The 42057-nt window shown below is 68.1% G+C and carries 28 protein-coding genes and 1 pseudogene; 20 read left to right on the forward strand and 9 right to left on the reverse strand.

Annotated elements, in window-relative coordinates; genetic code table 11:
* The 4 genes from mdh to Q1K70_RS13905 all read left to right on the forward strand — a co-directional run.
* Positions 1-894 (forward strand): malate dehydrogenase (mdh, locus tag Q1K70_RS13890; RefSeq protein WP_300160753.1); only part of this gene is annotated, 894 nt, incomplete at its 5' end.
* A gap of 48 nt (positions 895-942) precedes the next feature.
* Positions 943-1842, forward strand: coding sequence for a L(+)-tartrate dehydratase subunit alpha (gene ttdA / locus Q1K70_RS13895; protein ID WP_300160754.1), 900 nt, complete (start codon positions 943-945; stop codon positions 1840-1842).
* Positions 1839-2444 (forward strand): L(+)-tartrate dehydratase subunit beta, encoded by a 606-nt coding sequence (ttdB, locus tag Q1K70_RS13900; protein ID WP_300160755.1) that lies wholly within the window; start codon positions 1839-1841, stop codon positions 2442-2444. The genes ttdA and ttdB overlap by 4 nt, the downstream gene beginning before the upstream one ends.
* Positions 2445-2732: 288 nt before the next feature.
* Positions 2733-3599: a hypothetical protein gene (locus Q1K70_RS13905; RefSeq protein ID WP_300160757.1), complete on the forward strand. Its 867-nt coding sequence runs from the start codon at positions 2733-2735 to the stop codon at positions 3597-3599.
* 218 nt (positions 3600-3817) lie between these two features.
* Here the strand turns inward: Q1K70_RS13905 and Q1K70_RS13910 are convergent, their stop codons facing one another.
* The 5 genes and pseudogenes from Q1K70_RS13910 to Q1K70_RS13930 all read right to left on the reverse strand — a co-directional run.
* Complete coding sequence (locus tag Q1K70_RS13910) at positions 3818-5965, reverse strand: multiheme c-type cytochrome (RefSeq protein ID WP_300160759.1); 2148 nt, start codon at positions 5963-5965, stop codon at positions 3818-3820.
* A gap of 6 nt (positions 5966-5971) precedes the next feature.
* Positions 5972-7642 (reverse strand): sulfatase-like hydrolase/transferase, encoded by a 1671-nt coding sequence (locus Q1K70_RS13915; protein ID WP_300160761.1) that lies wholly within the window; start codon positions 7640-7642, stop codon positions 5972-5974.
* Between the two features lie 460 nt (positions 7643-8102).
* Positions 8103-9725, reverse strand: coding sequence for a benzoylformate decarboxylase (gene mdlC, locus Q1K70_RS13920; protein ID WP_300160763.1), 1623 nt, complete (start codon positions 9723-9725; stop codon positions 8103-8105).
* Positions 9726-9838: 113 nt separating this feature from the next.
* Positions 9839-10111, reverse strand: coding sequence for a (Fe-S)-binding protein (locus Q1K70_RS13925; protein WP_366521706.1), 273 nt, complete (start codon positions 10109-10111; stop codon positions 9839-9841).
* Positions 10091-10324, reverse strand: a pseudogene (locus Q1K70_RS13930) (FAD-binding protein); the annotation flags it as partial. The gene Q1K70_RS13925 and the pseudogene Q1K70_RS13930, both read right to left, overlap by 21 nt.
* A gap of 702 nt (positions 10325-11026) precedes the next feature.
* Between Q1K70_RS13930 and Q1K70_RS13935 the strand changes: the two are divergent.
* From Q1K70_RS13935 to Q1K70_RS13950, 4 genes are all read left to right on the forward strand, one after another.
* Positions 11027-12625, forward strand: a complete 1599-nt coding sequence (locus Q1K70_RS13935; protein ID WP_300160765.1) for an efflux transporter outer membrane subunit — start codon at positions 11027-11029, stop codon at positions 12623-12625.
* 217 nt (positions 12626-12842) lie between these two features.
* Positions 12843-14012 (forward strand): efflux RND transporter periplasmic adaptor subunit, encoded by a 1170-nt coding sequence (locus Q1K70_RS13940; protein WP_300160767.1) that lies wholly within the window; start codon positions 12843-12845, stop codon positions 14010-14012.
* Positions 14013-14127: 115 nt separating this feature from the next.
* A complete protein-coding gene (locus Q1K70_RS13945; protein ID WP_300160769.1) occupies positions 14128-17274 on the forward strand; it encodes a multidrug efflux RND transporter permease subunit in 3147 nt (1048 codons plus the stop codon).
* Positions 17275-17314: 40 nt separating this feature from the next.
* Positions 17315-19027, forward strand: coding sequence for a SulP family inorganic anion transporter (locus Q1K70_RS13950; protein WP_300160771.1), 1713 nt, complete (start codon positions 17315-17317; stop codon positions 19025-19027).
* On the opposite strand, the gene Q1K70_RS13955 is transcribed toward Q1K70_RS13950, so the two are convergent.
* Positions 19024-19626, reverse strand: coding sequence for an SIS domain-containing protein (locus Q1K70_RS13955; RefSeq protein ID WP_300160773.1), 603 nt, complete (start codon positions 19624-19626; stop codon positions 19024-19026). The two genes, Q1K70_RS13950 and Q1K70_RS13955, sit on opposite strands and share 4 nt — an antisense overlap.
* Before the next feature lie 139 nt (positions 19627-19765).
* Between Q1K70_RS13955 and Q1K70_RS13960 the strand changes: the two genes are divergently transcribed.
* The 10 genes from Q1K70_RS13960 (at position 19766) to Q1K70_RS14005 (ending at position 33535) form a co-directional block, all read left to right on the forward strand.
* Positions 19766-21520 carry a transporter substrate-binding domain-containing protein gene (locus Q1K70_RS13960; RefSeq protein WP_300160774.1) on the forward strand — a complete coding sequence of 585 codons (1755 nt, stop codon included), beginning with the start codon at positions 19766-19768 and terminating at the stop codon, positions 21518-21520.
* Complete coding sequence (locus tag Q1K70_RS13965) at positions 21517-22926, forward strand: sigma-54 dependent transcriptional regulator (RefSeq protein ID WP_300160776.1); 1410 nt, start codon at positions 21517-21519, stop codon at positions 22924-22926. Before Q1K70_RS13960 ends, Q1K70_RS13965 begins: the two co-directional genes overlap by 4 nt.
* Positions 22927-23259: 333 nt before the next feature.
* Positions 23260-24690, forward strand: coding sequence for an anion permease (locus Q1K70_RS13970; RefSeq protein WP_300160778.1), 1431 nt, complete (start codon positions 23260-23262; stop codon positions 24688-24690).
* 39 nt (positions 24691-24729) lie between these two features.
* The gene (locus Q1K70_RS13975) at positions 24730-25569 is read left to right on the forward strand and encodes a fumarate hydratase (protein ID WP_300160780.1); all 840 of its coding nucleotides are present in this window, start codon (positions 24730-24732) and stop codon (positions 25567-25569) included.
* The gene (locus Q1K70_RS13980; protein WP_300160782.1) at positions 25569-26126 is read left to right on the forward strand and encodes a Fe-S-containing hydro-lyase; all 558 of its coding nucleotides are present in this window, start codon (positions 25569-25571) and stop codon (positions 26124-26126) included. Before Q1K70_RS13975 ends, Q1K70_RS13980 begins: the two co-directional genes overlap by 1 nt.
* Positions 26127-26172: 46 nt before the next feature.
* Positions 26173-27600 (forward strand): C4-dicarboxylate transporter DctA, encoded by a 1428-nt coding sequence (gene dctA, locus Q1K70_RS13985; protein ID WP_300160784.1) that lies wholly within the window; start codon positions 26173-26175, stop codon positions 27598-27600.
* A 56-nt stretch (positions 27601-27656) separates the two neighbouring features.
* A complete protein-coding gene (locus Q1K70_RS13990) occupies positions 27657-29369 on the forward strand; it encodes an FAD-dependent oxidoreductase (protein ID WP_300160786.1) in 1713 nt (570 codons plus the stop codon).
* Positions 29369-30340 carry a succinate dehydrogenase/fumarate reductase iron-sulfur subunit gene (locus tag Q1K70_RS13995; protein ID WP_300160788.1) on the forward strand — a complete coding sequence of 324 codons (972 nt, stop codon included), beginning with the start codon at positions 29369-29371 and terminating at the stop codon, positions 30338-30340. The genes Q1K70_RS13990 and Q1K70_RS13995 overlap by 1 nt, the downstream gene beginning before the upstream one ends.
* Positions 30337-31215: a CoB--CoM heterodisulfide reductase iron-sulfur subunit B family protein gene (locus tag Q1K70_RS14000; protein WP_300160790.1), complete on the forward strand. Its 879-nt coding sequence runs from the start codon at positions 30337-30339 to the stop codon at positions 31213-31215. Before Q1K70_RS13995 ends, Q1K70_RS14000 begins: the two co-directional genes overlap by 4 nt.
* A gap of 193 nt (positions 31216-31408) precedes the next feature.
* The gene (locus Q1K70_RS14005; protein WP_300160792.1) at positions 31409-33535 is read left to right on the forward strand and encodes a methyl-accepting chemotaxis protein; all 2127 of its coding nucleotides are present in this window, start codon (positions 31409-31411) and stop codon (positions 33533-33535) included.
* Between the two features lie 90 nt (positions 33536-33625).
* Here Q1K70_RS14005 and Q1K70_RS14010 read toward each other — a convergent pair whose 3' ends face one another.
* The 3 genes from Q1K70_RS14010 to Q1K70_RS14020 form a co-directional block, all read right to left on the reverse strand.
* Complete coding sequence (locus Q1K70_RS14010) at positions 33626-35674, reverse strand: chemotaxis protein CheW (RefSeq protein WP_300160794.1); 2049 nt, start codon at positions 35672-35674, stop codon at positions 33626-33628.
* Between the two features lie 747 nt (positions 35675-36421).
* A complete protein-coding gene (locus Q1K70_RS14015) occupies positions 36422-38371 on the reverse strand; it encodes a SurA N-terminal domain-containing protein (RefSeq protein WP_300160796.1) in 1950 nt (649 codons plus the stop codon).
* Between the two features lie 29 nt (positions 38372-38400).
* On the reverse strand, positions 38401-40323 hold the full coding sequence (locus Q1K70_RS14020; RefSeq protein WP_300160798.1) for an aconitate hydratase: 1923 nt from the start codon (positions 40321-40323) through the stop codon (positions 38401-38403).
* A gap of 162 nt (positions 40324-40485) precedes the next feature.
* On the opposite strand from Q1K70_RS14020, the gene Q1K70_RS14025 reads away from it, so the two are divergent.
* Entirely contained in the window at positions 40486-41121 is a 636-nt protein-coding gene (locus Q1K70_RS14025; RefSeq protein WP_300160799.1) for a nitroreductase family protein, read from the forward strand.
* A gap of 17 nt (positions 41122-41138) precedes the next feature.
* Entirely contained in the window at positions 41139-41882 is a 744-nt protein-coding gene (locus tag Q1K70_RS14030; RefSeq protein ID WP_300160801.1) for a YceI family protein, read from the forward strand.
* The last annotated feature ends 175 nt before the right edge of the window (positions 41883-42057 follow it).

Genomic DNA, 42057 nt, shown 5'->3' on the forward strand with positions numbered 1-42057 from the left:
GGCGGCGCGGTCACGCGCCGGCTCATCGAACGCAAGGTCTGCAAGAAGGTCGTGCTGGTGGACCGCATCCCCACCAAGGCGGCCGGCATCGCCCTGGACATCCTGGAGGCCAGCCCCGTGGACCTCCTGGAGCCGGTGTGCCTGTCCGGCGAGGACCTGGAGGAGACCCGGGACTCGGACATCGTGATCGTAACGGCCGGGACCACCCGCAAGGAGGGCATGAGCCGCGACGACCTGCTGCGCATCAACGCCGACATCGTGCGCGACTGCGTGACCAACGCGGCCAAGTACAGCCCCTACGCCTTCTACATCATCGTGAGCAATCCGCTCAACGTCATGTGCCACGTGGCCATGCGCGCCGGGCAGATTCCCCGCACCCGCATCACCGGCATGGCCGGCATCCTGGACGCCAGCCGCTTCCAGTACTTCCTGTCCAAGGAGCTCGGCGTGTCCGTGGAGAACGTCCAGGCCATGGTGCTCGGCGAGCACGGCGAGGACATGGTGCCCGTGCCCCGCTACTCCACCGTAGCCGGCATTCCGGTCACCGAACTCTTGCCCAGGGAGCGTCTGGCCGCGCTCATCGAGCGCACCCGCGACGGCGGGGCCGAGATCATCCGGCTCATGCAGACCAGCGCCTTCTACGCCCCGGCCTCGGCCGTGATCCAGATGGTGGCGGCCGTGGTCATGGACAAGAAGAAGATTTTGCCCTGCGCCGCCTATCTCACCGGCGAGTACGGCCTGCGCGACGTGTTCGTGGGCATGCCGGTGAAGCTCGGGGCGAGCGGCGTGGAGGACATCCTGGAACTGGAACTCACCGACGAGGAGGGCCAGGCCCTGCTCGCCAGCGCGCAGAAGATCAAGTCGCAGCTGGCCCTTCTCGGCGAAACCTGCTGACCCGGCCGGCGCGTGCCGCCGACGGGGAGATGCCAAAGGAGCGTGCGCATGGACAAGCACGAGGCGAAACGGTCGCTGACGGACATCATGGCCCGGTTCACGAGCTACGCGGGCAAGCGTCTGCCCACGGACGTGCTCGGGAGGCTCGCCGCCCTGCGCCAGGGCGAGGAAAGCAAGCTGTCGCGCGTGGTTTTCGACTCCATGTTCGAAAACCTCGCCGCCGCCGACAACCTCGACCGGCCCTGCTGCCAGGACACCGGCGTCATCCAGTACTTCGTCAAGGCCGGGGCCGGCTTCCCCCTGCTCGGCGAACTGCGCGAGGTCCTTACCGAGGCCGTGCGCCGGGCCACCCGCGAGGCCCCGCTGCGCCACAACGCCGTGGAGACCTTCGTCGAGAAGAACACCGGCGACAACACCGGCCTGCGCGTGCCCTGGATCGACTGGGAGATCGTGCCCGGCGATGCCGTCGAGATCGAGGTCTACATGGCCGGCGGCGGCTGCAGCCTGCCCGGCGCGGCCAAGGTGCTCATGCCTTCGGCCGGGTACGAAGGCGTGGTCCAGTTCGTCTTCGACGTCGTCACCTCCTACGGCGTCAACGCCTGTCCGCCGCTTCTGGTGGGCGTGGGCGTGTCCACCTCGGTGGAGACGGCGGCCCGGCTCTCCAAGCTGGCCCTTTTTCGGCCCATCGGCAGCCGCAACCCCGATCCCCGGGCGGCGGAAATGGAAAAGCTGCTGGAGGACGGCCTCAACGAGGTGGGCATCGGCCCGCAAGGGCTCTCGGGCAACTGTTCGGTGATGGGCGTGCACATCGAGAATTCGGCGCGGCATCCCTCCACCATCGGCGTGGGCGTGTCCACGGGCTGCTGGGCCCACCGCCGCGGCTCCATCCGCATCGCCCCGGACTGCGCCAGCTATGAAATCCTCTCCCACAAGGAGGCCGTGCTGTGAAAAAGGTGCTCTCCACCCCCATCAAGGACGAGGACATCGCCGCCATCCGGGTCGGCGACGTGGTGTATCTCGACGGCTATCTCGTCACCTGCCGCGACGTGGGCCACCGCCGCCTCATCGAGCTCGGCCGGGAGCTGCCCGTGGACCTGGCCGGCCTGGCCATCTTCCACGCCGGCCCCATCGTGGCCAAGGACGGCGACGGCTGGAAGATGATCTCCATCGGCCCCACCACGAGCATGCGCATGGAGCGCTTCGAGGAGGAGTTCATCGAGCGCACCGGCGTCAAGCTCATCGTGGGCAAGGGCGGCATGGGCCCCAGGACCGCGGCGGCCTGCAGGAAGCACAAGGCCCTGCACGCGGTCTTTCCCGGCGGCTGCGCCGTGCTGGCCGCCACCGAGGTGGAGGAGATCGAGCGGGTGGAGTGGCAGGACCTGGGCATGCCCGAAGCCCTGTGGGTGAGCCGGGTCAAGGCCTTCGGACCGCTCATCATCTCCATCGACACCGAGGGCAACAACCTCTTCGAAACCAACAAGGCCGTCTTCAACGCCAAGAAAGGGCCGATCATCGACAGGATCTGCCAGCAGGTGCGCTTCATTAAATAGAACTACGTCCTGTCCCTGTCAGCCGCTACACCGTGCTGGCGAAGAAAAGGCCCGTGCCTGAAGCGCGGGCCTTTTTTCGCGTTCGGATTTTCGTGCAGTGGCCCGTCGCGGCTCCTGGACCAGCCGGCCATGCCCAGGCATATCGTTGGCCGGTCCAGTGTCCCCGGTCGGAAGCAATAGATCGCGATTGCATAAAAATTGACGTCAATCTATATCGATCGCACACTTGCTGCCTTTCGGGTGTCCGAGGTCGGGACCGCGCAACGAAGTTTCTCGGGGATGGGGGGAATGATGCAGAAGACCGTACTGTCGCTGTTGTTTCTGGTGACCTTCTTGGGGGGCGCTTCCTCCGCTTGGGCGGAAGAGGTCGCGCCCAAGGAGAAGATGCAGGAGCTCATGCAGAAATCGAGCAACCCGGTGGGCGAGCTCTGGATGATCAACAACCAGTTCAACTTCAATCAGATAAGGAGCGACAAGCTCGAAGCCTTCAAGCATCCGAAGACGCAGTTCAACTGGAATTTTCAGCCCATCCTGCCTCTGGACCTGTCCAGCGACGTGCGCATGATCGTGCGCCCCGTCATCCCGCTGTACAACAGCCCGTACTTGGCCGGCCGCAACGAGGTCGACTACACCTCCGGCTTCGGCGACATCGGACTCATGACCATGTTCGCCCCGAACACCGACGCCGCATCGGGCTTCATGTGGGGCGTGGGGCCCACGGCCGTCTTCCCCACGGCGGCGAACAAGAATCTCGGCAAGGGCAAATGGCAGCTCGGCGGCGCCGTGGCCGCGGTCTATCTCGATCCGAAGTGGGTGGTCGGCGTCTTCCCGCAGCAATGGTGGTCCGTGGGCGGCGACCCGGACAGGGAGAACGTGAGCTTTTCCAATATCCAGTATTTCCTTTGGTATTCGCCGTTCCCCACTTGGCAGGTGGGTATGGCCCCCAACATCTACATCGACTGGGAGCAGAAAAAGGCCGAGGACCGGCTGACTCTGCCCGTGGGACTGGGCGTGGCCAAGCTCTTCATGCTCGGCAAGCTGCCGATCAAGATCGCCGTGGAGGCGGACTACTGCGTAGTGCGGCCGAGCAATCAGCCGAGCAACGAATGGACGTTTCGCATCAACTTCACGCCCATCATCAAGAAGCTCTTCTAGCCGCGCGTCCGCTTTTCAGCGACGCCGCAGGCGTCCGGTCCGCCGCCCGGGAAACGCGCCTGCCCGCGTTTCCCGGGCGTGACGCGCAAGACGCCCGCACCCTGCCGTCCCGGCGACGTCCTGGCAGACTTCGCCGGGACGGCAGACTGTTCTGACGACCTTTCCCAGAAATTCCGAAGAGTTGTCGACGCCCTGCCGGGCGATTCCCGGCGGCCGCCTTATTGGTCGCCGTACCTGGACCGGTAGACCTCCAGGGCCTTGGCGTACTTGGCGTTGTCCGGGGCCAGGGAGGCGGCCCGGCGCAGGTGGCCCAGGCCCGCGGCCGGGTCGTCGCGCACGGTAAGCAAACCCAGGTTGTAGGCGGCCTCGGCCAGGCGCGGATCGCGGGTCAGGGCGTCGGCCAGGGCGGCCTTGGCCGCGTCGGTCCGGCCCAGTTCGGCCAGCACCAGCCCCAGGTTGAAGGCGGCCACGGCGCTTTGCGGGTCGGCTTCCCGGGCTTTGGCCAGGAGCGCGGCCGCGCCTTCCAGGTCGCCCTGCCGGGCCGTGGCCATGGCCGCGTTGATGCGCGGCGCGGCCGCGTCCGGGCGCAGGCGCGTGGCCTGGGCATAGGCCTCGATCGCGCCGGCCAGGTCCCCGCGCCGCAACCGGTCGTTGCCCAGGTTGTAGCGCCCGGCCCAGTCGTCGGGCCTTGCGTCGAAGGACGCCTGCAACTCCATGGTAGCCCGTCCCACGGCCTCCAGGGCGTCCTCGGGCAGGGCCTCGCTCGGCGCGCCGGCCAGGGCTTCGGCCGCGCGCACGCGCACCAGGCGCGACGGGTCGGCCGTGGTCCGGGCCAGGGCGGCGACCACGGCCGGGTCGCGGTCGTCGGCCAGTGTCTCGGCCGCGGTGGCCCGCACGTAGGGGGAGGGGGCGGCCAGGGCGGCCAGGAGCGCCGGCCGCTTGCGCGCGTCCGGACAGGCCCTGAGAAGCCGGGCCAAGCCGGCGGCGAACACCGGCTCGTGGCCCGGGTCCCGGAGATAGGCCAGCATGTCGGGGAGCGTCGTCCAGTCGCGGCGGCGGGCCGCCTCGATGAGCGCCGCCCGGGCCAGGACCGGGGCCTGGTAGTCCCGGGAGCGCCAGGAGCGGACCGTGGCGTCGGCCCAGGCCGCGTCCTTGTCCGGGTGGCAGCCCTGGCAGGCGTTGGGCGAGCCGAAGCGCAGGGTCGCCGCCGGGTTCGGCGGCAGCATGGAGTGGTCGGTGCGGACCATGCGGGCGAAGCGCGTCTGCGGCATGTGGCAGGACAGGCACCGGCCGCCGGGGCCGTCCGGCTTGTGCCGGGTGTGGGCCTCGGGGTTGGCGGCCTTGTCGGCGTGGCAGGACAGGCAAGCCTGGTCGGGATTCTGGCGCTGTTTGAACCGGCCGCTCGAGGTGTGGCAGAACACACAGGAGAGCTTGCCGTTTCTGGCGCAGGGCGAAAGCATCCAGGAGGTCTGGGTGAAGTTCTCGCCCAGGTCCCGGCCGTCGGGGTAATAATCCGGGTTTTCCAGACCGGCCAGGTCGAAGTGGTCGAAGAAGTCGTCGCCCGGTGCGAAGCCCGCCGTGATGGGGATGAGCTTGGCGTGGCAGGAGGCGCAGGCGTCGTTTTGCCTGGGGACCGGCAGCCCTTTCCCCCAGCTCAGGATGCGCAGGTCCTGGGGCACGGTCCCCTTGGGAGCCTGGGCGCAAACCTCGTTGTGGGCCTTGGACGGGCCGTGGCAGGTCTCGCAGTTGATGCCGGGCTCGGCCCAGGCCGTGTCGTAGGCGTCCGTGGCCGGGTCGTAGTTGATGGACAGCTGGCTGACGTGGCAGCCGTGGCAGGAGGTGTTGAAGGTGTAGGCCGGGTCGCGCCAGTCCACCGGGCCGGTGGCCTCGGCCTGTCCGTGGTGGCGTCGCCGGCCGCTCGCGGCCACGTCGAACCAGGTTTTCTCCACCGCGTCGTAGGCGATGGGCAGGGTCTGGAGCCGGCCCCGCTCGAGGGGCGTCAGGAAATAGTAGACGTTTTTTCCGCCGAGAACCTGGGCGATGGGGTAGCGCCGTTCGCCGTCCGGTCCCGTTTCGAGCACGTAGCCCTGGCCGGGGCCGACGAGCGCCTTGTAGCGTCGCTCGCCCACGGCCGCGTCCAGGGCCTGGGCGGACAGCGCCCTGGCGGCGAAGGCGTCGTCGTAGGGCTGCATGGCCAGGCCGTGGCGCGAGGTGGACCACAGTTCGTAGAACCGGGCATGGCAGTCGCGGCAGCTGGCCGACCCGGCGTAGCCTTCCGGCGCGGCGGCCATGGCCGGGGCCGGACACAGGAAAAAAAGCAGCAGGGCGAGGGCGCCCTGCTGCTTGATCGCGGCGCGAAGGGACATGGACGATCAGTGGGGGAGTTTGAAGTTCGGCGGGAACTTGGCCAGGACCTGCCGTCTGTAGCGCCCGAATTCCGTCTGCAGGATGGACAGGACGGGATCGTGGCGCAGGCCGACGCTCGCGTCCTCCTGGGGGTTGGTGTACAGATTGAACATCAGCGTGCCGCCGGTCTTGTCCAGGACGCCGCCGGAGAAGCCGGCGTTCCAGCCCTTCTGGGTGATGAGGTCCGTGACCTGCACGGCCTGGTGGTACTTGAACTCGTCGATGCGCACCGCGGCGAAGGTGGTGAGCATCCAGTACAGGACGCTGCGCCGGTTGGAGTCGCCCTTGTCGGCCAGCAGGAAGGAGGCCTGGTCGATGCCGTCCACGTAGCGGTCGGCCGGCAGCATCTTGCCGATTTCCGCGCCCGGCTTGCCGGCCAGGTTCAGGGCGGTGGGGAAGATGTCGGCCAGGTCGAACAGGCCCTCGGACTTGCGCGGCGCGATCATGCCCTTCCAGTAGACGAAGGTCGGCACGCGCACCCCGCCTTCCCAGGTCGTGCCCTTGTAGCCGCGGAAGGGGCTGCGGCCGTAGGGGTACACCTCGCCCTCGGGGCCGTTGTCCGAGGAGAAGAGCACCAGGGTGTTCTCGAGCTGCCCGGACGCCTCGAGCGCCTTCATGATGCGGCCGAAGTTGTCGTCCACCTCGACCATGCAGTCCGAATAGGTGGTGTGGGCCCGGGATTTGCCGGCGAACTTGTCGTTGGGGTAGTTGTCGAAATGGCAGCCCCGCGTGCCGAAGTAGAGGAAGAAGGGCTTCTTGCTCCCGGACTGGTCCTTGATGAACTTTTCGGCGTAGGCGGTCCAGTCCTGGTCGAGATTCTTGATCGTGTCCAGGTCGATGAGCTGCACGGCCTGGCAGGGCTGGCCTTTGACGCAGTGCACGTCGTTGTGGTTGAAGTCGAGCTTGTCCATGTAGGCGAAGCGCGCCGGATTGAGGGCGATCTCCGGGTTGTAGTAGACGTCGCGCCATTCGGTGTACATGTCGGACACGGACAGAAAGCCCCGGAAATCGTCGAAGCCGACGTTTTGCGGCTGGGAGCCCTCGTTTTCGCCCATGTGCCACTTGCCCACGCCCTGGGTGACGTAGCCCAGGTCGGACAGGAGCTTGGGCAGGGTGACGGCCCCTTCCAGGCCGCCGGGCTGGCCGTACATGGGCGGGTACTGCAGGCCGTGGTGCACGGGCAGCTGGCCGGTCATGATGGTGGCCCGGGTGGGCGTGCAGCTCGGCTGGGAATAGGCCGAGGTGAGGATGAGCCCGTCGGCCGCGAACTTGTCGAGGACCGGCGTGTCGTTGCCCACGGCGATGCCGCCGCCGTTGAAGCCCACGTCCATCCAGCCCACGTCGTCGGTGAGGAACACCACGATGTTGGGCTTTTTGCCGAAGCGTTTCTCCAGGGCGGCCAGCTTGTCCTTGACCTGCTTCTCCTGGTCCGGGTGGGGGATGACCGGCTCCATGTTCTCGGCGATCTTCACGGCTTGGACCGTGAGGTACTGGTCGGACTGGGTGGAGCCCTTGGCCGTGGCGGGCCCGGTCATGGAGCCCCGTTCGTTGCCGGCCAGGGCGTCGGACAGGGACAGGGCGAGGCAGAGCAAAAGGGCCGGGACGAGGAAAAGCGGGAAAAAGGGGCGGTTCGCCACGGTTGACCTCCTGAGGCGCACGGTTTCGGAATGATGCGAAAGAAGGTTCATGGAGGCAGATGCCGGTAATCCATAACGGATTTTTCCGATATTGGGAAGCGATAACGGGCAGGGGAATGATTCTTAGGCGGACGCATCAGTCCGGCCGGCCGGGGAGGCCGGGGCGATGCTTCAAGGGGGGCGCCGCGTGGCGGGCCGTGGCCCGGGGCATCAGGGAAAGGGGTGTTTGCCGGATCGGTTCTTTCTGGAGTCCAGATCCTTTCGCCGTCGCCGGAAACGCGACGCCGGAGGCGAGTGCATGGGTGGACGTGTCCCGTTGCATTCGTCAAGCCCGGCCGGGCCGGACGGTTGGGACACGTTCCATGGGACAGGGCGCTTCGAACTGAGCCGCCGCAGTCCGAAACGATTTCGGGGGAGGCATGACGCATGTCTCCCCCTTTCCGTTTCGGGCCGTGACGGGCTAGTCGGACAGGAGTTTGTGTATCGTCTTGTCTATAGGAATCTCGATGACGCTTACGCCCTTTCGGGCCAGGGCCTCGGCGAAGCCTCGCCGCACCTCGTCCAGGCCGGCGGCGCGCCAGGACCTGGCCCCGTAGCCGTTGCCCAGGGCGACGATGTCCAGGCCAGGCAGGTCGAGGCCCGGCACGCCCGGCGTCTCCTCCAGCAGGGCGAAGGCCTTGAGGATGCCGTACTCCTCGTTGCGCAGCACCACGAAGACGAGGTGGACGCCGTGCTGCACGGCCGTCCACACGGACTGCGGCGCGTACTGGAACGAGCCGTCGCCGATGACGGCGACGACCGGCCGGCCGCGGCCGGTGCTCTGCTCGGCCAGGGCCAGCCCCACGGCCGCGGGCATGCCCCAGCCAAGCGCTCCCGAGGCCATCATATAGTAGCTGTCGGGCCTGGCGATCGTCCCGAGCCTGGTCTGGGCCATCTCGCCCATGTTGGAGGGGGATTCGTTGACCAGGACGTAGTCTTCGGGGAGGTGCTCGGACAGGGCCGCGAACACCTGCATGGCCGTAGGCGTCGCGCCGGCGTCCTGGAGGATGTCCTGCGCCTTTTCGTGGACGAAGGCCGGCCCGGGCTTTCCGGCGGGGCGCTGGCCCAGCCTGTCCAGGAGCGCCTGTATGGCCAGCAGGCTGTCGCCCACCAGGCTGTCGCCGGCCACGGACTTGGCCGCCTCGTAGGCGCTGTCCGTGATCTGCAGCAGTCCGGTCCCGGCCGGCAGGTAGTCGCCCGGCACCCAGGGATAGTAGCGAAAGACCGGCGCGCCGACGACCACCACCAGGTCGTGGCCGGCCACGGCCTGGCAAAGGGGCCCCACGGCCGCCGGCAGCATGCCGGCGTAGAGGGGATGGTTCTGGGGGAAGGGCACGTTTTCCGTGAACGGGCCGAAAAAGACCGGGGCCTCGAGCCGCTCGGCCAGGGCGATGCCCGCGTCCCAGGCCTGGCTTCGCGACAGGTCGCCGCCGTAGACCAGGGCCGGGCGTCTGCTCGCCGCGATGCGCGCGGCGAAGTCGGCGAGGCGCGCCGGGTCCGGGGCGATGCGCGCGGCCACGGTGCGGTGGACGTCCACGTCGTCCATCTCCTGGTCCCAGTCGTCCAGCGGCAGGGACAGGAACACCGGGCCGGTCGGCTGCTGCACGGCCATGGCGTAGGCGCGCATGAACGCGCCGGGCACGTCCTGGGGCCGGCTCGGCTCGTAGCTCCATTTCACGTAGGGGCGCGGCAGCTGGGTGGGCTCGAAATTGGTCAGGAAGGGCTCGGACAGGAGCATCTGCCGGGTCTGCTGGCCGGCGGTGACGATCAGGGGCGTCTTGTTGAGGCAGGCCGTGAGCATGGCCCCCATGGCGTTGCCGATGCCCGCGCCGGTGTGCACGTTGACGAGGACCGGCTTTTTGAGGCCCTGGGCCAGGCCGTCGGCGATGGCCACGACGTTGGTTTCCTGCAGGGCCAGCACGTAGGTGAAGTCGGCGGGGAAGTTCTTGAGGAAGGTCTCCTCGGTGGAGCCCGGGTTGCCGACGACGGTGGTCAGGCCCAGGCGGCGCAGCAGGTTGAAGGTCACTTCGCGGACGAGGGGCATGGGCAGGCTCCATGGGTTGAGGTTTTCCGCCGCGACCGTGCGCGCGCCTGGGCGGCGGCAGGGGGTGCGGCGAACGTACCACGGCCGGCCGGGAAGGCAAGTCGCGGCCGGATTCAATCCGCGTTGGCCACGGCCACGAACTGCGCCGTGTGCAGGACCCGCACGCTTCCCTGGCGGCGGCTCAAGCCGTCGTTGACATGCATGCGGCAGGCCGGGCAGCCGGTGACGAGGGTTGCGGCTCCGGTGGCTTCGATGCTGGCGACCTTGGCGTCGTTGATCCTGCGGGCCAGTTCGTAGCGCGTGAGGCTGAAGGTGCCGCCGCAACCGCAGCAGGTGTCGGCGGCGGCCATCTCGGCGAATTCCACCAGCGTCCCCTCGGAACCCACGAGGAGGTGGGGCAGGTCGTAGCCGGCCACGTTTTTGACGCACTTGCCGCCGGTGCGGATGATCTCTCCCGAAGGCAGCACCGCCTCGACGCCGAGGACGTAGTGCTTGGTGGTGCCGTATTTGACGCATTGCAGCCCGCCCGCGTCGCAGGCCGCGTTGCCGCCGATGGAGGAGAATGCGTCGCTGGACGGGGCCGGCGGATAGAAAAGCCCGTGGCGCGGCCTCGGCCTTGGCGATGTCCTTGCTGTCCATGGTCCGCTCCTGGGAGGACGGTTCCGTCGCGTCGCATGCCGCCTTGTTCGATCCAGTAAGGCAAAAAGGGCTCAGGCGCATCATAAACATCCAAACAATGGGGGTGGCGTATATTTCTGGGACAATGCCATGGAATCGAAGTCCTGGTGAAAACATGCCCAGCGACAGACAAGGCGGGGAGTTCTCGGCGAGGGGCCAAGCGAACACCTTACAAAATCCATGCAGTCCGGCCTGGACGGGCGCGCCAAACGTTGCGGCAGGCCGCCGCCGTGGTCCGGCAGGACTGGAAACGACGGGGAGGGGATGGCGCGTTGCAACAGGCGCGGCTCGTGTTGCGCGAGACGCCGCCATCGCCGGACGGAGCCCAAAGACAAGTCCGCGCGGGAAAGGCTGGGGCGTAGTGGAGCCGTCCGGATGCGGCGGTTCGTTGTATTTTTTGAGGCCACCGTTTTTTTGTCGCGAAGTCCTTGACAGGAAAGAGCAAAACAGAAACAAACACACAAAAGACAAATCGCCGCGGCCGAGACGGCCTGCGCCTGCGCAGCGTGCCGTGAGCACAGGGGCATGCGGCCTTTTTCTTGCGACGATTTGCGGTGCAAGTCTTTTCGGCGGAAGCGGCCAACCTTTCATCAACCTGCGTCCGGGCCACGGGATCGGTTTCCATGCGCGCGATCCGTTTCAGGTCGTCCCTTTGGGCGGCGCTTGCGCTGTCCTTGCTTGCCGCCGGCTGCATGAAGGTCGGCCCCGACTTCAAGCGCCCCGACGCCCCGGTCTACGGGGAATGGCAGGAGAGCGGGGACAAGACCCTGCGGCCCGGGGCCGCCGTGCAAAACGAGTGGTGGGAAGCCTTCGGCGACCCGACGCTGGCCAGGCTCGTGCGCGACTCCTTCGACCAGAACCTGCCCCTGCGCGAGGCGGGGCTGCGGGTCATCGCGGCCCGGGCCCAGCTCGGCATCGCCGTGGGCAACCTCTATCCCCAGACCCAGACGGCCTCGGGCGGCTACACCTTCGAGAAGATCAGCCACCTGAGCCCCTCCTGGCCCCAGCCGGGCACCTCGGCCAGCACCCCGGACGCGGTCTGGCAGAACACGCTGGCCGGCAACGCCTCCTGGGAGATCGATTTCTGGGGCAAGTACCGCCGCAGCATCGAATCGGCCGACGCCTCCCTGCGGGCCAGCGCCGCGGACTACGACAATGCTCTGGTCAGCCTGGCCGGCGACGTGGCCACCGCCTACCTGGACCTGCGCATCAACCAGGAAGAGCTCAAGATCGCCCGGCAAAACGTGACGATCCAGACCGAGGGCCTCAAGATCGCCGAGGCGCGCTACCGCTTCGGGGCCACCAGCGAGCGCGACGTGCAGCAGGCGAGGACCATGCTGCTCTCGACCGAAGCCACCATTCCGGGCTTCGAGAGCGCCATCAAGAAGAACCGCCACGCCCTGGCCGTGCTCCTGGGCCTGCCCCCGGATACGGCGCCGGAGGGCCTGGACGACGCTTCGGGCATCCCGGCCCCGCCCTGGGAGATCGGCGTGGGCGTGCCGGCCGAACTCCTGCGCCGCCGGCCCGACGTGCGCGCGGCCGAGTACGCGGCCATGGCGCAATGCGCCAAGATCGGCGTGGCCAAGGCCGACCTCTTCCCCTCGTTCTCCCTGGTCGGCAGCGTCGGCTTCCTGGCCAGCGACGTGGGCGCGTTCCGCCTGTCCGACCTCCTGTCGCAGCAGGGGTTCATGGCCCAGTTCATGCCGCAGTTCACCTGGAACCTCTTCAACTACGGCCGCATCATGAACAACGTGCGGGTCCAGGACGCCAAGCTCCAGGAACTGCTCGTGCGCTACCGCCAGGTGGTGCTCACGGCCCTCAAGGAAGTCGAGGACGCCCTGGCCGGCTACATCGGGGCCAGCGCCCAGGTGGTCTCCCTGGCCCAGGCGGCCGAGGCGGCCAAGCGTTCGGCCGAACTGGCCTTCATCCAGTACAGCGAAGGCAAGACCGACTACACCACCGTGCTCGTGGCCCAGCAGCAGCAGCTCAAGCAGCAGGACGACCTCGTGACCATGCAGGGCACGGTGGCCACCACCCTGGTCGGCCTCTACCGGGCTCTCGGCGGCGGCTGGCAGGTGCGCGAAGGCCTGCCCTACGTGCCCGAGGAAGTGCGACGCGAAATGGAGAAGCGCACCTGGTGGGGCCGGCAGATCAAGGAAGACCCGGCCAAGGTCGAGGACCCGGCCAGGAGCGGGGCGCGCCTGTATGTGCCCGACCTCTAGCCGGGGCGGGATGTCGTCGGGAATTTTCGCGGCCGGCCGATCGTGAAGTCGGACGGCTTGATGCGATTGCGGGTGGAATGACGGGAACGCGCCACGGCGTCGGGGCGGGGGATTTTTCGCGGATGTGAACACGCAGCAAGGCAGGCCGAACGGCCCGCCGCCGGGCCGCCGCAAAGACCGGGCCGGCGCGGGCGGACGCCCTGCCGACGGACAGCCCATGCACACGCAGCACCGAAGGATCGTCGCGGCCCTGGCCGCCCTGTGCCTCCTCGCGGGTACGCTTTTCGCCCTTGCCGGCTGCAAGGGCGGCAACGAATACGTGCCGCCGCCGCCCCCCAAGGTGAAGGTGGCCAAGCCCGAGCGGCGCGAGGCCACGGACTACCTGCAGTTCACCGGCAACACCCAGGCCGTCAACAGCGTGGACCTGCGGGCCCGCATCGAGGGCTTCCTGGTCAAGCAGGCCTACGTGGACGGCGCGGAAGTGAAAAAAGGCCAGCTGCTCTTCGTCATCCAGCCCGAGCCCTACGAGGCCAAGCTCCAGGAAGCCAAGGCCCAGCTCATGAGCCAGCAGGCCGGGCTCCACCAGGCCGAGATCGAATACGTGCGCGCGAAAAACCTGCTCAAGGAAAAGGCCGGCCCGGACACGGACGTGGTCAAGTGGGACGCCCAGCGCGAGCAGTACAAGGCCGGGGTGGAAAGCGCCAAGGCGCAAATCGAGATCGCCCAGATCAACCTGAGCTACACCCGGGTCACCGCCCCCTTCGACGGCCGGGTCAGCCGGCGCAACGTGGACGTGGGCAACCTGGTCGGGGCCGGCGAGAAGACGCTGCTTGCCACCATCATCAGCTACGACCCCATGTACGTCTACTTCACCCTGGGCGAGCGCGACCTGCTGCGCCTGCAGGAAAGCCGCGGCGGCTCCGGGGCTCCGGCCGATCACGAGAAGATTCCGGTCGAGGTCGGCTTCAGCAACGGGACGGATTATCCGTACAAGGGCCTGCTCGACTATTACGGGCTCGGCATCGATCCCAAGACCGGCACCATCCTGCTGCGCGGCGAACTGGCCAACAGCGACGACAAGATCGCGCCGGGCCTTTTCGCCCGGGTGCGCATACCGCTTAAAAAACGCGCCGCCCTGCTCGTGCCGGACACGGCCGTGGGCCAGAGCCAGATCGGGCATTACGTGCTGGTGCTCGGCGGCGACGGCGTGGTCGAGCAGCGGCCCGTGACGGTGGGCTTCTCGGTGGACGACATGGTGGTGGTGGAAAAAGGGCTCACGGGCGACGAGCAGGTCATCGTCTCGGATCTGCAACGGGTCCGGCCGGGCGGCAAGGCCGAGGCCGTCGCCGCCGCGCCCAAGGCCCCGGCCGCCGGGGCCAAGCCCTAGTGTCGCGTCCTCTGAAAGAGCCTCTGCTTTCGAGGGGACGGCATATTAGGATAACTATTTTTCCTTAAAAATACGGACGTATTTTCAAGGGACGCAACACTAGAGGCCACGACCCATGTTCTCGAAATTCTTCATCGAACGGCCGGTCCTGGCCAACGTGATGGCGGTGCTGATCATGCTGCTCGGCGTGGTGACCCTGCTGGGCCTGCCCGTGGCCCAGTACCCCGACATCACCCCGCCCACGGTGCAGGTCACCACCAGCTTCCCGGGCGCGAGCCCCCAGGTCATCATCGAATCCGTGGCCGCGCCCATCGAGCAGCAGGTCAACGGCGTCGAGCAGATGCTCTACATGAGCTCCAACAGCGCCTCGGACGGCTCCTACACCCTGACCGTCACCTTCGAGGTCGGCACCAACGTGGACATGGCCACGGTGCTGGTCCAAAACCGCGTCAACCAGGCCCTGGCCCGCCTGCCCCAGCAGGTCCAGGCCCAAGGCATCACGGTCCAGAAGAAGTCCACGGCCATCCTGCTGTGCGTCTCCCTGGAGTCGCCGGACAGCACCTTCGACAGCCTGTTCCTCTCCAACTACGGCTACCTGCGCGTGCGCGATGAGCTCTCCCGCATCCCCGGCGTGGGCTCGGTCACGGTCAACGGCAGCGACGAATACGGCATGCGCCTCTGGCTCGACCCGGACAAGGTCAAGACCTACGGGCTCACGGCCCAGGACGTGGTCAACGCCGTGTCCCAGCAGAACGTCCAGGTGGCCGCCGGCCAGATCGGCCAGCAGCCGGCCCCGGACACCATGCACTTCCAGTACATGATCCAGACCCAGGGCCGCCTGGAGGAGGTCAGCCAGTTCGAGGACATCATCCTCAAGGCCGACTTCAACCAGACGGGCCAGGTCGTGCGCGTGCGGGACGTGGCCCGGGTCGAGCTCGGCAGCAAGACCTACGACCTCTTCGCCCAGAAAAACGGCAAGCCGGCCAGCCTCGTCGCGGTCTACCTCCTGCCAGGGGCCAACGCCCTCCAGACCGCCGACCTCATCAAGGCGGCCATGAAGAAGATCGCCGCGGACTTCCCCCCGGGCCTGATCTACGAAATCCCCTTCGACACCACGACCTTCGTCAACCAGGCCATCCACGACGTCTACAAGACCCTCATCGAGGCCGGCATCCTGGTGCTTTTGGTCATCATGCTCTTCCTCCAGGACTTCAAGGCCATGCTCGTGCCCGCCACCACCGTGCCGGTCACCATCCTCGGGGCCTTCATCGCCATGGCCATGCTCGGCTTCTCCGTCAACCTGGTCACCCTTTTCGGCATCATCCTGGCCATCGGCATCGTGGTGGACGACGCCATCATCATCGTGGAGGGCACGGCCCACCACATCGAGCAGGGCAACTCCCCCCACGACGCGGCCATCCTCACCATGAAGGAGCTGTTCGGCCCCATCATCGGCATCACCTTGGTCCTCATCTCGGTCTTTCTGCCGGCCTCGTTCCTGCCCGGCATCACCGGCCAGCTCTACCGCCAGTTCTCCCTGGTCATCGCCGCCACGGCCGTGATCAGCGCCATAAACGCCGCCACCCTCAAGCCCACCCAGTGCGCCCTGTGGATGAAGCCCCACAAGGGGGAGCTCAACGCCTTCTTCCGGGGGTTCAACGCCGTCTACCAGCGTTGCGAGAACGTCTACGCCAGGATGGTCGGCTTCATGGTCCGCCACGCCAAGATGGCCATGCTGGGCTACGTGGTTCTCATCGTGCTCACGGGACTGGGATTTTCCTCCCTGCCCACGGGCTTTTTGCCGGAAGAGGACCAGGGCTACGCCATCATCAGCGTCCAGCTGCCGCCGGCGGCGTCGCTCACGCGCACGGCCGCCGTCATCAAGGAGATCGACGGCATCCTCAAGGACGCGCCGGGCGTGGCCGACTGGATCACCTTCGGCGGCATGTCCATCCTCGACTCCCTCAACCAGCCCAACATGGCCGCCATCTTCATCACCTACCTCGACTGGGACAAGCGGCCCGAGGGCATGACCCAGGCGACCATCCTGCGCTACGTGCAGGCGCGCCTGGCCGGGCTGCAGGACGCCGTGGCCTTTGTGATGGTGCCCCCGGCCATCCAGGGACTGGGCCAGGCCGGCGGCTTCCAGATGATGGTGGAGGACCGCGGCAACCTCGGCCCCCTGGCCCTGCAGAACGCCTGCTACGGCCTCATCGACGCCGGCCGCACCCAGTCGGCGCTCACGCCGCTCAACGTCACCTACAACTCCTCCACGCCCCAGATCTACGCGGACATCGACCGCACCCAGGTGGAGTACAAGGGCGTGAGCTTAAACAGCGTCTTCAATACGCTCTCGACCTACATGGGCTCGACCTACATCAACGACTTCAACAAGTTCGGCCGCGTCTACCAGGTGCGGGCCCAGGCCGAGTCGCGTTTCCGCCTCAAGGCCGCGGACGTGCTCCAGCTCGAGGTCCGCAACAACAAGGGCGAGATGATGCCCCTGTCCGCGGTCACCTCCATCAAGGACATCCTCGGCCCCACGGTGCTCACCCGCTACAACCTCTACACCTCGGCCTCGGTCTACGGCTCGGCCGCCCCGGGCTTCAGCTCGGGCCAGGCCCTCACGCTCATGGAGCAGATGGGCCGGGACCGGCTGCCTTCGTCCATGGGCATCGAATGGACGAACATGTCCTACCAGGAGAAGAAGGTCGGCAACGAGGCCTATATGATCTTCGCCCTGGCCGTCATCCTGGTCTACCTCGTGCTGGCCGCCCAGTACGAAAGCTGGTGCACGCCGACAGCCGTCATCCTGGTCGTGCCCCTGGCCCTGCTCGGCACCATGGTGGCGCTCATGATCCGGCACATGGACAACAACGTCTATACGCAGATCGGCGTGGTGCTGCTCATCGCCCTGGCCAGCAAGAACGCCATCCTCATCGTGGAATTCGCCCGCGAGCGGCGGGCCAAGGGCGAGGACATCGCCCAGGCCGCCGTGGAGGCGGCCCGGCTGCGTTTTCGGCCCATCCTCATGACATCCTTCGCCTTCATCCTCGGCGTGGTGCCTCTGCTCACCGCCTCGGGCGCGGGCGCGGCCAGCCAGCGGGCCGTGGGCACGGCGGTCTTCGGCGGCATGCTGGCCTCCACCATCCTGGCCGTGCTGGTGGTGCCGGTCTTCTACGTGCTCGTGCAGGGCTTCGCGGAAAAACGTCTCGGCGTGGACAAGCCCAAGGTCGAGTCCTCCGGCGGCGGGGCGCATTAGGACCGCCGGCCCGCGCCGCGTCAGGGGCGGGGGAGGGGACATGCCGTTTGACCGCCGCGCTGGGGGGACGGGGAGGACCGCCGCCGGGCCGCTTTGGCCGGACGTCCTGGCCGGCCTGACCTTGTGGGGCGTGCTCGTGCCCGAGGCCCTGGCCTACGCCGGCATGGCCGGCCTGCCCGTGGCCGCGGGCCTGTACACGCTTTTGGCGTCGCTGCCGCTCTATTTCCTCTTCGGCGGCAGCCCGGTCCTGGTCTGCGCCGCCACCTCCGCCGAATCCATCATGATGGCCGCCGTCGTCGCCCCCCTGGCCGGGGGCGACCCAGTCCGCTACGCCGCGCTCACGGCCCTGCTCGTACTGCTCACGGGCCTGGTCTTCCTGGTCTCCGGGCTCATGCGCCTGGGCCGCGTCACCTCTTTTTTGTCCAAGCCCGTCATGACCGGCTTCATCAGCGGCCTGGCCGTCTACATCGCGGCCAACCAGCTCCACAAGCTCCTGGGCCTGCCCCGGGGCCACGGCGACACCTTCATGCAGGTTCTGCAACTGGCCGCCGACATCGGGCGCTGCAACCAGTCCGCCCTGGCCGTGGGCCTGTCGGCCCTGGCCCTGCTTTTCGCCCTGGAACGGTGGACGCCGCGCCTGCCGGCCGGGTTTTGCGTCATGGCGCTCGGCATCGCCGTCTCGCGCCTTCTGGATCTCGAGGCCCGGCACGGCGTGGAGGTGGTGCGCGGCGTCGCCACCGGCCTTCCCGGCCTGGTCGCGCCGGCCTGGGGCATCGCCGACGTGCGGGCCGTGTTCCCGGCGGCGGTGGGCCTGGCCCTGGTGGCCTTTTCCCAGGCTTTGGGCGCGGCGGAAAGCTACGCCCGGCGTTTCGGCAGCCGGGTCGACGCCGACCGGGAGCTGCGTGCCCTGGGCCTGGCCAACCTCGGCTCCGCGTTTCTGGGGGGACTGCTCGCCGGCGGCAGCATGTCCTCCACGGCGGTCAACGTCGCGGCCGGGGCGCGCAGCCGCGTCTCCTCCCTGGCCACGGCGGTCCTGGTCGTCCTGACCCTGTGCTTCCTGACCCCGGTCTTCGCGGGCCTGCCCGAATCCGTGCTCGGGGCCGTGGTGATGCACGCCGTCATCAAGCTGTTCAAGCTCGGGGAGCTCAGGCGCTACCGGGCCATCAACCGCTACGAGTTCGTGCTCTCCCTGATCGCGCTTTTAGGCGTCGTGGTCCTCGACATCCTGCCCGGGCTGGTCCTGGCCGTGTCCGCCTCGCTTCTGCGCCTGATCGTCTTCGCCAGCGGCGTGGGCCTGTCCGTCCTGGGCCGGCTCGACGGCTGCGCCGTGGCCTGGGTGGACACGGCCCTGCACCCCGGAGCGCGGGAAATCCCGGGCCTCAAGGCCCTGCGCATGGAAGGGGCGCTTTTCTTCGCCAACGCCGAGAAGTTCCACGACGCGGTCCTGGCCCGGTGCGGGGCCGGCACGGGCGTGCGCGTCCTTGTCCTGCAACTCATGGCCAACCGCCGCCTCTGCGTCACCGGCGCGGACATGCTGCGCGAGCTGGCCGGGGAGCTGCGGGCCATGTCCGTGCGCCTGGTCCTGGTCGACCTGGCCCCGCAGGCCCTGCGCATGCTGCGCGACGACGGCGTCATGGAGATCGTCGGCGAAGACAACGTCTACCCGAGCGTGGAACTGGCCGCGGCGGCCGTGGAGGGGAGCCTCGTCGCCGGGGCCGGGGGGGCCGGCGGGGAGGGGAGCGGCGAGGCCTAATTGTCGCCGTAGAGCTCGAGGAAGATGTCCAGCCAGCAGTGGAGCAGGGCCTGGTGTCCGGCCTCGGCCAGGCCGTAGGTGGGGGCCGGAATCCAGAAATTGAGGTCCCCCATGCGCCGGGAGCGGTTGTCGGCCTTCATGCCGGACACGGTGATGACCTTGAGGTCCAGGCGACGGGCCGTCTCGATGGCCCGCACGACGTTGGGCGAGTTGCCCGAGCTGCTCACCGTGACCAGCAGGTCGCCCGGGTTGGCGAACCGGGCCAGGGGCACGGCGAAGCATTCCTCGTAGCGGATGTCGTTGCTGATCGCGGTCATGAGCGCCACGTCGTTGAAGGCCATGGCCCGGCAGCCGCAGTTCTTGCTGAAGTCGGCGGCCATGTGGGAGGCCATGGCGGCGCTGGCCCCGTTGCCGATGAAGAACATGGTCTGGTCGGCCTGCTTGGCCTCGTGGCACATGGCGCACCATTCGAGCAGGCCCTGCTCCTGGGGCAGTTCGCGGCTTTCGCCGTCGGTGACGGCCATGGCCGCGAGGGCCTTGTGCAGGGCGTCCAGGTAGGACGCGTAGCGCGTGGGGCTGGGGATCTGGTCGTTGTGCATGGGCGGCCTCCGTGGGGCGTTGCCTCGCCCCTTGCCGCTCTCGTTAAGCCACAACGGGGCCTTGGGCAAGCCGGCGGCGGCTCCGGCGGCGTCGCCCGCGCCCGGGGGAATTGACGCGCCCGGGGAAACGCGGCAGGGCATGGCCATGAACGGTCGCGCCCCGCGCTTGTTCCTCCTGGCCTGCCTTTGCCTGCTGGCGCTTTCCGTCCTGGAGCCGGTCCCGGCCCGTGCCGCCGAGACCTGGGACGCCGCCCGGGACATTCCCGGAATCCTGCGCCCGGTCCGGGTCGGCGGCGACCGGGACTACCCGCCCTACGAATTCCTGGACAAGGACGGCCAGCCGGCCGGCTTCAACGTGGACCTCACCCGGGCCGTGGCCGAGGTCATGGGCATGCGGGTGGAATTTCGCCTCGGGGCCTGGGCCCGGGAGCTGCAAGCCCTCAAGGACGGCGAGGTGGACCTCCTCCAGGGCATGACCTATTCCGACGAGCGCGACCAGTATATGGACTTCGCCCCCCACATCATCGTCAACCACGCCATCTTCGCCCGCCGCGACACCGCGCCCGTGTCCAACCTGGACGAGCTGGCCGGCAGGAAGGTCATCGTGCACCGCGGCGGCTACATGCACGACACCCTGGCCGCCAAGGGCTTCGAAAAGGACCTCATCCTGTCCGACACCCCGGCCGACGGCCTGCGCCTTTTGGCCTCGGGCCAGGGCGACTACGCCGTGGTGGCCATGCTGCCGGGCAGCTACATCATCCGCGAGAACAAGCTCGACAACATCCAGGCCGTGGCCCGGTCCGTGGCCACGGTGCGCTACGGTTACGCCGTGCCCCAGGGCCGCGAGGCCCTGCTCGCCCGCTTCAGCGAGGGCCTGGCCATCCTGCGCGAGACCGGGCGCTACCAGGCCATCCACGACAAGTGGCTGGGCGTGCTCGAGGACGGCAAGGTCCGCTGGGAGACCATCGGGCTCTACGTCGGGGCCGTGGTGACCCCGCTTCTGACGCTCCTTGGCGGCTCCATGCTGTGGACCCATTTCCTGCGCAAGCAGGTGGCCCAGCGCACGCGCTCCCTGACCGAGGCCATGGAGGAGCTTTCCCGCAACCAGCGCCAGCTGGTTCAGGCCGACAAGATGGCGGCGCTCGGCATCCTGGTCTCGGGCGTGGCCCACGAGATCAACAATCCCAACGGCTTGATCCTGCTCAACATCCCCATCCTGCGCAAGGTCCAGGCCGACGTCCTGCGCCTGCTCGACTCCTGGCGCGAACGGGAAGGGGAGTTCACCCTGGGCGGCATCGCCTACGGCCGCATGCGCCAGGAACTGCCCAAAATGCTCGAGGAGATGCAGGAGGGGGCGCTTCGCATCAAGCGCATCGTCAACGACCTCAAGGATTTCGCCCGCAGGGAGGAGGGGGCCGGCAAGGCGCTCATCGACGTGGGCGACGCCTCGCGCAAGGCCGTGCGCCTGGTCGAGTCCACCATCCGCAAGCACACCGAACACTTCACCGTGGACTACGAAAAGGACCTGCCGCTGGTCTGGGGCAATTCCCAGCGCATCGAACAGGTGGTGGTCAACCTCATCCTCAACGCCTGCCAGGCCCTGCCGGACAAAAGCCGCGGCATCGCCATCTCCACCCGCCACGACGCGGCGCGCGGCAAGGTGATCCTGTGCGTGCGCGACGAGGGCAGCGGCATCGCCCCGGAGCATCTGCCCCACCTGACCGACCCCTTCTTCACCACCAAGCGCGACGCGGGCGGCACGGGACTGGGCCTTTCCGTCTCCGCCGGCATCCTCAAGGAGCACGGCGGCGCGATCACCTTTGAATCCTGCTTCGGGGAGTGGACCATGGCCTGCATGGAGCTGCCCGCGGCCAGGGAGGAGTCCGGCGCGTGACCACCGTTCCCTATCCCGCCTTCGGCATCCTCATCGTGGACGACGAGCCGGCCTGGCTGCGCTCGCTGTCGCTGACCCTCGAATCCTCGGCCGGCATCACCAACACGTTCCTGTGCCAGGACAGCCGCGAGGTGCTCGCGCTCCTCGACAAGGGCGGCGTCGGCCTGGTGCTGCTCGACCTCACCATGCCGGGGCTCTCCGGCGAGGAGCTGCTCGCGGCCATCGCCGAGCGCCATCCCGACGTGACCGCGATCATCATAAGCGGCGTGAGCCAGCTCGACACGGCCGTGCGCTGCATGAAGCTCGGGGCCTTCGACTACTACGTCAAGACCGACGAGGAGGACCGCATCGTCGGCGGCGTGCTGCGGGCCATCCGCATGCAGGAGCTGCGCGACGAGAACCTGGCCGTCAAAAGCCGGCTGGTGGCCGGCGGCCCGGCCCATCCCGAGGCCTTTTCCGGCATCGTCACCCGCTCCCGGGCCATGCACGCGGTGTTCGCCTACATCGAGGCCGTGGCGGCCAGCCCCCAGCCCCTGCTCGTCAGCGGCGAATCGGGCGTGGGCAAGGAGAACCTCGTGCGCGCCGCCCATGCCATAAGCGGCCGCGACGGGCCGCTCGTGGCCGTCAACGTGGCCGGCCTCGACGACGGCGTGTTCGCCGACACGCTCTTCGGCCACGTGCGCGGGGCCTACACCGGGGCCGACGCCCCGCGCCGGGGCATGATCGAGGAGGCGGCCGGAGGCACGCTTTTTCTCGACGAGATCGGCGACCTGTCCGTGGCCTCCCAGGTCAAGCTCCTGCGCCTGCTCCAGGAGGGCGAATACTTTCCGCTGGGCAGCGACCAGCCCAAGCGGCTGCGCGCCCGGGTGGTGGTGGCCACCCACCGCGACCTAGCCGTGGACGAAACCGAGGGCCGATTCCGGCGCGACCTCTACTTCCGGCTGCGCACCCACCACGTCCACATCCCGGCCCTTCGCGAGCGCAAGGAGGACATCGAGCCGCTTCTGCGCCATTTCCTGGCCGAGGCCGCCGCAGCCATGGGCAAGCCCGTGCCCACCGCGCCGCCGGAGCTGGCCGGCTGCCTGGCCGCCTACCATTTCCCGGGCAACATCCGCGAGCTGCGGGCCATGGTCTTCGACGCCGTGAGCCTGCACGCCGGCCGCATGCTGTCCATGAAGACCTTCCTGGCGGCCATGGACCGGGTCCAGCCCTGTCCCGCCCCCGCGCCGGCGCTCAACCCCTTCGCCCCCTTCGAGCAGCTGCCGACCTTCGCCGAGGCGGCCCGCTTCCTGGTGGACGAGGCTCTTTCCCGCTCGGGCGGCAATCAGACCCTGGCCGCGAGGCTGCTCGGCATTTCCCAGCCGGCGCTCAGCAAACGCCTCAAGCACGCCGCCAAACCCTCATAACACGGAGGAAGGCCATAACCCGGGGTTATGGCCGGCAACCTCCCGGGAATACGTGTTTTCACGTGCTGCCGGCCGCGGCCCCCATAACCTGGGTTATGGGGGTTTTCGCCGTTTTCAGCCCGGATTTGTGAAATTTCTCCTTATATTCTTGCCCTCTGCGCCGACGTCACGGGTCTGGCATCCATCCTGCTTTCTTTCGTCGCAAAGGCTGTTTCGCCATGCGGCCTCGCTTCGCCCGGGCACGACGGGACGGCCGTCGTGCCCGGCCTCGCGCGGACAGGCGCAGGCACGGCGAGCGGATCGAAACGACGCACCCAAAGGAGACCCCACCACATGCAACGCGCCCTCAAAGCTCTCGCTCCGGTGCTGCTCGGCCTGGTGATCTGGCTTCTGCCGGCTCCCCAAGGCCTGACGCCCGCCACCTGGACCTATTTCGCCCTGTTCGCCGCCGTGGTGCTGGCCCTCGTCCTCGAACCCGTGCCCCCGGCCCTGGCCGGGCTCATCGGCGTGACCCTGGCCGGCATCCTGCGTCTGGTGCCCGTGACCCCGGGCAAGGTCCCGTCCCCGGGCGACGCCGTCAAATGGTGCCTGTCCGGCTTTTCCAACGGCACGGTCTGGCTCATCTTCGCCGCCTTCATGTTCGCCCTGGGCTACGAGAAGACCGGCCTCGGCAAGCGCCTGGGGCTCACGCTCATCCGGCGCATGGGCAAAAAGACCCTGGGCCTGGGCTACGCCGTGGCCCTGGCCGACCTGATCCTGGCCCCCTTCATGCCGTCCAACACCGCCCGAAGCGGCGGCACCATCTTCCCCATCATCAAGAACATCCCGCCGCTGTACGGCTCCACCCCCGAGGAGAATCCCCGGGGCATGGGCGCGTACCTCATGTGGACGGCGCTGGCCACCACCTGCGTCACTTCGTCCATGTTCCTGACGGGCCTGGCCCCCAACGTCCTGGCCCAGTCCCTGGTGGAGAAGACGGCCCACGTGTCCCTGGGCTGGAGCCAGTGGTTCGTCGGCGTGCTGCCCGTGGGCGTCATTTTGTTCCTGGCCACGCCCCTTTTGACCTACATCCTCTATCCGCCGACCCAGAAGACCTCGGAAAACGCCCCCACCTGGGCCGCCGAGGAGCTGCGCAAGCTCGGCCCCCTGACCGGCCGCGAGATCGCCATGGCCGTGCTGGCCCTGGGCGCGCTGCTCGGCTGGATCTTCCTCAAGGACTACGTGGACGCCACCATGGTCGCCCTGGCCGCCATCTGCATCATGGTCGTGGGCCGGGTGGTCACCTGGAACGACGTCATCGGCTACAAGCAGGCCTGGAACGTGCTGGCCTGGTTCGCGACACTGGTCACCCTGGCCGACGGCCTGGGCAAGACGGGCTTCCTCAAGTGGTTCGCCGAGGCCGCCGCCGTGCATTTGCAGGGCATGTCGCCCACGGCCACGCTGCTCGGCCTGACCCTGATCTTCTTCTTCAGCCACTACATGTTCGCCAGCGTCACGGCCCACGTGGCCGCGCTTTTGCCCGTCATGCTGGCCACGGCCATGGCCGTGCCCGGGCTCGATATCGCCACGGCCTCCATGGTCCTTTGCGCCACGCTCGGCATCATGGGCATCATCACCCCCTACGGCACCGGCCCCTCGCCCATCTATTTCGGCTCCGGCTACGTCAAGAGCAAGGAATTCTGGGTGCTCGGAGGCATCTTCGGCGTCATCTACCTCGGCGTCTTCCTGCTCGTGGGCTTTCCCTGGATCGTGTCCCGGGGCTAGCGAACGGGTCGTTTCACAAGACGAATGCAAGGAGCAAGCATGCGCACCATTCCCAAAGAAACCGTGGTCGATGCCGTGGCCGCCATGTGCATCGAAGCCAACCGCTACCTGCCGGCCGACGTCCTGGGCTCCTTCGCCCGGGCCAAGGAGGCCGAAACCCTGCCGGCGGCCAGGGAGATCTTCGGCCAGCTCGAGGAAAACGCGGCGCTGGCCGCCAAGACCGGCCTGCCGCTGTGTCAGGACTGCGGCCTCGGCGTCTTCTTCGTCGAGGCGGGCGAGGGCGTGCGCCTGGAAGGCGCGACCCTGCGCGAAGCCATCAACGAGGGCATGGTCAAGGGCTACCAGGACGGCTACCTGCGCAAGTCCACCTGCGACCCCTTCACCCGGAAAAACGTGGGCGACAACTCCCCGGCAGTCATCCACTTCGACCTGGTGCCGGGCGAGAGCCTGAAAATCTGCATGATGGCCAAGGGCGGCGGCTCGGAGAACATGTCCCGGGTCATGATGCTCGCCCCGGCCCAGGGTTGGAAGGGCATCCGCGAGTGCGTCATCCGCCGCGTGGCCGAGTCCGGCTCCAACCCCTGTCCGCCCATCCTGGTCGGCGTGGGCATCGGCGGCAACTTCGAGCTGGCCGCCATCAATTCCAAGAAGGCCCTCCTGCGCGAGGTGGACGACGTCCATCCCGATCCCGAGGTGGCGGCCATGGAAGCCGACCTGCTGGCCTCCATCAACCGCCTGGGCATCGGGCCCATGGGACTTGGCGGGGCCACCACCTGCCTCGGCGTCAAGGTCAAGGTCGCGCCCTGCCACCTGGCCAGCCTGCCGCTGGCCGTCAACATCCAGTGCCACAGCGCCCGGCACAAGGAGGTCACCCTCTAATGGCCGAACATCACCTGACCACGCCCCTTTCCGATGCGGACGTGGAGAAGCTCTCCGCCGGCGACGTCGTGTTCCTCTCGGGCACCATCTACACCGGTCGCGACGCGGCCCACAAACGCCTGGTCGAGGCCCTGGACGCCGGGCAGGACCTGCCCTTCGACGTCAAGGGAGCGGTCATCTACTACGTCGGTCCCTCGCCGGCCCGGCCCGGCTATCCCATCGGCGCGGCCGGCCCCACCACCAGCTACCGCATGGACTCCTACGCCCCCAGGCTCATGGCCGAGGGCCTCAAGGGCATGATCGGCAAGGGCATGCGCGCCGCCGAGGTCAAGGCCGCCATGGCCGCGCGCAAGGCCGTGTACTTCGGGGCCACGGGCGGCGCGGGCGCGCTGCTTGGGCTTCGCATCAAGGAGGCCCGGGTCGTGGCCTACGAGGACCTGGGCCCGGAAGCCGTGCGGGAACTGACGGTGATCGATTTCCCGGTCCTGGTCATCAACGACTGCCATGGCGGCGACCTCTACGCCGTGCCGGACCTGGAAGCGGCCCTTGGCGCCTGAGGCGCATGAAAAACAATCGCTCGAGCATGTTGCGCTTGGAGTTGCGATGAAACGATTTCGCGAAAGCGGGACAGGGCTCACGGCCGCACCGGACAGGCCTGGACCCCCTTGTCCGGGCGGCCGCAGGCCGCTGTACAAGTCGCTCTACTTCTGGGTGCTTTGCGGCATCGCCGCCGGCATCGGCCTGGGGCTCGTGCCGGCGACCAAGGGCCTGGCCATGCAGATGCAGCCCCTGGGCGTGGCGTTCATTCGCATGGTGAAGATGCTGATCGCCCCGATCATCTTCTGCACCGTGGTCACGGGCATCGCCAAGATGGGCGACATGGGCCGGGTCGGCCGGGTGGGCGTCAAGTGCATGCTCTACTTCTGGGCCATGACCCTGTGCGCCCTGGCCATCGGTCTCGTCGTCGTCAACCTGTACCAGCCGGGCGCGGGCATGGACGACTACGCCGCCCGCATGCAGGCCGACCAGGCCGAGCTGGCCAAGGTCCAGGAGTACGCCGGTGCGGCCCGGAAGATGTCGACCCAGGAGTTTCTCCTGAACATTGTGCCTTCGTCGGTGGTGGACGCCTTCGCCAAGGGCGACATCCTGCAGGTGCTCTTCTTCTCCGTGCTCTTCGGCGTCGCCCTGGCCAACCTGGGCGAGCGGGTCAGGCATTTCGTCGACATCCTCGACGCCTTCTCCAAGGGGCTTTTCAAAGTCATCCACTACGTCATGTACTTCGCGCCGCTCGGCGCTTTCGGGGCCATCGCCTACGTGGTGGCCTCCCAGGGAGCCGACGCCCTGGCGCGGCTGGTCTACCTCATGCTCGGCGTCTACACGACCTGCCTGCTCTTCATCTTCGGCGTGCTCGCCGTGGTCTGCAAGCTGGCCGGCTTCTCCCTGTGGCGCTACCTGGTCTATATTAAAGAGGAAATCCTCCTCGTGCTCGGCACCTCCTCGTCCGAGGCGGCCCTTCCCCGCATGATGGCCAAACTGGAAAATGCCGGCGCGGACAAGTCCGTGGTCGGGCTGTGCCTGCCCATGGGCTACTCGTTCAACCTGGACGGCACTTGCATTTATCTCACCATGGCCGCCGTGTTCCTGGCCCAGGCCACGGCCACGCCCCTGGACCTGTCCCACCAGCTCTACCTCCTGGCCATCCTGCTTCTCACCTCCAAGGGCGCGGCCGCGGTCACCGGCGGCGGCTTCATCACGCTCGCCGCCACGCTCCAGACCGTGGGCACGATTCCGGTCGCCTCGCTGACCCTGCTGCTCGGCGTCGACCGCTTCATGTCCGAGGCCCGGGCCATCACCAACATGATCGGCAACGGCATCGCCACCATCGTGGTGGCCAAATGGGAGAACGCCCTGGACGCGGGACGGCTGCGCGACGTGCTCTCCGGGCGCTCCTGCGGCGATTCCGAAGACGGCGACGCCCTGGACCGCACGGCCGCCGAGGCCCTGGCCCTGGTGACCGTGGACGACAAATAAGGCGAAAACCCCTTTGCGGAGGCGGGGCGACCCGCCGACGCGGGAAAGAGGACAGCATGGAATCCTATGACATCGTCATCGTAGGCTCGGGAGGGGCCGGGTTGCGGGCGGCCGTGGGCGCTTTGCAGACCAACCCCTACCTGGACATCATGGTCGTCACCAAGACCATGCCGACCCGCTCGGCCACCTGCATGGCCGAGGGCGGCATCAACGGCGTGCTGGATTTTCCCGGCCAGCAGGACTCGCTCGACGCCCACAGCTTCGACACCGTCAAGGGCAGCGACTACCTGGGCGACCAGGACGCCATCGACTTCTTCGTGCAAAAGGCCTCCGAGGCCGTGCGCGAGACCGACTTCTGGGGCACGCCCTACAGCCGCGAGGCCGACGGCCGGGTGGCCTGCCGCCTGATGGGCGGCCACAAGCACGCCCGCACCAACTTCTCCGCCGACAAGACCGGCCACATTTTGCTCCACTCCAACTTCGACTACGCGCTCAAAAACGGGGTGCGCTTCCGCGTCAACTCCCAGCTCCTGGACGTGGCCGTGAAGGACGGCGTGTGCCGGGGCGTGGTCGTGCGCGACACCGACACCGGCGAGGTGACGGCCATCCGGGCCAAGGCCGTGGTGCTGGCCACCGGCGGCTACACCCGCATGTTCTGGGCCCGCACCAGCACGCCCTACATCGCCACGGGCGACGGCGTGGGCGTGGCCCTTCGCGCCGGTGTGGCCTTCAAGGACCCGGAGATGGTCCAATTCCACCCCACGGGCGTAGCCAACGGCGGCGTGCTGATTACCGAAGCCGCGCGCGGCGAGGGCGGCTACCTGGTCAACAACGCCGGCGAGCGCTTCATGGCCCGCTACGCCCCGGACCGCATGGAGCTGGCCCCGCGCGACATCACCGCCCGGGCCATCGAGACCGAGATCATCGAGGGCAGGGGCTACGGCGAGGGCCTGGGCGCGCACGTGCTCCTCGACCTGCGCCACCTCGGCCGCGAGCGCATCCTGGAGCGCCTGCCCCAGATCCGCCATGTGGGCCTGCTGTTCGAGAACCTGGACCTGGTGGAAAAGCCCATTCCGGTGCGGCCCACGGCCCACTACTCCATGGGCGGCATCGACGTGGTGGACTTCGAGCACATGAAGACTTCCGTGCCCGGGCTCTTCGCCGCCGGCGAATGCTCCTGCGTGTCCATCCACGGGGCCAACCGCCTGGGCGGCAACTCCCTGGCCGACGCCATGGTGACCGGCAAGCAGGCCGGCATCGGCGCGGCCTGCCACGTGCCTGGCGCCTCCTTCGGCGGGGACGCCGCCCTGGAGGCGCTCGTTTCCAGATGGCGCGAGCACTTCCGCGAGGCCACCTCGCGCAGGGGCGGCGCGTCCGTGCCCGAGCTGCGCGAGAAGCTGGCCGCCGTGCTCTGGGAGGGTATGGGCATCTTCCGCACCGAGGACAAGCTCTCCGGGGCGCTTAGCGCCGTTACCGGCCTGCAAAAGGAGTTCGAGACCGCCGTGGTCGGCAACGACAACCCGGTGTGCAACACGGCCTATGCCCACTTCCTGGAGGTCGGCAACCTCCTGTCCCTGGCCCGTTGTTCCCTGGTGGCGGCCAAGGCCCGCCACGAATCGCGCGGGGCGCACACCCGCGAGGACTACCCTACGCGCGACGACGCCGCCTTCCTCAAGCACAGCCTGGTCACCGTGCAGGACGGCGACTACCGCCTCGACTACCGCCCGGTGACCGTCACCAGGCACCAACCCCAGGAGCGCAAGTACTGATGGACACCCTGACCTTTCTCATCGACCGCTACGACGGCGTGAATTCCTGGCGGCAACGCTACGAGTTCCCGTACCGCCCCGGCATGACGGTCCTGGCCAGCCTCATTCACATCAAGGAGCGCATCGACCCCACGCTCAACTTCACGGCCTCCTGCCGCAGCGCCATCTGCGGAGCCTGCGCCGTGCGCGTCAACGGCAACGCCCTGCTCGCCTGCGACACCATGGTCGACGACCTGCTTACGGTCTGGGGCGAGGGCGCGCTGGTCGTGAGCCCGCTTGGCAACGCCAAGGTGGTCAGCGACCTGGTGGTGGAGTGGAGCGAAAAGATCGAGCGGCTGCGCCTGGCCAGGCCCGGGCTGCACGCCAAGCCGGAATTCTCCGCCGAAAAGGGCTGCCGCCAGTCCCCCAAGGACATGCAGGCCGTCGCCAGGCAGTGGGACTGCATCCTGTGCGGCAGCTGCGCCTCGGAATGCAACAAGCTGACCGACTCCGAGAAGGACTTCCTGGAACCGTTCGTCTTCACCCACGCCGCCCGCTACGCCGGGGATTCGCGTTCGGCCGACCCCCTGCGCCACGTGGAGGGCATGCTGGAGAATGGCCTGTGGAAATGCGTCCATTGCATGGAATGCGTCTCCAAATGCCCCAAGCACATCCGCCCGGGCGAGGACATCGCCGCCATGCGCCACATGGCCGTGGAGGCCGGCCATACCGAGGGCCCCGGCCCGCGCCACGCCGAGGCCTTCCGCACCGACCTGGAAAAGACCGGCCGGCTCAACGAGGTCAAGCTCGTGCCCCGCACCGAGGGCATGTTCAGCGCCGCCACCAAACGGCTGCCCTTCACCATGCGCATGTTCGCCAAGGGCAAGCTCGGCGTTCTGGAGGCGGCCCGCCTGTTCGTGGCCGACAACGCCCCCGTGGAAAACATCGACGGCCTGCGCAAGGTCATCGCCCCCGAGAGGAAGGAGTCATGAAATACGCGTTTTTTCCCGGTTGCGTCCTCCATGCCGCCGCCAAGGAGGCCTGCGTCTCCACCCTGGCCGTGGCCAAGCACCTGGGCCTGGAGCTGGTGGAAATCCCCGGCTGGTCCTGCTGCGGCGCGAGCCACGTGCAGGACGTCGATCCCGAGGCGGCCCTGCTGGCCAACGCCCGCAACCTGGCCCTGGCCGAGAAGATGGGCTTGCCGGTGCTGACCGCCTGCAGCACCTGCGCGCTCATGCTGCGCCAGTCCCGGGCCAGGCTCCTGGATGGGGCCATGGACGCGGCCAACGAGCGCCTGGCCGAGATCGGGCTGCGCTTCCAGGGAACCTCGGAAGTGACCCATCTGCTCTGGGTGCTGGCCGACACCGCCGACGCGTGGGCGTCCAGGGTCGTAAGGCCCCTGGAGCACCTGCGCGTGGCCCCGTTCTACGGCTGCCACACCGTGCGTCCGCCGGAGATCATGAACTACGAAAGCCACCTGAATCCCCAGAGCCTGGAGCGGATCGTGCGGGCCTGCGGGGCCGAGCCCGTAGCCATCCCGGAGCGGCTTCGCTGCTGCGGCTTCCACGCCGTGTTCCCGGCCGAGCAGACGGCCATGCGCATGACCGCCGCGGCCGTGGTCAGCGCGGCCAAGGCCGGGGCCCATTGCCTGCTCACGCCCTGTCCCCTGTGCCACATGCAGCTCGACATGTACCAGCCCGACGCCCTGTCCCCGGCCTGCGGCGACCGGCCCGTGCCCGTGCTGCACCTGGCCCAGCTCGTGGGCGAGGCCCTGGGCCTGGACAAACGGGACATGGCCCTTTCCCGGCATATCGTCGACGCCAGGCCCGTGCTCAAGGCGGCGACGAGCGGTTGCGGCCTTTCGTGAGCGGCGGATCCGGGCGGCCCTGACCCCGCCCAAGGCCCTGCCGCGAGTTCCCGTCACGGTCTCCTTGGCCTTTCGCGTGGGGCGGCGCGCCATGCCGCCGCCCCGCTTTCCCCGAAGTCCCGCGTCCGTCCCCAAGGATGGTTTTTTCGGCCCAAGGCCCCGAGCGATGTCCCCCCAACGGAGCGAGGCAATCATGAGACGTTCCATCCGCATCCGGCTCATCTGCGGCGTCGTCGCCATCATCACCCTGCCTTTGCTGGGCATTTTCGGCATCATCGCGCTCAATATCTTCGAGCTCTCGCGCGACGACTACGTCGCCGCCTCCCATGCCGAGCTGTTGCGCACGAGCCAGGCCGTGGCGCTTTTTCTGGGCGAGGCCAAGGCCAGCATGGACCATCTGGCCTCCTACCCCGAACTGCGCGCCATCGACGCCTCGCTCACGGACTTCCTGAACGTCCAGGGCAAGGTCCCGACCCTGCCCCGGCCGGACGACGTCCTGGGCCAGCGCCTGCGGGAGTGGTGCGTGCTGCTGCAGAAGTCCCATCCCGACTACCGCAAGGTCTACCTCGGCAGCCGCTTCGGCGGGTTCGTCAGCAATGCCGCCGCGCCGCGCGGTTCCTACGATCCCCGGGAGCGGGCCTGGTACAAGGACGCCGTGGCCGCGCCGGACCGGGCCGTGGTCTCCTCGCCGTTTCGCTCCACGGACGGCCAGGCCACCATCAGCGCCGCCCGGGCCTTCGCCGACGCCTCGGGCAAGGTGCTCGGCGTGGTTTCGGCCGACATCTCCCTTTCCGTCATCACCGACATGGTGGCGGCCATCCGGCCGGGCAAGACGGGCTTCGTGGCGGTGGCCGAAAAAGACGGGGTGGTGGTGGCCGACACGGCGCGGCCCGAGGCCAGCCTCAAGCCCCTGGCCGAGCTCGGCGACCCCGGCCTGGCGGCGCTTTTTTCCGGCCCGGCCGGCCCGGTCGAGGCCGAACTCGGCGGCCAGGCCTACCTGGCCAACGTCTTCGACGCCCCGGAAACCGGCTGGCGCTTCGTCAGCTGCATCGCCAAGGCCGAACTCATGGCCCCGGCCCGGCGCACCGTGACCGCCATCGCCTGGGTGGCCCTGGGAAGCCTGATGCTGATCATCGGCGTGCTGTGGTTTTTCATGGACCGCTCGGTCATCCGCCCCCTGTCCCGGGTGGGCGGGTTCCTCCAGGCCCTTGGCGCGGGAAACTACGAGACGCGGCTGGAAAAGCCGCGCCGCCGCGACGAGATCGCGGCCATGTTCGCGGCGCTCAACGCCATGGCCGCGCGCCTTGGCGAGACCATGGCCGACGTCCGAACCAAGAGTCGCGAGGCCGAGGAAAAGGCCCTGGCCTGCCAGGCGGCCACGGACAAGGCCGAGGAGGCCTCGCGGGAGGCCCTGCGCGCCCGGGAGGAAGGCATGCTCCAGGCGGCCAACCGGCTGGAATCGGTCGTTGCCGTGGTGGCTTCGGCCACGACCTCCCTGGCCGCCCAGGCCGAGCAGGCGACCCGGGGCGCGGCTACCCAGGCCCGGCGCGCCGAGGAGACCGCCTCGGCCATGACGGAGATGAACGCCACCGTGCTGGAAGTGGCCAGGAACGCCTCCGAGGCGGCCCGCACCTCGGCCCAGGCCAGGGGCCAGGCCGAGGAGGGGACGGCGCTCATGGGGCGCGTGGCCGAGGCCATGGAGCGGGTCCGGGCCGACGCGCGCCGGTCCCGGGAGCGCATGGGGGACCTCGGCCGGCAGGCCGAGGACGTGGGCCGCATCCTCGGCATCATCTCGGACATCGCCGACCAGACCAACCTCTTGGCGCTCAACGCCGCCATCGAGGCGGCAAGGGCCGGGGAGGCCGGCCGGGGGTTCGCCGTGGTCGCCGACGAGGTCAGAAAGCTCGCAGAAAAGACCATGCTCGCCACCAAGGAGGTGGGGGAGGCCGTCACCGGCATCCAGCACAGCGTCGGCGGCACCCTCGGCGGCATGGACCGCACCAGGCAGGTCATCGCCCAGGCCATGGACCAGACCGACGCGGCCGCCTCTGGCCTGGACGCCATCCTTGCCCTGGTCGGCGAATCCTCGGACCAGGCGCGCTCCATCGCCACGGCGGCCGAGCAGCAGTCCTCGGCCACCGAGGAGATCAACCGGCACATCGAGGAAATAAACGCCAGCTCCACCGAGACGGCCGAAGCCATGCGCCACGCCTCCGGGTCCGTGTCCGAGCTCGCCCGCCAGACCGAGGCCCTTGGCGAACTCATCGCCTCCCTGGAGGAGGAAAGCGGCGGCCGGGGCGTGCGGGCGCTGGGCGCGTAGCGCACCGCCGCTGTTTCGCTTCGCAAAAAGACGGCCCCCTTTCCGCTCTCGGGAAGGGGGCCGTCGACCGTTCGGGGGAGGGGAGTCTGTCTAGATCCGGACCTTGATGACCGAGAGCAGGTCGTTGACGTAGCCGCCGTCGCGTTTGTACTCGCGGTAGCCGGCGCTGTGGGAGCAGCCCACGGCGTAGAGCCTGTCGCCGTCGGACACCAGGTGGGAAGTGGACTGGCCGCAGGCCAGCTGACAGAAGACGCCGGCCAGGTCCACCGTGTCCCCGGGCTCGTGCTCGGGGTTGGTCGAGGCGACGATCCTGCCCCCGGCCTCCACGAACATGCCTTCCGAGCCGTCCAGGATGTTGCCGGCCCCGTCCCGGGGCAGGGCGTCGTTGAGCATGGACAGGAACTGGGGCTCGGAGTCGAAGACGATGCCGATGCCGCCGAGGACCGCGTCCTGGCGGGCCAGGGACGTGATGGCCGCGTTGTAGATGTAGGTGTGGCGGGAGCGTCCCTTGTCCTCGTAGAGGTCCGTGGCCTCGAAGTCCGAGACGCGGTAGAGTTGGGAGTCGGTCAGCGTCAGGGTCTCGGCCACGAAGCGCTCGGCGAGCACGCGGCCTTCCCGGCGGTGTTCGTCGGGATTGGAGCAGGCCAGGATGCGGCCGTCGCGGTCGTAGACGAAGAGGTTGGTGTACACCGTGTAGAGGCTGTTGATGTAGGCCAGGATCTCGCGCATGCGGCCCCGGTCGGCGTCGCCGAGGGGAGACTCGAGCATGCGCCGAAAGTCCGAGGTCAGCGCCCACCAGCGGCAGTCGTTGGCCCGCTCGTAGAGGTTGCGGTCCATGATGTCGATGGCCAGGGCGGCCAGGAACTGGACGTCGTGCAGGCGCGAGGAGGTGACGAGCTTTAAAAGGCCCCCGGTGGAGGTCTGGAAGACCTGCTGCACCTGGTCGCCGATCTTTTTGACCTCGTTGAGCACGTGGGGCAGGGCTTGCGCCTCCACCCGCTCCGATGCGTCGGACTGGATGGATTTCTTGGCGGCCATGATCTCGCCGTTTTGCACCACGAGCTCCAGGTCCGAGAGCACGTTCTCCGAGGCTTCCTCGACCTTGATGAGGCGGGCGGAAAAGATGGCGTTGCGCCGGATGGCGGCCTCGTCCAGGCCGTGGCCGTTGGCGCCGTTTTTAAAGGCCGTGGCCACGCGCTTGAGCACCTGACCGTACCAGGGCAGGCCGAAAAACCCCTGGTAGCCCTTGGTGGCCAGGGTCTTGGACAGGTAGGCCTCGCCGGCGAGCTGGGCCATGGCGAAATCGTCGCGCAGCGCCATGTTGTACACGCGGCCGCGCGGGGCGCGGGCCGGGTCGCTGGTGGCGATGGCCCGGCCGTTCTCGTCCAGGATGAGGATGACGATGTCTTCCGAGGACTTCTTGAGGTTCTCGAAGATGCCCTCCATCTCCCCGTCGAAATCGAAGACCAGGCACAGGACGCCGAGGGCCTCGCCGGTGTCGGGATGCTTGATGGCCTGGGAGTAGACGAGCGCCTCGCCCCGGCCCGGGAGCAGATCGGTTTCGCGGCAGGTCTCGACGTAGGAGGCCGCTTCCAGGGTTTCGGCGAGCAGCGGATCGGCGCTTTGCCCGATGGGGTTGTCCTGGTCGAGGTGGGCGCGCACGACCCCGGTCGTGTCCAGGACGATGATTTCGTTGTAGACGGTATATTTTTCCCGGTACTCGCGCAGCCGATCGACGATGCGTTCCACGTCGTCGCCGTCGGCATCCTCGTCGAGGAGGAAGCGGACGAGGTCGTCGTCCGTGGCCAGAAAGCCCACGTCGGCCGTGCGCTCGAAAAGATTGCGCTTGAGGATGTCGATGGCGACTTGCGCCACGGCCGTGATTTCCAGCACCACCTTCTGGGTGTTTTCCAGGACCAGGGTGTCGACGAGGTTTTTTTGCAGGGAGGTGAAGTTGTCCTGGGTGGTGATGATGAAGTCGATGAGCGTCTGGGCGATGCGGCTGCAATTGATCTTCCCGGTCAGCGTCGCCCGGGTCCATTGCCGGTCCAGGCGGCTGAGGACGCCCTGGCAGTTCTCCACGCCGCTCATGGCCCGAAGAAGGGATTGTTCGTGTTTCTTGATGAGTTCTTTGTTCATGACGGCAGCCTCCGATAGGCACGTCTACGGGTGTTGTCTTTCGGCGCGGGCGCTCCGCGATGCGGCGGAGACGCGAGCGGCCGGCCGGGCGGCGCGGCCCGGGCTCCCGCGGCGGCGGCGGAAGCTCCGGCGGCCCCGGTGATTCATTCAGATCTTACATATTTGCTGATTCGCTGGACCCTTTGGAAAGGCGATACCTCCCGTACGGATTGGCGGCATTGCAGGAGCACGCCGATTGCATGGCGATTTGTTGCGCGGCCGCCCTCTAGTGAGATCACGAAAATATCAATGCCAAAGCATGTTGCTTCATAGGCACGCTCTCTTTTTCCGCAAGTCGGCGCATATCCGACGCAATACCTGGTCGGCGGAGCGGGCGTTGCGGCAAGCTGAAGCCAGCTCTGGCCCAAACAAAACATAGGTAGACACTTTTGTCAAAGGAATCGCGAGGGACACTGGCGCGGGATTTTTCGTGATCTGGAAAAGGCCTTCAGATCGTGCGCGTTCCAGAGGTCGCGTCGCCAGCTCCAGGGACGGGCCGCCCGCAAGGGGGGCGGGACGGCCGAACCGCGCCCGCGCCCGGAGCGCCGCGTAGAGCGGCGACGACATGCTCATGCCCGTGCCTGGCGGCCGGACCGCGTCGCGGGCGGAGCATCGCGCGCGTCCCGGCCCGAGGAAGCCGGCCCGCCGGCGGGCGAAAAAAAGGGCGCGGCCGAAGCCGCGCCCGTGTCGGCGTGGGGTGCGCCCGGCCTAGTTGCCGGCCCCGGCGGGAGCCTGGCCGGGAACGGTGCGCGGGCCGAGGATCTGGTCGTTGACGATCTCGACCTTGGCCGCTTCCTGCACCGTCTTGAGATAGGCGTTGAAGAGCTCCGTGCGCTTGGTCTGGGAAAGGGTCTGGAGCCAGCGGTCCTTTTCCTTGTCCCACAGGGCGGCTTCGGCCGGCACCCGCTTGTCCAGGCCGGCCAGCACGTAGCCGTCGCTCACGGCGTAAGCCGCCTTGAACCAGCCCGGGTCCTTGGCCTCGAAGGCCGTCTGGGCCAGCACCGGGGCCATGCCCAGGCCCGGGATGAAGCCCTGGCGGGTGAAGGGCTGGGACACGGCGACCTTGCCCTTGTACTCGTCGAGCACCTTCTGCCGGCCCTCGGGGGTCTCCATGGCCTTGGCCAGTTCGTCGGCCTTGGCCCGGGCCCGCTTCTGGCCTTCCTCGGCGATCAGGCGGTCCTTGATGACGTCGGACACGGCCTCCAGGGGCTCGAAGCCGGCCGGCTTGACGTCGGCCACCCGGGCCATGAGAAAGCCGTCCTGGGTGGACAGGGGCGTGTCGGAGACCTCGCCCTTTTGCATCTTGAACAGGGCGGCCATGGCCTGGTCGGTCAGGCCCAGGTCCGCCGGGGGATTTTGCTGGGCGAAGAAGTCCGAGGCCTTGAGCTCGAGCTTCTCCTCGGTCGCGGCCTTGGCCAGGTCCTCGCCCGAGGCGATCTTTTCCTGGACCGCGTCCATGGCCTTGGCCAGCCGGTCGGCGGCCTTCTGTTCGGCCAGTTCGGCGCGGATGTCGTCCTTGACCTCGGCCAGGGTCCGTTCGCCGGCGGCCTGGTGGTCGCCGGCCTGGATGAGGTGCAGGCCCAGGCTCGTGCGCACCGGGGCGCTGATCTCGTCTTTCTTGAGGCCGAAGGCCGTTTCCTCGAACGCCCCGAATTCCTTGGGCAGGCTGCCCTTGGGCAGCCAGGCCCAGTCCTCGCCGATGAGTCCGTCGGGGTTGTTGGGATTTTTGGGCAAAAGCGTGGCGAAGTCCGCGCCGGCCTTGAGCTTGGCGGCCAGGTCCTTGAGCTTGGCCTCGGCCGCGTCCGCGGCCTCCTTGGGCGCATCCGGCGGCAGCATGATGAGGAAGTGGCGCACCCGCACCTGCTCGGGCTTGGCGTATTTCTTCTTGTTGGCCTCGTAGGAGGCGGCGATGTCGGCGTCGGGCACCTCGGCCGGCTTGGCCAGGGCCTTGGGCGTGAACTCCACGAACTCGATCTTGACCTGGGCGGGGGTCGCGAACTGGTCCTTGCGCGCCTCGTAGTAGGCCTTGATCTGGTCGGCCGTGGGCGCGTAGCCCTTGGTGAAGTCCTCGGACCGGAAGGGGATGTAGCTGATGACGGCCTGCTCGCGCATGAAGTCGAAGATGGACCGGGCTTCGGCCTCGGTCACCGTGGCCGGCAGGCTCACGTAGGCGGCGAGCTTCTCCAGCAGCAGGTTCTGGCGGAAGTCGTCCTCGAACTCGCCCGGGGTCACGCCGTTGGACTTGAGCAGGTTCTCGTAGCGCTTGGCGTCGAACTGCTTGGACTCGTCCTGGAAGGCCGGAATCTTGGCGATTTCCGCCCGCAGTTCGTCGGCGGTGACGGTGATGCCGAGTTTTTTGCCCTGGTCCTCCAGCAGCCGGGTGGTCACCAGGTTGCTGAAGACCTGCCAGCGGAAGCCCCCTTCCTGGAGGTCCTTGTCCGTGACGTCGGGGTTCTTGCTTTTCACCAGCCGCAGGCTTTCCTGATAGGCTTTCTCGTAGTCCTTGATCAGCACGGGCTGGCCGTCGATGGTGGCCAGCACCGTGGCCTTGTCGCCCCGGAAGTTGCCCACGCCCCAGAAGACGAAGACGATGATGATCAGTCCGAAGACGATCTTGACGCCCCAGGACTGGGCGTGCTTGCGCATGGGATCGAGCATGTTTTCTCCTTGGTGGCGGGCGTGGCCGGTTAGGCCCGCGCGCCCCGGACCCGGTTGAGCAGGCCGCCGGCCCGGATGATCTCCAGTTCCTGGGCGGTCAGGTCGTTTTTGACGGCCACGTCGCCGACTCCGGCCACGGCCATCGTGGCCGTGCCGCCGGCGGTGAGGGTCCCGGTGGCCAGGGTTATGGCGGCGCCGGCCGGAATGCGGTCGTAGTCCGCCGGGTCGGCGAGCAGCAGCGGCAGGATGCCGAAGTTGACGAGGTTGGCCCGGTGGATGCGGGCCAGGGACTTGGCCACCACGGCGGCCACGCCCAGGTAGCGGGGACCGAGCGCCGCGTGCTCGCGGCTCGAGCCCTGGCCGTAGTTCTCGCCGCCGAGGATCACGCCCTTGCCGAGCTTTTTGATGCGCGGCACGAACTCGGCGTCCACCCGGCTGAAGATGTATTCGCTGATGGCCGGGATGTTGGAGCGAAGGGCCGTGATCTGCGCCCCGGCCGGCAGGATGTGGTCGGTGGTGATGTCGTCGCCGACCTTGAGCGCCACCTGCGCCTCGATGACCGCGGGCAGGGGGGTGAACGGCGGCAGCGGGGCGATGTTGGGCCCGCGGCGGATGTCCACGCCCGCGCCGTCGGCCGGCGGGTAGACGAAGAGGCTGCGGATGTCCGGGGCGTCGGCCGGCAGCTCGGCTTTGGCCGGGGCCTCGCCCCAGCCGGCCGGGTCGGTGAACGCGCCGTGAAGCGCCGCCATGGCCGCGGTCTGCGGGCTGACCAGGTACACCTTGGCGTCCTGGGTGCCGGAGCGGCCCTCGAAATTGCGGTTGAAGGTGCGCGCGCTCACGCCCCCGGAGACCGGCGAGCCGCCCATGCCGATGCACGGGCCGCAGGCGCACTCCAGGATGCGCGCCCCGGCGTCGAGGAGCGCGTCGATGCGGCCCCTGGCCGCCAGCATCTTGAGCACCTGCTTGGAGCCCGGCGCGATGAGCAGGTCCGTGGAAGGCTCGATGCGTTTGCCCTCCAGGATGTCGGCCACGGCCATGAGGTCGGCGTAGGAGGAGTTGGTGCACGAGCCGATGCAGGACTGGTCCACCTTCATGCCGGCCAGTTCGGCGATGGTCACGGCCCGGTCCGGCATGTGCGGCGCGGCGGCCATGGGAACCAGGGAAGACAGGTCGATCTCCATCACCTCGTCGTACGTGGCGTCGGGGTCGGCGGCGAGCTCCGTGAAGTCGCCCGGCCGGCCCATGGCGGTCAGGAAGGCCTTGGTGGCGGCGTCGCTGGGGAAGATCGAGGTGGTGGCCCCGAGCTCCGCGCCCATGTTGGTGATGACGGCGCGTTCGGGCACGGACAGCGTGGCCACGCCCGGGCCGGCGTACTCGATGACCTTGCCCACGCCGCCCTTGACCGTGAGCATGCCGAGGAGCTTCAAAATCACGTCTTTGGCCGTGGCCCAGCCCGTGAGGCTGCCGGTCAGGTTGACCTTGACCACCTTGGGCATGGCGATGACGTAGGCCTCGCCGGCCATGGCCAGGGCCACCGACAGGCCGCCCGCGCCCATGGCCATGGCCCCCACGCCGCCGGCCGTGGGCGTGTGGGAGTCGGAGCCGACCAGGGTCTTGCCGGGCTTGGCGAAGTTCTCCAGGTGCAGCTGGTGGCAGATGCCCGTGCCGGGGGGCGAGAAGATGATGCCGTACTTGGCCGCCACGGTGCGCAGGTAGGCGTGGTCGTCGGGATTGCGGAAACCCATCTGCAGGGTGTTATGGTCCACATAGCTCACGGACAGCTCGGTGCGCACGCGGGGCAGGCCGATGGCCTCGAACTGGAGGTAGGCCATGGTGCCGGTGGCGTCCTGGGTGAGCGTCTGGTCGATGCGCAGGGCGATTTCGGACCCGGGCGTCATTTCGCCGGCGACAAGATGGTCCTTGATGATCTTTTGCGTCAAATTAAGCGGCATGGGGGGTCCTCTTGCTTGGTCGGGAAAGGGGAAAATGTCCGGCCTGCATGCCTTTCCCCGCCAGCGAAGTCAAGGGGCCGCCCGGAGCCGCCGGGCGGGCGTCTTGACAGTCACGGCGAGGCGGGCGCACACGGGTAGGGTCAGGAAAAAAAGGAGCGTCCCATGGACTTCAAGGATGTCATGGCGGCCCGCCGGGCCGTCAATTTCTTCGACCCCGACCGCGACGTGCCGCAGGCCGACCTGGAAGCGTTGCTCGAAACCGCGACGCGCGCGCCGTCGAGCTTCAACCTCCAGCCCTGGAAGGTGGCCGTGCTGCGCAACCCGGCCCAAAAAGCCAGGCTGCGCGCCCTGGCCTGGGACCAGCCCAAGATCACCGAGGCCCCGGTCGTGCTCATGTACCTGGCCGACACCCAGGCCTGGAACATGTACGAACCCTCCTTCGAGCGCCAGTTCTCCTACCTGATGGAAACCGGCCGCTACAAACCGGAACAGCGAGAGGCCTTCGCCGCCTCGGTCAAAAGCCTCTACGGCGAAACCCCGGAAAAATCCCTGGCCTTCGGGGCCAAGAACACGGCCTTTTTCGCCATGACCTTCATGTACGCCGCCGCCGCCGCCGGCTATGTCACCCACCCCATGGACGGGTTCGACCACGACGGCGTGCGCGAGGCCTTCGGCATCCCCGACCGGTTCTGGATTCCCCTGCTCATGGCCGTGGGACATCTCAAACCCGGCGTCACGGTCGCACCGCCCAAATGGCGCTTCGGCCTGGATGACTTCCTCTATAACCTGCCCGAATAGGGCGAAGGAACATCGCCATGCGTCGTCATATCCTTTGTCTCCTGTGCGCCGCCGTCCTGGGCATCGCCCCGGCGACGGCCCTGGCTGAGGCCGCCAATTCCCTGCTGCTGGCCCAGGCGGCCCCGGCCGGCCAGGCCCAACCCGCCGAGCCGGCCAAGCCCGAGGCCGCCAAGCCGGCCGAAGCGGCCAAACCCGCCGAGGAAGCCGGCCCGGTCGTGGACGGCGTGACCCTCGACCCGCCCCATACCTCCGCGACGTTTCGCATCCGCCACATCGTCGCGCCCGTGGCCGGACGCTTCGACGTCGTGGCCGGAACCATCGACATCCCGGCCAAAAATCCCGCCAAAGGCCGCGTGACCTTCACCGTGCAGACCAAAAGCGTGGACACCGGCGTCGCTGCCCGTGACAAGCACCTCAACACGCCGGACTTCTTCGATACCGCCAATTACCCGGAAATGAAGTTCGTCAGCGATCGTATCGTCCCGGCCGGCAAGGGCGTCTACAACGTCACCGGCAAGCTCACCATCAAGGACGTGACCAAGACCGTCACCATCCCCGTCAAATTCCTCGGGACCAAGCCCAACCCCATGATGCCCTGCGTGGACGTCGCGGGCTACGAGGCGACCCTCACGCTCAACCGGCTGGAATACCACGTCGGCACGGGCAAGTTCTTCAAGATGGGCGTGGTCGGCGATGCCGTCGACATCCATCTGGCGGGCGAAACCCTGGCCAAGCGCCCCGGCTGCGTGAAGGGAGAGTAGAGGAGGGTAGAGAAGAGGGGAGGGAGGGAAGATGCCTGCGGCGGCCAGGAGGGGGTGACCCCCTCCTGGACCTCCCCGACGGGTGTGGGCGGGGAGGTGGTCGGGAACGGCAAGCGGCGTTGCGTCGGCCGTTGTGGTCGGGGAATTGGCCCGGACCCGCAGGCCGCAAAGCCGG

The organism is Solidesulfovibrio sp. (genome assembly GCF_029978005.1).
Classification (GTDB): domain Bacteria; phylum Desulfobacterota; class Desulfovibrionia; order Desulfovibrionales; family Desulfovibrionaceae; genus Solidesulfovibrio.

Excerpts from the sequence above, each read along its gene's own strand:
- Q1K70_RS13905 (WP_300160757.1), top strand. The coding sequence starts at position 2,733 with ATGATGCAGAAGACCGTACTGTCGCTGTTGTTTCTGGTGACCTTCTTG.
- Q1K70_RS14010 (WP_300160794.1), bottom strand. The coding sequence starts at position 35,674 with ATGAACAAAGAACTCATCAAGAAACACGAACAATCCCTTCTTCGGGCC.
- Q1K70_RS14025 (WP_300160799.1), top strand. The coding sequence starts at position 40,486 with ATGGACTTCAAGGATGTCATGGCGGCCCGCCGGGCCGTCAATTTCTTC.
- Q1K70_RS13980 (WP_300160782.1), top strand. The coding sequence starts at position 25,569 with ATGGCCGAACATCACCTGACCACGCCCCTTTCCGATGCGGACGTGGAG.
- Q1K70_RS13940 (WP_300160767.1), top strand. The coding sequence starts at position 12,843 with ATGCACACGCAGCACCGAAGGATCGTCGCGGCCCTGGCCGCCCTGTGC.
- Q1K70_RS13955 (WP_300160773.1), bottom strand. The coding sequence starts at position 19,626 with ATGCACAACGACCAGATCCCCAGCCCCACGCGCTACGCGTCCTACCTG.
- Q1K70_RS13935 (WP_300160765.1), top strand. The coding sequence starts at position 11,027 with ATGCGCGCGATCCGTTTCAGGTCGTCCCTTTGGGCGGCGCTTGCGCTG.
- Q1K70_RS14015 (WP_300160796.1), bottom strand. The coding sequence starts at position 38,371 with ATGCTCGATCCCATGCGCAAGCACGCCCAGTCCTGGGGCGTCAAGATC.
- Q1K70_RS13960 (WP_300160774.1), top strand. The coding sequence starts at position 19,766 with ATGGCCATGAACGGTCGCGCCCCGCGCTTGTTCCTCCTGGCCTGCCTT.
- dctA (WP_300160784.1), top strand. The coding sequence starts at position 26,173 with ATGAAACGATTTCGCGAAAGCGGGACAGGGCTCACGGCCGCACCGGAC.
- Q1K70_RS13910 (WP_300160759.1), bottom strand. The coding sequence starts at position 5,965 with ATGTCCCTTCGCGCCGCGATCAAGCAGCAGGGCGCCCTCGCCCTGCTG.
- ttdA (WP_300160754.1), top strand. The coding sequence starts at position 943 with ATGGACAAGCACGAGGCGAAACGGTCGCTGACGGACATCATGGCCCGG.
- Q1K70_RS14005 (WP_300160792.1), top strand. The coding sequence starts at position 31,409 with ATGAGACGTTCCATCCGCATCCGGCTCATCTGCGGCGTCGTCGCCATC.
- Q1K70_RS13990 (WP_300160786.1), top strand. The coding sequence starts at position 27,657 with ATGGAATCCTATGACATCGTCATCGTAGGCTCGGGAGGGGCCGGGTTG.
- Q1K70_RS14030 (WP_300160801.1), top strand. The coding sequence starts at position 41,139 with ATGCGTCGTCATATCCTTTGTCTCCTGTGCGCCGCCGTCCTGGGCATC.
- Q1K70_RS13950 (WP_300160771.1), top strand. The coding sequence starts at position 17,315 with ATGCCGTTTGACCGCCGCGCTGGGGGGACGGGGAGGACCGCCGCCGGG.
- Q1K70_RS13975 (WP_300160780.1), top strand. The coding sequence starts at position 24,730 with ATGCGCACCATTCCCAAAGAAACCGTGGTCGATGCCGTGGCCGCCATG.
- Q1K70_RS13970 (WP_300160778.1), top strand. The coding sequence starts at position 23,260 with ATGCAACGCGCCCTCAAAGCTCTCGCTCCGGTGCTGCTCGGCCTGGTG.
- Q1K70_RS13995 (WP_300160788.1), top strand. The coding sequence starts at position 29,369 with ATGGACACCCTGACCTTTCTCATCGACCGCTACGACGGCGTGAATTCC.
- Q1K70_RS14000 (WP_300160790.1), top strand. The coding sequence starts at position 30,337 with ATGAAATACGCGTTTTTTCCCGGTTGCGTCCTCCATGCCGCCGCCAAG.
- Q1K70_RS13945 (WP_300160769.1), top strand. The coding sequence starts at position 14,128 with ATGTTCTCGAAATTCTTCATCGAACGGCCGGTCCTGGCCAACGTGATG.
- mdlC (WP_300160763.1), bottom strand. The coding sequence starts at position 9,725 with ATGCCCCTCGTCCGCGAAGTGACCTTCAACCTGCTGCGCCGCCTGGGC.
- Q1K70_RS14020 (WP_300160798.1), bottom strand. The coding sequence starts at position 40,323 with ATGCCGCTTAATTTGACGCAAAAGATCATCAAGGACCATCTTGTCGCC.